The 57,671-nt window shown below is 74.4% G+C and carries 40 protein-coding genes (1 of these 40 running past the window's edge); 22 read left to right on the top strand and 18 right to left on the bottom strand.

Features of this window, described 5'->3' with window-relative positions:
- Both ACFVU9_RS28390 and ACFVU9_RS28385 read left to right on the top strand, forming a co-directional pair.
- Positions 1–1,736: the 3' end of a DNRLRE domain-containing protein gene (locus ACFVU9_RS28390; protein ID WP_387598145.1), read on the top strand. It extends 4,555 nt beyond the left edge of the window; only the last 1,736 of its 6,291 coding nucleotides appear in the window; its start codon lies off the left edge, out of view; it ends in the stop codon at positions 1,734–1,736.
- A 28-nt stretch (positions 1,737–1,764) separates the two neighbouring features.
- Positions 1,765–2,076, top strand: a complete 312-nt coding sequence (locus ACFVU9_RS28385) for a hypothetical protein (RefSeq protein ID WP_387598143.1) — start codon at positions 1,765–1,767, stop codon at positions 2,074–2,076.
- Positions 2,077–2,245: 169 nt separating this feature from the next.
- Here the strand turns inward: ACFVU9_RS28385 and ACFVU9_RS28380 are convergent, their stop codons facing one another.
- The 14 genes from ACFVU9_RS28380 to ACFVU9_RS28315 form a co-directional block, all read right to left on the bottom strand.
- A complete protein-coding gene (locus ACFVU9_RS28380) occupies positions 2,246–2,857 on the bottom strand; it encodes a hypothetical protein (protein WP_387598140.1) in 612 nt (203 codons plus the stop codon).
- Positions 2,858–2,987: 130 nt separating this feature from the next.
- Positions 2,988–4,652: an ABC transporter ATP-binding protein gene (locus ACFVU9_RS28375; RefSeq protein ID WP_387598138.1), complete on the bottom strand. Its 1,665-nt coding sequence runs from the start codon at positions 4,650–4,652 to the stop codon at positions 2,988–2,990.
- The gene (locus ACFVU9_RS28370; protein WP_387598135.1) at positions 4,649–5,638 is read right to left on the bottom strand and encodes an ABC transporter permease; all 990 of its coding nucleotides are present in this window, start codon (positions 5,636–5,638) and stop codon (positions 4,649–4,651) included. The genes ACFVU9_RS28375 and ACFVU9_RS28370 overlap by 4 nt, the downstream gene beginning before the upstream one ends.
- Positions 5,635–6,597, bottom strand: coding sequence for an ABC transporter permease (locus ACFVU9_RS28365; protein ID WP_380490976.1), 963 nt, complete (start codon positions 6,595–6,597; stop codon positions 5,635–5,637). Before ACFVU9_RS28365 ends, ACFVU9_RS28370 begins: the two co-directional genes overlap by 4 nt.
- Before the next feature lie 49 nt (positions 6,598–6,646).
- Positions 6,647–8,365 (bottom strand): ABC transporter substrate-binding protein, encoded by a 1,719-nt coding sequence (locus tag ACFVU9_RS28360; RefSeq protein ID WP_387598132.1) that lies wholly within the window; start codon positions 8,363–8,365, stop codon positions 6,647–6,649.
- A 161-nt stretch (positions 8,366–8,526) separates the two neighbouring features.
- Positions 8,527–8,619 (bottom strand): Ms4533A family Cys-rich leader peptide, encoded by a 93-nt coding sequence (locus ACFVU9_RS28355; RefSeq protein ID WP_380435284.1) that lies wholly within the window; start codon positions 8,617–8,619, stop codon positions 8,527–8,529.
- Positions 8,620–8,714: 95 nt separating this feature from the next.
- Positions 8,715–9,974 (bottom strand): MFS transporter, encoded by a 1,260-nt coding sequence (locus tag ACFVU9_RS28350; protein ID WP_387598130.1) that lies wholly within the window; start codon positions 9,972–9,974, stop codon positions 8,715–8,717.
- Complete coding sequence (locus tag ACFVU9_RS28345; protein ID WP_387598127.1) at positions 9,971–11,260, bottom strand: cytochrome P450; 1,290 nt, start codon at positions 11,258–11,260, stop codon at positions 9,971–9,973. Before ACFVU9_RS28345 ends, ACFVU9_RS28350 begins: the two co-directional genes overlap by 4 nt.
- Entirely contained in the window at positions 11,257–11,997 is a 741-nt protein-coding gene (locus ACFVU9_RS28340) for a CatB-related O-acetyltransferase (protein WP_387598124.1), read from the bottom strand. Before ACFVU9_RS28340 ends, ACFVU9_RS28345 begins: the two co-directional genes overlap by 4 nt.
- The gene (locus ACFVU9_RS28335; protein ID WP_387598121.1) at positions 11,990–19,288 is read right to left on the bottom strand and encodes an amino acid adenylation domain-containing protein; all 7,299 of its coding nucleotides are present in this window, start codon (positions 19,286–19,288) and stop codon (positions 11,990–11,992) included. Before ACFVU9_RS28335 ends, ACFVU9_RS28340 begins: the two co-directional genes overlap by 8 nt.
- Positions 19,289–19,326: 38 nt before the next feature.
- Entirely contained in the window at positions 19,327–19,521 is a 195-nt protein-coding gene (locus tag ACFVU9_RS28330) for an MbtH family protein (protein ID WP_380448963.1), read from the bottom strand.
- Positions 19,522–19,577: 56 nt separating this feature from the next.
- The gene (locus ACFVU9_RS28325; protein ID WP_387598118.1) at positions 19,578–25,892 is read right to left on the bottom strand and encodes an amino acid adenylation domain-containing protein; all 6,315 of its coding nucleotides are present in this window, start codon (positions 25,890–25,892) and stop codon (positions 19,578–19,580) included.
- Between the two features lie 5 nt (positions 25,893–25,897).
- Positions 25,898–28,534, bottom strand: a complete 2,637-nt coding sequence (locus tag ACFVU9_RS28320; RefSeq protein WP_387598116.1) for a condensation domain-containing protein — start codon at positions 28,532–28,534, stop codon at positions 25,898–25,900.
- Positions 28,524–30,305: a carbamoyltransferase gene (locus ACFVU9_RS28315; RefSeq protein WP_387598113.1), complete on the bottom strand. Its 1,782-nt coding sequence runs from the start codon at positions 30,303–30,305 to the stop codon at positions 28,524–28,526. Before ACFVU9_RS28315 ends, ACFVU9_RS28320 begins: the two co-directional genes overlap by 11 nt.
- A 257-nt stretch (positions 30,306–30,562) precedes the next feature.
- On the opposite strand from ACFVU9_RS28315, the gene asnB reads away from it, so the two are divergent.
- Genes asnB through ACFVU9_RS28265 form a run of 10 tightly spaced genes read left to right on the top strand, consistent with a single transcriptional unit; the run spans position 30,563 to position 46,925 of the window.
- Positions 30,563–32,455 (top strand): asparagine synthase (glutamine-hydrolyzing), encoded by a 1,893-nt coding sequence (asnB, locus tag ACFVU9_RS28310; RefSeq protein WP_387598110.1) that lies wholly within the window; start codon positions 30,563–30,565, stop codon positions 32,453–32,455.
- A complete protein-coding gene (locus ACFVU9_RS28305) occupies positions 32,452–33,237 on the top strand; it encodes an aspartate/glutamate racemase family protein (RefSeq protein WP_387598108.1) in 786 nt (261 codons plus the stop codon). The genes asnB and ACFVU9_RS28305 overlap by 4 nt, the downstream gene beginning before the upstream one ends.
- Positions 33,234–34,967 (top strand): AMP-binding protein, encoded by a 1,734-nt coding sequence (locus ACFVU9_RS28300; RefSeq protein WP_387598105.1) that lies wholly within the window; start codon positions 33,234–33,236, stop codon positions 34,965–34,967. The genes ACFVU9_RS28305 and ACFVU9_RS28300 overlap by 4 nt, the downstream gene beginning before the upstream one ends.
- Entirely contained in the window at positions 34,964–37,543 is a 2,580-nt protein-coding gene (locus ACFVU9_RS28295; protein WP_387598102.1) for an amino acid adenylation domain-containing protein, read from the top strand. The genes ACFVU9_RS28300 and ACFVU9_RS28295 overlap by 4 nt, the downstream gene beginning before the upstream one ends.
- Positions 37,540–39,720, top strand: a complete 2,181-nt coding sequence (locus ACFVU9_RS28290) for an amino acid adenylation domain-containing protein (RefSeq protein WP_387598100.1) — start codon at positions 37,540–37,542, stop codon at positions 39,718–39,720. Before ACFVU9_RS28295 ends, ACFVU9_RS28290 begins: the two co-directional genes overlap by 4 nt.
- On the top strand, positions 39,717–40,682 hold the full coding sequence (locus ACFVU9_RS28285) for a TauD/TfdA family dioxygenase (protein WP_387598097.1): 966 nt from the start codon (positions 39,717–39,719) through the stop codon (positions 40,680–40,682). The genes ACFVU9_RS28290 and ACFVU9_RS28285 overlap by 4 nt, the downstream gene beginning before the upstream one ends.
- The gene (locus ACFVU9_RS28280; protein ID WP_387598094.1) at positions 40,679–42,265 is read left to right on the top strand and encodes a condensation domain-containing protein; all 1,587 of its coding nucleotides are present in this window, start codon (positions 40,679–40,681) and stop codon (positions 42,263–42,265) included. The genes ACFVU9_RS28285 and ACFVU9_RS28280 overlap by 4 nt, the downstream gene beginning before the upstream one ends.
- Entirely contained in the window at positions 42,256–43,767 is a 1,512-nt protein-coding gene (locus ACFVU9_RS28275; protein ID WP_387598091.1) for an argininosuccinate lyase, read from the top strand. The genes ACFVU9_RS28280 and ACFVU9_RS28275 overlap by 10 nt, the downstream gene beginning before the upstream one ends.
- Positions 43,764–44,678, top strand: coding sequence for a kinase (locus ACFVU9_RS28270; RefSeq protein ID WP_387598088.1), 915 nt, complete (start codon positions 43,764–43,766; stop codon positions 44,676–44,678). Before ACFVU9_RS28275 ends, ACFVU9_RS28270 begins: the two co-directional genes overlap by 4 nt.
- A gap of 12 nt (positions 44,679–44,690) precedes the next feature.
- Positions 44,691–46,925: a pyridoxal-phosphate dependent enzyme gene (locus ACFVU9_RS28265; protein ID WP_387598085.1), complete on the top strand. Its 2,235-nt coding sequence runs from the start codon at positions 44,691–44,693 to the stop codon at positions 46,923–46,925.
- Positions 46,926–46,932: 7 nt separating this feature from the next.
- On the opposite strand, the gene ACFVU9_RS28260 is transcribed toward ACFVU9_RS28265, so the two are convergent.
- The 4 genes from ACFVU9_RS28260 to ACFVU9_RS28245 form a co-directional block, all read right to left on the bottom strand.
- The gene (locus tag ACFVU9_RS28260; protein ID WP_387598082.1) at positions 46,933–47,715 is read right to left on the bottom strand and encodes a thioesterase II family protein; all 783 of its coding nucleotides are present in this window, start codon (positions 47,713–47,715) and stop codon (positions 46,933–46,935) included.
- Positions 47,715–48,359, bottom strand: coding sequence for a LuxR C-terminal-related transcriptional regulator (locus ACFVU9_RS28255; RefSeq protein ID WP_380491017.1), 645 nt, complete (start codon positions 48,357–48,359; stop codon positions 47,715–47,717). The genes ACFVU9_RS28260 and ACFVU9_RS28255 overlap by 1 nt, the downstream gene beginning before the upstream one ends.
- 83 nt (positions 48,360–48,442) lie before the next feature.
- Positions 48,443–48,655 (bottom strand): response regulator transcription factor, encoded by a 213-nt coding sequence (locus tag ACFVU9_RS28250; protein ID WP_380435265.1) that lies wholly within the window; start codon positions 48,653–48,655, stop codon positions 48,443–48,445.
- Between the two features lie 5 nt (positions 48,656–48,660).
- Positions 48,661–48,846, bottom strand: coding sequence for a hypothetical protein (locus ACFVU9_RS28245; protein WP_380491019.1), 186 nt, complete (start codon positions 48,844–48,846; stop codon positions 48,661–48,663).
- Positions 48,847–49,007: 161 nt separating this feature from the next.
- On the opposite strand from ACFVU9_RS28245, the gene ACFVU9_RS28240 reads away from it, so the two are divergent.
- The 10 genes from ACFVU9_RS28240 to ACFVU9_RS28195 all read left to right on the top strand — a co-directional run bounded on the left by ACFVU9_RS28240 (position 49,008) and on the right by ACFVU9_RS28195 (position 57,581).
- A complete protein-coding gene (locus tag ACFVU9_RS28240) occupies positions 49,008–50,051 on the top strand; it encodes a LuxR C-terminal-related transcriptional regulator (RefSeq protein ID WP_387598078.1) in 1,044 nt (347 codons plus the stop codon).
- Positions 50,052–50,130: 79 nt separating this feature from the next.
- Positions 50,131–50,568, top strand: a complete 438-nt coding sequence (locus ACFVU9_RS28235; RefSeq protein ID WP_380435262.1) for a hypothetical protein — start codon at positions 50,131–50,133, stop codon at positions 50,566–50,568.
- 88 nt (positions 50,569–50,656) lie between these two features.
- Positions 50,657–51,037, top strand: coding sequence for a cupin domain-containing protein (locus tag ACFVU9_RS28230; RefSeq protein ID WP_387598076.1), 381 nt, complete (start codon positions 50,657–50,659; stop codon positions 51,035–51,037).
- Positions 51,038–51,148: 111 nt separating this feature from the next.
- A complete protein-coding gene (locus tag ACFVU9_RS28225) occupies positions 51,149–51,514 on the top strand; it encodes a DUF488 domain-containing protein (RefSeq protein ID WP_380435260.1) in 366 nt (121 codons plus the stop codon).
- A gap of 145 nt (positions 51,515–51,659) precedes the next feature.
- Positions 51,660–52,496: a ferritin-like domain-containing protein gene (locus ACFVU9_RS28220; RefSeq protein WP_387598073.1), complete on the top strand. Its 837-nt coding sequence runs from the start codon at positions 51,660–51,662 to the stop codon at positions 52,494–52,496.
- Entirely contained in the window at positions 52,493–53,308 is an 816-nt protein-coding gene (locus ACFVU9_RS28215; RefSeq protein WP_387598070.1) for a ferritin-like domain-containing protein, read from the top strand. Before ACFVU9_RS28220 ends, ACFVU9_RS28215 begins: the two co-directional genes overlap by 4 nt.
- 87 nt (positions 53,309–53,395) lie before the next feature.
- Complete coding sequence (locus ACFVU9_RS28210; RefSeq protein WP_387598067.1) at positions 53,396–53,881, top strand: cupredoxin family copper-binding protein; 486 nt, start codon at positions 53,396–53,398, stop codon at positions 53,879–53,881.
- A 6-nt stretch (positions 53,882–53,887) separates the two neighbouring features.
- A complete protein-coding gene (locus tag ACFVU9_RS28205) occupies positions 53,888–54,331 on the top strand; it encodes a hypothetical protein (protein WP_387598065.1) in 444 nt (147 codons plus the stop codon).
- 370 nt (positions 54,332–54,701) lie between these two features.
- A complete protein-coding gene (locus ACFVU9_RS28200; protein ID WP_387598062.1) occupies positions 54,702–56,393 on the top strand; it encodes a hydrogenase maturation protein in 1,692 nt (563 codons plus the stop codon).
- A gap of 132 nt (positions 56,394–56,525) precedes the next feature.
- Positions 56,526–57,581 carry a hydrogenase expression protein HypE gene (locus tag ACFVU9_RS28195; protein ID WP_387598059.1) on the top strand — a complete coding sequence of 352 codons (1,056 nt, stop codon included), beginning with the start codon at positions 56,526–56,528 and terminating at the stop codon, positions 57,579–57,581.
- The last annotated feature ends 90 nt before the right edge of the window (positions 57,582–57,671 follow it).

Raw genomic sequence — 57,671 nt, 5'->3', positions numbered from 1 at the left:
TCGGCTACGACACGGCCACCGGCCTGCTCGCCACCGCGTCCACCCCGGACGGCAAGACGGTCACCCGCTCCTACGACCAGCTCGGCCGCCAGACCTCGTACACGGACGCCGACGGCAACACCGCCGGCACCCAGTACGACGCGCTGGACCGGCCCACCCAGGTCACCGACTCGGCGCCGTCCACCACCACCTACACCTACGACACCACCAAGGACGCGCGCGGTCTTCCGACCTCGAAGTCCGATTCCAACGCCGGTACCTTCGGCGTCACCTACGACGGCAACGGCGCCCCGGCCACCGAGACCCTGCCCGGCTCGGTCACCCTGACCGAGAACGTCGACGAGACCGGCCAGCACACCTCCCGCGTCTACACCGGCGCCACGGGCAACGTCCTGGTCTCCGACCAGGCCGGCTACTCCGCCGCCGGACAGCGGGTCACCCGCGCCCTGTCCACCTCCGGCGGGCTCGGCATCAACGACACCTACGGCTACGACGCCCGGGGCCGCCTGACCGCGGCCAACGAGACCGTCATCCAGAACCAGGCGCAGACCTGCACGGCGCGCTCCTACGGGTTCGACCAGGACACCAACCGGACCAGCCAGAACACCGCGGTCAGCGCCACCACCCTCGACGGCACGACCCCGTCCTGCCCCACGAGCGGCGGCACCACCCTCAACCACACCTACGACAGCGCCGACCGCCTGGCCGACACCGGCTACACGTACGACGCCTTCGGCCGCACCACGGCCGAGGCCAACGGCACCACCACCGCCTACTACGCCAACGACCTCGCCTACCAGCAGGTCTCCGGCACCAACCGCACCACCTGGCAGCTCGACCCCACCGGCCGGTTCCGCACCTCCACCACGGAGGCCAACTCCGGCGGCACGTGGTCCCAGACCGCGTCGCGGGTCAACCACTACGACGGCACCGGCGACTCGCCGTCCTGGACCGTCGAGAACACCGGCACCGGCGCGTTCACCCGCAACGTCGCCGACCTCGCCGGAGACCTGGGGGCCACCTACAGTTCCGCCAACGGCGACATCGTCCTGCAGCTGACCAACCTGCACAGCGACGTCACCATGACCCTGCCGATCGGCAACTCCACGACGCCGGTCACCGTGCTGGCCACCGACGAGTACGGCAACGCACTCACCGGCACCGGCACCGCCCGGTACGACTACCTGGGCGGCAAGGAGCGCTCCAGCGAGACGCCCACCGGCGACGTCCTCATGGGCGCCCGCCTGTACAACCCCACCCTCGGGCGCTTCCTCTCGGTCGACCCGATCCGCGGGGCCAACGCCAACGCCTACGACTACACCTACGGCGACCCGCTGAACCGGGTCGACCTCGACGGCCGGTCGAGCGCGCGCAGCTGCGGCTGGGGCTGCCAGGCGATGTTCTACTCGCTCGACTACGCCGGAGGCTGGGCGCTCGAAGCCGCGTGCGGCGTCGCCGGCTTCGTGTGCAGCGCCATCTGGTCCGGGCTGCTCGCGGTCGCGAAGTACGCCTACCAGTGCATGAACCGCTGCTGGAGCTGGAGCACGGCGGGGTACAAGTTCGGGACGACCTTCGCCTGGGGCATCGGTTTCGGCGGGGCCATGAGCTACGCCTTGAGCAGGTACCGCTTCGAGATCAGGTACTTGCTGACGTATGCACGCGGTCCGATCGTGAGATTCCTCGGGTGGGGCTCGTGGAATGCGATCGACAATGCGGTCTACTGGATCCTGTACTAGTCCATAACCTATAGTCCGACCGAGTCGAATGGAGCGCACCGACCGAGGTGCGCTCCATTCGACGAATCCCCTTTTAGAACAATGGCGCAAGGACAGCTCGATGAACACAGTGAAGGCCTTCTGGGGACAGGTCACCTTCGCGCGCCCGGGGAACTCGTGGACCGCCCTGGTGGCCAACCTGGTCTTCTGGCTGCTGCTCTACGCGGCCGATCTGGTCGCGGTGTTCGGCGGGTACACGAGCAACTGGCATGCCGTGACCGGCCTGCTGGTGTTCCTCCTCCCCATCTTGCACGGTTTCGCCGTAGTCGGCCGCAAGCGCAGGATTCGCGCGCGGAATTGAACGGGGCGGGCGAATTCAATGCTCGCCACCGGGGCCGCGGCTACCTGACGGCCCGCTGCCCGCGTCGTCCGGCACGCCCCTGTAGGGGAGGACGAGTGCGGGTCTGGGTGCCCGGCAGACGACGTTGTTCCAACGGCACGGCTGTCGAGGGGCAGATGGCCCCACTGGTTCAGGAGACGAAGCCGATGACGCCGAAGCCGGGGTGGGCCTGGGCGTGGCGGAGCCAGGAGATGACGTCGGAGACGGCGTCGACGACCTCGGGATCGAGCGGCGGGGCGTGGTCGTCGCGCTTGGTCTGCTCGAACTGCTCCAGTGCTTCGAGGCAGCGCTCGTGCGTCCATTCTCCGCAGCCGGGCAGGTAGGAGTACGGGATGCCGTCGGGCATGCCGGAGGAGTGGCCGAACTCGGCGACGGAGACCGCGGTGATCCGCAGCGCTTGGAGCCCTTCGTCGACGACCTCCAGCCAGGATCCCCGGAACGGGCAGAAGTTGGAGTTGTCGAGGAAACTCCCGGTCAGGGAGACCAGGCGCTTGTAGGCGTAGCCGTACTGGAAGGCGTGGTCCGGGTTGTCGGAGTAGGGGCCGTCGTGCACCACGGCGTGCAGCGCCTCGTAGGCGGTGGGGGCGCCTTCTTCGATCTGGGAGGAGAACCAGCCGTCGTCCGCGGCCAGGTTCTTGCCGAACTCGTCGCGGACGACCTGGAGCAGCTGTTCGTCTCCGGAGCCGACAAAACCGCGCGCGGCCGTGGGGTCGATCAGGAAGGCGCTGAGGGAGGAACTCATGTGATCACGTTATGGTGCGGGACCGACAGTCCGGCCCGCGCGTCGACCGAGCGGTCGGGCTGATGCTCCGGTCGGCGGGAGCGCCCGGCTTCGGGGGCGGGGTGGCCACCCCCGGAGCCGGGGGTGGCGGTCAGGCCCGGGTGGCCGCCAGTCTGGCGTGGCGGCGGGCGGTGGCCTCGGTCGGGTCGAGGACCGGGACGGCGGCCAGCAGGGATTTGGTGTACTCGTGCTGCGGGGATTCGTACACCGCCGTCGCGTCGCCCTGTTCCACGATCCGGCCGGCCCGCATCACCGCGACCCGGTCGCTCACCTGCCGGACCACGGCGAGGTCATGGGCGATGAAGACCAGGGCGAGGCCGAGGTCCCGCTGCAACTCGCCGAGCAGACGGACCACTTGGGCCTGTGTGGTGACGTCCAGTGCGGAGACCGGTTCGTCGCAGACGAGCAGGCGCGGCCGGGGTGCCAGGGCCCGGGCGATGCCGACGCGCTGGCGCTGGCCGCCGCTGAACTCGTGCGGGTAGCGGTGGTACCAGTCGGCGTCGAGGCCCACGCGTTCGAGGAGGTCGCCGACCCGGGCGCGGATGCGGCGTTCGTCGCGCTCGCCGGCGATGCGCAGCGGGTCGGCGACGGACTCGCCGATGGTGCGGCGCGGGTTGAGGGAGGACACCGGGTCCTGGAAGACCATCTGCAGTTCCTGCCGGAGCGGGCGAAGGTCCTTGTCGCCGAGCGTCCCGATGTCCCGGCCGCGGTAGTGGAGCCGGCCGCCCGTCGGGTCCAGGAGGCGGACGAGCATCCTGCCGAGGGTGGTCTTCCCGGAGCCGGACTCGCCGACGATGCCCAGCGTCTCGCCGGCCCGCACGGTGAGCGAGACGCCGTCCACGGCGACCACGGGGGCGGCGCGCCGCCCGAGGGGGCCGCGGGTGGCGAACTCCTTCCGGAGGTCGGTGGCTTCGAGCAGGACCTCGCCCCCGGATGCGGCCGCCGGGCCGGGCGCCTCGGCGGCGTCGACGCGGGGCACCGCCGACAGCAGCGCGCGGGTGTACGGCTCGCGCGGAGCGCCGAGCACCTCGGTGACCGGCCCGTGTTCCACCGCCCGGCCGTCCTTCATCACGAGCACCCGGTCGACGCTCCCGGCGACGACGCCCAGGTCGTGGGTCACCAGGACCAGCCCGGCCCCGGTCTCGGCGCGCAACTCGTGCAGCAGGTCGAGGACCTGGGCCTGGACGGTGACGTCCAGCGCGGTCGTCGGCTCGTCGGCGACCAGCAGGCGCGGCTCGCAGGCGAGGGCCATCGCGATCAGCACCCGCTGGCGCATGCCGCCGCTGAACTCGTGCGGGCGCGAGCGCGAGCGGCGCACCGCGTCGGCGATGCCGACCCGGTCGAGCACCTCGACGGCCCGGGCCCGGGCGTCCCGGCGCGAGACGTCCCGGTGCACCCGCACGACCTCGGCGATCTGGTCCCCGACGGCGTGGTACGGGTCGAGCGCGGAGAGCGGGTCCTGGAACACCATGGCCGCCAACCCGCCGCGCAGGAGGCGGAGTTCGTCGCGCCCGGCGGTGACGGCGTCGACGCCCGCGACCCGGACCGAGCCGCCGGTGCGGGCGCCCGTCCCGCGGTGCAGGCCGAGCAGGGCGTGGGCGACGGTGCTCTTGCCGGAGCCGGACTCGCCGACGATGCCGAGCGCCTGCCCGGCCGCCAGGGTGAAGCCCACGCCGTCGACGGCGCGGACGCGGCCGTCGCCGACCGGGAAGTCGACGACCAGGTCCCGGACGTTCACCAGCGGTTCGGCGCTCATGCCAGGACCACCCTTCGGTCGGCCACCGCGTAGAGCACGTCCGCGACGACGTTGGCGAGGACGACGGCGAACCCGGTGACGAGGGTGAGGCCGACGACGGTGGGCAGGTCGATCAGGCTCACCGAGCCGACGAGCAGCTTGCCGAGGCCCGGGAGGCCGAACAGCGACTCGGTCAGCACGGCGGACCCGAACATCGTCCCGAGGTCCAGGGCGGTGAGCGCGATCACCGGGGTGAGCGCGCCGCGCAGCGCGTGCCTGGTCACCAGGTGCCGTTCGCTGACGCCGTACGCCCGGAAGGTCCGGATGTGGTCCTCCGCGAGGGTCTCCAGCATGGACGCGCGCGTCAGCCGGGCGTACTTGGCGGACTCGATGAGCGCGAGCGAGATCCAGGGCAGGAGCAGGCCCCAGAACCACTGCTGCGGGTCCTCGGTGAGCGGCACGTAGCTCGGGAACGGCAGCCACTGGAGCTGGGCGCAGAGGACGATGAGCAGCACCAGTCCGATGACGAACACCGGTACGGCGGTGCCGGCCAGGGTCAGCGCGGTGAGCAGGCGCTCGGTCGGCCCGCCCCGGCGCAGCGCGGAGAGCAGCCCGGTGCCGACGCCGAGGACCAGCCAGAGCACCATCGCGCCGAGGGCCAGCGAGGCCGTCACCGGGAGCCGGGCGGCGATCATGTCGGTGACCTGCTCGCCGCTGCGGTAGGAGACGCCCAGGCAGGGCGCCGGGCAGTGCAGCGGGCCCGTGCCGGCGCTGAAGTCGCGCCCGGCGACGACACCCTGGAGGAAGTGGGCGTACTGCAGGTACACGGGAGCGTCGAGGCCCAGCCGTTCGCGCACCTGGTGGACCTGGGCGGGGCTGCACTTCTCGCCGCAGGCCAGCTGGGCGGGGTCGCCGGGGGCGATGTAGAACACCGCGTAGACGATCAGGGAGAGGACGATCAGGACGCCGATCATGCCGACGGCCCTGCGGAGCAGGAAGCGGGTCATGCGGCGGCCTCCTCGGTCTTCGGGGCAGCCGGGGAGCCGGCCCGCAGCCGGGAGGCCGCGCGGGGGTCGAGCGCGGTGCGGACGCCGTCGCCGACCACGGTGAAGGCGAGCACGGTGGTGAACAGCAGCGCGGACGGGAGCAGTACGTACATCGGGTCCGCGCGGAACCAGGTGGTCGCGCCGGAGAGCATCTGGCCCCACGACGAGGTGGGCGGCTTGACGCCCACGCCGAGGAAGGACAGCCCGGCCTCGGAGACCACGTTGGACGGCAGCAGGACGGCCGCGTAGGTGATGACCGGCGCGGCCAGGGCCGGCAGCAGCTCCCGGCGGGCGATCCGCCACCGGGAGGCGCCGGCCAGCCGCGCCGCGGCGACGTGGTCGAGCTGCCGGAGGCTCAGCGTCTGCGCCCGGACGAGCCGGGCGGTGCCGGCCCAGCCCAGCAGCCCGATGACGAGGGTGAGCAGGACCGGGCGGGGGAAGCCCGAGGGGACGACGGCCATCAGGGAGATGGCGAAGACCAGCGAGGGCAGGGCGAGCATCACCTCGGAGGTGTTGCCGATCAGCTGGTCGAGCAGACGGTTGCCGAGGCCGGCGGCGAGGCCGAGCAGGACGCCGGTCGCGACCTGGACGAGCGTGGCGCCGACGGCGACGAGCAGCGAGATGCGGGCGCCGTACACGAGCCGGGCGAACACGTCCCGTCCGGTGCCCGGTTCGACGCCGAGCCAGTGTTCGGCGGTGATGCCGCCGAACGAGCCGGTGGGCACGCCGCCGGCCGCGGAGTCGAGCAGGCCGTCGTGGTAACTCGTGGGGTCCTGGCCCTCGATCGCGGCGAGCAGCGGTGCCGCCGCCGCGGTCAGGGCGAGCAGGAGGATGACGAGGCCGCCGGCGAGGACGGCGCGCCGCGCGAGCAGCCGCCGCCACACCGGCCGTCCCCCGGCAGCGGGATTCCGTGGAGCCATGGTGGTCCGATTTCCGTCCGATCCGATCCGTTCCGTCCGGTCCCGTGCGCTACTTGACCGCGACCTGGGAGATGTCGAGCACGCCGGTCCAGTCGCTGATGACGATGTTGCGGACGTCCTTGCCGGACAGCCGCTTGTAGACGGGGTGGAACAGCGGGACGGTGAGGGCCTGTTCGCCGAGCCGCTTGTCGAGGGCGCCCCACAGCTTGGCGGCCTCGGCGTGGTCGGTGATCTTGTTGATCCGGTCGATCTCCTCGTTCACCGAAGGGTCGTCCAGCTGCGCGGAGTTGAAGTTGTAGCCGTCGGTGACGATCTGCCGGCCGTCGAAGACGGGTGCGAGGAACGGGCCGCCGGAGGGCCAGTCGGCGCCCCAGCCGGAGAGGAACAGGCCGGGCTCGGTGGCGACGGTGTGGATCGTCTTGGAGTACCGGCTGGACTCCAGGGCGTCCAGCCGGACGGTGATCCCGGCCGCCTTCAGGCCGTCCTGGACGGCGGCGGCCAGGTCCGGGCCGTAGCCCCGGCCGGTCGCGGTGGAGTGGGTGAGCGTGATGGTCAGGCCGTCGGGGTAACCGGCCTCCTTCAGCAGCTCCCTGGCCTTCTGCGGGTTGCCGGTGGGGCCGGCCGGGAACGGGTCGTAGGGCGTGTACCCGAAGGTCTCCTGGGTGGGCAGGTAGGTGGTCGCGGCCTCGGCGAGCGAGGAGCCGCCGGCGGCGTTGACGACCGAGGTGCGGTTGAGCGCGTAGGCGACGGCCTGGCGGACCTTCGGGTCGTCGAACGGCTTCACCTTGGGGTTGAAGGCGAGGTAGTCGACGTAGCCGAAGTGGCCGGTGCCGACCCGGGCGGCGAGGGCCTTGTCGTCCTTCACCTGCGCGAGTTCGGAGGGGCCGAGGTTGGTGTCGGTGGTGACGGCGGCCGCGTCGGCGCCGGTGCCCGCGGAGAGCCGCTGGTTGATCACCGCCGGGTCGAGCCCGGACTGCACGTCGATGGTGTCCGGGTACGCCTTGCGCTGGTCGTCCGTCGCCGCGGACCAGTGGGGGTTCCGCGCGAGGACGAGGTGCGTCCCGTCGTTCTCGTTCTTGACGACCTGGTAGGGGCCGGACGAGACGGGGTGGTCCTGGTACTTCGTCCCGGTGTCCTTGGCCTTCGGCACGGGCGCGAACTGGGTCTGGGTGGCCAGGTACGGGAAGTCGCCCTCGGGCTTGTTCAGGCGGAAGACGATGGTCCTGTCGTCGGGGGTCTGGACGGCGTCCAGGCCGCGGCCGTCCTTGTAGGGGCCCTGGTAGTCCGCCGCGCCGACCAGCCAGTCCCTCAAGTACGGCGCCCCGCCCGATAGTTCAGGGGCGAACGACCTCTCGATGCCGTACTTGATGTCGGCGGTGGTGATCGGCGAGCCGTCCTCGTACGTGAGGCCGTCCTTGAGGTGGTACGTCCACACCGCCGCGCCCTCCGACGGGGTGCCGGTGTCGGTGGCGAGGTCCGGGACCACCTTCGTGCCGGCCGCGCCGTCGGCCCGGTTGCGGGTGGTGAGGGTGCGGAAGACCAGCGAGGGCACGTTGCCGCCGCCGGAGGTGTAGAGCCGCGCGGGGTCGAACTGGTCCTCCGGGTTCTGGTTGAGGACGGTGAGGGTGCCGCCCTGCCGCGGCGCGGCGTCCTTGCCGGTGCTCCCACCGCCGTCGGCCTTCGGGCCGCACGCCGCCAGTCCGGCGACCAGGGCGACGGTGACGGCCGCCGCGGCGAGGCGGCGAGGGGTGAAGGTGGTTCGAGACATCGGAAAGGGAGCCTTTCGCTACCGATGGTGCACGGAGGAAGGCGGGCGGCAGTGCGGCCTGGGGAGGAGTGAGGCCTGGGGAAGGGTGAGCGGCACCGCGCCCGCGGGAAGGGGCGACGCCCCGGCGCGGCGGTCACCGCAACGCGTCGGGGCAGGCGGGTTCAGCGACAGAGGTTGTCGGCGACGCAGTGCGCGGCCACGCCGATCAGCGCCAGCTCGATGGCGGCGCACTCGATCGGGTGACGGGCAGACATGTCGAGAAGACTGTATGACGATAGGCGGATTGTCAAAGGTCCCGAGGTGCCGTCCTGGCGGGGCGGAGCCGACCGGCCCCGGCCCGCCGACGGCCTCAGTGCTGCGCCGACGGCGCGGAGTCGGTGGCCTCCCGGTTCTCCGGCCCGCCCGGCGCCGAGGTGACGAACGTCCGCTCGGTGAGTGCGGCGGTCGGCCGCAGTACCAGGACCGCCGCGCAGCAGGCGGTGACCGCCGCCATCACGACCAGCAGCGACTGGTAGTCGAACCGGTCGATGAGGACCGTGCCGGCGGCGAGCGAGAGCGACTGCGGTACCAGCACCAGCATCGTGCACATGGCGTTGACGCGGCCCTGGAGCCGTGGCGGCGTGTGGAGTTGGGCCGCCGACGACAGCACCACCATGAGCCAGGTGATGGCGATGCCGTCCGCGACCTCGCCCGCGACGACGAACGCCATGTGCGGCACGCAGTAGGCGAGCGCCGCCAGGGCGAAGGCGCCGATCCCGAGGCCCGCCGTGCGCGCCATGCCGGCCCGTCGGATCAGCGCGGACACCGTGAGGCCGCCGGCCACGGCGCCGACGCCCTGGACGGCGTTGAGCGTGCCCAGCGCCGAGGGCGGCCGGCCCAGCCCCTCGTCCACGACCGCGAACATGACGGTCTGGCTCAGGCCGATGACGCAGAACGCGCAGGCGGCGGCGTAGCCGATCTGCGCCAGGACCGGAGTGGCGTTGATGTGCCGCAGGCCCGCGAGGGCGCTGCGCGGGAACGCTTCGCCGGAGGCCTCGGGACCGACGGACTCCTCGACCCGCAGGCCGGCGAGCGCCAGGATCGCGGCCAGGAAGGTCAGGGAGTTGAGCACGGCGAGCGTGCCGCCGCCGGCGACCGCGTAGACGGCCACGCCGGCGAGCGGGGCGAGGATGCGCAGCCCCTGCGTGGTCGTCTGGAGGATCGCGTTGGCGCCGGTCAGCTGGTCGTCGGGGAGGAGGTCCCGGCGGATCCCGGCCGACGCGGCGCCGAGGACGCCGAAGGCCACGCCGTAGCAGACCGCCACCAGGTAGATGATCCAGAGCTGTTCGCCGCCGCGCACCGCGAGCAGGGACAGCACGGCCAGCCCCATGAGGGCGTTGGTGACCATGAGCAGCGGGCGCCGCCGCACCCGGTCGGCGAGGTGGCCGAAGAGCGGCGACAGCACCATGGGCGCGCCGAGGGCGGCCTCGACCCCGCCGGCGGCGGCGTTGCTGCCGGTGAGGTCCTTGGCCCAGATGCCCAGGGTCAGGTAGAGGGCGCTGCTGCCGAAGCCCGAGAGCGCCTGGCCGATGAGCAGGCGGCGGAAGCGGGGGTCCGCGAGTGGCTTCACCGCCTCTCCAGGCTGTCGCCGGGGTGCAGCAGGACGGGCGCGGACTCGAAGCCCCGGATGAGGTTGGAGTGGAGCCGCCGGGCCGGTCCCGCGGGTTCGGCGCCCGCGGCCTGGGTGAGCAACTCGCCGAACAGGACGCGGAGTTCGGTGCGAGCCAGCGCTCCGCCGAGGCAGAAGTGCGGACCGCTGCCGAAGGCGACGTGCGGGTTGGGTGTGCGCCGGACGTCGAAGGCCTCGGGGGCCTCGAAGACCGTCTCGTCCCGGTTCGCGGACGGCATCCAGACCGTCACCGGATCGCCGGCCCGGATCGTCACCCCGGCGACCTCGACGTCCCGGGCGGCCGTGCGCAGCACGTGCATCGCCGGGCTGGTGAAGCGCAGGACCTCGTCGACGACGGTGTCCATCCCGTCGGGGGAGGCGGCCGCGAGCCGCCACTGGTCGGGGTGGGCGGCGAAGGCGAGGAGGCCGCCGACGGTGGCGTGCCGGGTGGTCTCGTTCCCGCCCGAGATGAGGCCGTCGCAGTTGAGGAAGATCTCCTCGTCGGTGAGCGGGACGCCGTCGACCAGGCCGTTCGCCATGGCGCTGACGACGTCCTCGCCCGGCTCCTCGCGGCGGAAGTCGACGAGGTCGGCGTAGTAGGCGAGCATGCCGGCGTGGGCTTCGAGCCGGGCGATCGGGTCGACGCCGGACGCGCCGAACGCGGCCCGGGTGGAGTCGAGCATGAACCGCCAGTCGCTCTTCGGCACACCCAGCAGGTCGCAGATCACCGCGACCGGCAGGACCGCGGCGAAGTCCGTGAACTCGCAGGGCTCGTCGGTCAGGACGGCCGCCAGCTCCTCGCGCACGATCGTCCGCATGTTCTGCTCCAGGCGGGCGACCATGCGCGGGGTGAACGCGGAGCTGATGACCCGCCGGATCTTCGCGTGCCGGGGCGCGTCGGTGACGATCAGCATCTTCCCGGCGGCCTCGGCGGTGGCGGTCGGGTTGTGGCCGATCCGCATGCCCTGGGCGGAGGTGAAGGCCGCGGTGTCCTTGAGCACGCGCTGGACGTCGGCGTGCCGGGTGACGGCCCAGAAGCCGCCGCCGTCCGGGCCCTCGTTCCAGTGGACCGGGTGGTCGCGGCGGAGCCCGGCCCACACCGCCTCGGGGTCGCCGGTGCCGTACAGGGCCGGGTCGGCGAGGTCGACCGCCGTGGGGTCGACCGCCGCGGGGTCGACGGTCGTGGGGTCGATCGCCGCGGGGTCGACGGTCGGCGGGGCGCCGGGGCCGCCTGCTGCTGTCGTCATGATGCGCTCCCCTGGGGGGTGGCCGGCGCCGGGCCGAGCAGGTGCTCGGCCCGGGCGATGGACAGGATCCGTTCGGGCCGGCCGAGGACCAGCTCCGGGAGGTGCCGGGAGACGGCCGCCACCGGCCAGTCCCACCAGCGGGCCGCGAGCAGCCGCTCGACGTCCTCGGGGCCGTAGCGGGCGCGGATCACCCGGGCCGGGTTGCCTCCCACGATCCGGTAGGGCGCCACGTCGGAGGCGACCAGGGCGCCGGCGCCGATGATGGCGCCGTCGCCGACGGTCACCCCGGGCATGACGGTGGCGCCGCGGCCGATCCAGACGTCGTTGCCGATCCGGGTGTCGCCCTTGCGGCCCGGCCCCCGGGCGATCAGGTCGTCGATCAGGGCGTCGCGCCAGTCGCCCTCGAAGCTGAGGAACGGGTAGCCCGTGGGCCCGTCGAAGACGTGGTTGGCGCCGGCCATCACGAAGGTGACGCCCGCGGCGATGGAGCAGTAGCGGCCGATGAACAGCCGCTCCGCGCCGAACGCGTAGCGGACCCGGGCCTCCTCGAACCCGGCGGTGTCCTCGGAGGCGTCGTAGTAGGAGAAGTTCCCGGCGACGACCTTCCCGCCGGGCTGGAGCACCGGGCGGATGAAGACGCAGCGGTCGTCGCCGAGCGGGCGCGGATCGCGGGGGTCCGGGATGTCCAGGTCGGGGTCGAGGTCGCAGGGGTCGGTGGAGTCGTGGCGCTCAGTCACCGTCGGCCTCCGTGCGCCGCGCGGGCAGGGACGTCAGGGCGGCCGTGACCAGCGGGCCCGACTGCTCCAGGACGGCGGGCGTCATCATCGCGTCGTGGTCGGCGTTCACCACGTGGTGCTCGGCGTCGGTGAGGTACGGCCGCCAGGCCTCCTCGGCGGAGCCGCGCTCGGCGACGGTCTTGGCGGCGGCGATGCTCAGGACGCGCCCGTGGTAGCCGTCCGGGTGCGGCGGCCCGAGGAGGGCGGCGACCCCCTTGGCCGCGCGGACCAGGGCACGGCTCTGCCGGGCGTCGAGGGTGCCGTCGGCGGACGGGCCGGCGATGACCTCGCCGGTCACCCAGGCGGCGAAATCCCCCTCCAACTCCTCCGGGGTCACCGGCCGTTCGTACGGCCAGGCGTCGAAGAGGACGACCAGGTCGACGGTCCGGCCGGCGGCCTCAAGCAGGCGGGCCACCTCGTAGGACAGGACCCCGCCCAGCGACCAGCCCATGAGGACGTACGGGCCGTCCGGGTGCGTCGCGGTGATCAGGTCCGCGTAGCGCCGGGCCAGCGCGTCGATCGACTCCACCGCCTTGAAGCGGCCGTGGCTCTCCGTCACCTGGATCCCGTGGACAGGCTGGTCCCGCTCCAGGTGCGGCAGTACGGAGCCGTAGCACCAGCCGAGGCCCCCGATGGGGTGGATGCAGAAGACCGGACGGGCACCGGGCCGGCCGCGCCGGAGCTCGATGACGTTGGCGTACGGGTCGGCCGGGGCCCGGTCGAGCCGGGTCGCGAGCTCCGCGGCGGTGGGCGTCTCGAACAGCGTCGCGATGCCGATCTCGGCCCCGAGCAGGGCGCGGATCCGGCCGATCAGTCGGGTCGCCAGCAGCGAGTGGCCGCCGAGCTCGAAGAACGAGTCCTCGGGACCGACCCGGTCCACGCCGAGCTCCTGCGCGAAGAGCCGGACCAGGACCGCCACGCGCGGGTCGTCCGTGGTGGTCGCGCCGCTCACGGCCGGGCCGTTCGCGCTCGGGCCGTTCGCACTCGGGCCGTTCGCGCTCTGGCCGTTTGTGTGCTGGCCGTTCGCGCTCGGGCCGTTCGCCGAGGGCGCGGGGAGGGCCTTGCGGTCGACCTTCCCGCTCGGCGTCAGCGGCAGGTGGTCGAGGACCACCACGTCGCCGGGGACGAGGTACTCCGGCAGGTGCTCGGCCGCGTACCTCCGCAGCGCCGTGGCGGGGTCCTCCTGGAATTGACGGTCCGTCAGAACCGCGTAGGCGACGAGCCGGACGTCCCCCGGGCGGTCCTCGCGGGCGATCACCGCGGCGTGGGCGACCTCCGGGTGGCCGGCGAGCACCGCCTCCACCTCGCCGGGCTCGACGCGGAAGCCCCTGATCTTGATCTGCTCGTCGGTGCGGCCGAGGAAGACCAGCTCGCCGTCCGCCGTCCAGCGCACCAGGTCGCCGGTGCGGTACATCCGCTCCCCGGCGCCGCCGAAGGGGCTGGGCAGGAAGCGCTCGGCCGTCAGGGCGGGCCGGTCCAGGTAGCCGGTGGCCAGCCCGGCGCCCGCGAGGTACAGCTCCCCGGGCACGCCGGGCGGGACGGGGCGCTGCCGCGCGTCCAGCACGAACACCCGGGTGTTCGCGACCGGACGGCCGATCGGGACGGCCTGCGGCACCCCGTCGACGGTGCGCATCGTCGCGCACACCGTGGACTCGGTGGGGCCGTAGGCGTTGACCACCTTCGCGAAGTGGCGGGCCGCGTCGAGGACGGCGGGCGTGCAGGCCTCGCCGGCGGTGACCAGGGTGACCCCGGCGACGTCCTCGTCGAACTCGGTGGCGAGCACCACGGCGGGCGGCAGGGTGGCGTGGGTGATGCCGTGGACGCGCAGGAAGTCCGCCAGGGCCGGGCCGGGGATCCGGTGGGACTCCGGCACGACGACCAGGCACCCGCCGGTGAGCAGCGCCATCCAGGTGTCCCACACGGAGGCGTCGAAGCTCATCGAGGCGAACTGCAGGACCCGGCTGTCGCCGCCGACGCCGAGCGTCGCGGCCTGGGAGCACACCATGCTGGGGAGGCCGCGGTGGGAGACCACCACACCCTTGGGCCGACCTGTCGACCCCGAGGTGTAGATGACGTACGCCGGGTGGGCGGGGAGCAGCGGCGCGGTGCGCTCCGCGTCGGTGGGCGCGGTGGCCGGCCGCTCCGCGACCGAGCGCCGCACGTGCGCGTCGTCCAGGGCGAGGAGCGGGAGGCCGGGGCCGCCGGGCAGCCCGGCCGCCACCTCGGTGGTGCTGAGGACGCAGGCCGGGGCCGCGTCCCGCAGCATGAAGGCGATGCGGTCGGCGGGGTAGGACGGGTCGACGGGGAGGTAGGCCGCGCCGGCCTTCAGGACGGCGAGCAGGGCCACGACGATCTGCTCCGAGCGGGGCAGGGCGAGGGCCACGAGCCGCCCGGGCCCGATGCCGCGGGCGATCAGCTCGTGCGCCAGCCGGTTGGCGCGGGCGTCGAGTTCGGCGTAGGTCAGCTCGGTGTCGAGGTGGCGCACCGCCGGTGCGGCGGGGGTGCGCGCGGCCTGGGCGGCGAACAGTGCGGGCACCGGGAGCTCCGGCACCTCGGCGGCGGTGTCGTTCCACTCCCGCAGGACCTGCCGCCGCTCCTGCGCGGAGAGCAGGTCCACCTCGCCGACCCGGCCGTCCGGGTCGGCGGCCAGCGCCTCCAGCACCCGCTCCAGCCGGTCGGCGATGCCCTCGACGCTGGCGTGGTCGAACAGGTCGGCGTCGTACCCGATCGCGGCGACCAGCCCGCCGGCCTGCCCGGCCGCGGCGCCCGGGCGTTCGCCGAACACGAAGGACAGGTCGAAGGCCGAGATCCCCATGCTCAGGTCGTGGGACGCCACCTCCAGGCCGGGGAGGGCGAGTTCCGCGGTGATGCTGTTCAGCATGGAGACGCTCACCTGGAACAGCGGGTTGGCGCCGGGCACGCGGGCCGGGTTGAGCGCCTCGACGAGCGTCTCGAACGGGACGTCCTGGTGGGCGAAGGCGCCGAGGTCGGCCTCCCGGACCCGGCCGAGGAGTTCGGCGAAGGTCGGGTCGCCCGAGAGGTCGGTGCGCAGCACGAGGGTGCCGGCGAAGAAGCCCACGAGGCCGTCCAGCGCGGCGTCGGCGCGCCCGGAGGTGGCCGTGCCGAGCGGGATGTCCGGCCCCGCGCCGGAGCGGGACAGCACGACGGCGACGGCGGCCTGGAGCGCCATGAACACGGTGCAGTCGTGGGCCCGCGCGGCGGCGGCCAGCGCGGCGTGCAGCGCCGGGCCGACCTCGACCGCGACCTCGCCGCCGCGCAGGCCGACCGTGCCCGACCGCGGCCGGTCGAAGGGCAGCGCCAGCTGGTCCGGGAGGCCGGCCAGCGTCCGGCGCCAGTACTCGGTCTGCTGCGAGAGCCGGCTCTCCGGGTCGTCCTCGGTGCCGAGCAGTTCGCGCTGCCACAGCGTGAAGTCGGCGTACTGGACGGGCAGCGGCGGCCAGGCCGGCGCGGTGCCGGTGTGGCGCGCGCCGTACGCCTCGGCGAGGTCGTCGAGCAGCGGCTCCAGCGACCAGCCGTCGCAGGCCACGTGGTGGACGACCAGCAGGAGGACGTGCTCGTCCGGGCCGAGGCGGAAGAGGCGGGCGCGCAGGGCGGGTTCCGTGGTCAGCCGGAAGACGCGTTCGCTCTCCGCGGCGAGTTCGGCGTCCAGCGCGTCCGGGGTGGTGTCGGTGACGGTGAGGTCCGTCCGGGCCTCGGCCCGGGAGAGGATCCGCTGCCACGGCCGGCCGTCCTCGGTGGGCAGGACGGTGCGCAGCGCCTCGTGCCGCTCCACGACGTCGGCGAGGGCGGCGGTCAGCGCGTCGACGTCCAGGGCGCCGGACAGGCGGGCCGCGTACGGGATGTTGTAGGCCGCTCCGCCGTCGAGCTCGTTGAGGAACCAGAGGCGGCGCTGGGCGAAGGACAGCGGCAGGCGCTCCGGGCGCGCCGCGGGGCGCACGGCGGGCCGGGCCCGCTCTCCGAGGGCGACGGCCGCGGCCAGGCCGGCCGGGGTCGGGGTCTCGAACACGGCCCGGATGGACAGTTCGACGCCGAGGGCGGCGCGGATCCGGTCCACCAGCCGGATGACCAGCAGCGAGTGTCCGCCGAGGTCGAAGAAGGCGTCCTCGACGCCGACCCGTTCCAGGCCGAGGACGTCGGCGAACAGCCGGCACAGGGCCGCCTCGGTCGCGTTCGCGGGCTCGCGGCCGGTGGATCCGGAGGCGAACCCGGGTGCGGGGAGGGCGGCGCGGTCGATCTTGCCGTTCCGGGTGAGGGGGAGGGCGTCCAGGGTGACGATCGCTGCGGGGACCATGTAGGCGGGCAGGTGGAGGGCGGCGAAGTCGCGGAGTTCGCGCGGGTCGGCTGCGTCAGCGCAGGCGGCGTAAGCGACGAGCCGGGGGTCGCCGGGGGTGTCGTCGCGGACGACGACGGTGACGCCCCGGACGGCCGGGTGGCGGCCGAGGGCGGCCTCGATCTCGCCGAGTTCGATGCGGAAGCCGCGGATCTTGACCTGGTCGTCCGCGCGGCCGAGGTATTCGAGTTCCCCGTCGGCGGTCCAGCGGGCGAGGTCGCCGCTGCGGTAGAGGCGTGCGCCGGGTGCGTCGCCGAAGGGGTCGGGGACGAAGCGCTCGGCGGTGAGGCCGGGGCGGCCGAGGTAGCCCCGGGCGACCCCGGCGCCGCCGACGTACAGCTCGCCCGGCACACCGACCGGGACGGGCTCGCCGCGGCCGTCCAGGACGAGCGTCCGCCAGCCGGGCAGTGCGCGGCCGATCGGGCTGCGGGCGGTCTCGGTCCCTTCCGGGGTGAGGACCCGCCAGGTGACGTGGACGGTGGTCTCGGTGATCCCGTACATGTTCACCAGGACCGGGCGGTCGGGGGCGTGGCGGCGCCACCAGGCGCGCACGGGGGCCATGTCGAGCGCCTCGCCGCCGAACACGACCAGGCGCAGGCTCAGTTCGCCGGCCGGGCGGCGCTCCTCCTGGGCGACGAGCTGGCGGAACGCGGACGGTGTCTGGGAGAGCACGGTGACGCGTTCGCGGACCAGCAGGTCGAGGAAGGCCGCGGGGTCGCGCGTGACCTCGCGGGGGACGACGACGAGCCGTCCGCCGTAGGCGAGGGCGCCCCAGATCTCCCAGACCGAGAAGTCGAAGGCGAAGGAGTGGAACAGCGACCAGACGTCGCGCTCCGACGGCTTCGCCAGGCCCTCGGTCGAGGCCAGGAGCCCGGCGAGGTTGCCGTGGGTGACTTCGACGCCCTTCGGCCTGCCGGTGGAGCCGGACGTGTAGATGACGTAGGCGAGTTCGCCGGCCTCCGGGCGGACGGATCCGGTATGGACGGCGTCCGTCGCCCGGGAGGTGTCGAGGGTGCGCCAGGGCCCGGCGGGGACGCGGTCGGCGGCGTCGGTGAGGACGAGCGGGACGCGGGCGTCGCCGAGGACGTACGCGATGCGGCTCGCCGGGTTGTCCGGGTCGACGGGGACGTACGCGGCGCCGAGGCGCCACACGGCGAGGACGGCGGCGGCCATGTCGACGGTGCGGGTGAGGCACAGGCCGATGCGGTCGCCACGGTTCACGCCGGCCCCGGCGAGCAGGGCGGCGAAGCTCGCGGCACGCTCGTCGAGTTGACGATATGTCAACTCCAGGGTGCCGTCGCTCACCGCGACGCTGTCACCAGCCGCGGCCACCCGCCCGGCGAACCGCTCCGCCGCCGACGGCCCCACCCCGGGCAACGAGGCGTCCGTGCCGGCCCGTTCGAGCACCCACCGCCGCTCGGCCCCGTCCAGCACCGGCAGTTCGCCGATCGGGCGCCCCGGCCCGGCCAGCACCCCGGCCAGCAGCAGCTTCCAGCGGCGGGCCACGGCCTGCGACGTGGTCCGGTCGAACAGGTCCTCGGCGTACTCCAGCACCCCGCTCAGGCCGGCCGGTCCGCCGTCCCCGTCGCGGTGCTCGGTCACGCCCAGGCTCAGGTCGAACTTGGCGGAGCCCGCCTCGAAGGGCTCGTCGGCGACCTCCAGGCCAGGGAGGACCAGGCCGCCGTCCCCGCCGGCCTCCAGTGCGAAGCTCACCTGGAACAGCGGGTTCCCGCCCGCAGTGCGGGCGGGGTTGACGGCCTCGACCACCCGGTCGAAGGGGACGTCCTGGTGGGCGATCGCGGTCAGGGCCGTCCGGCGCACCCGCTTCAGGAGCTCCGCGAACGTCGGGTCGCCGGAGCAGTCGAGCCGGAACACCAGGGTGTTGACGAAGAACCCGACGACCTCCTGCAGGTCCTCGTCGGTCCGGCCGTCCACCGGCGAGCCGATCGGGAGGTCGGTGCCCGCCCCCAGCCGGCTGAGCAGCGCCGCGAAACCCGCCTGGAGCACCGTGAACAGCGTGACCCGGTGCTCGCGGGCCAGCCGGGCCAGCCCGCGGTGGGTGTCGGCGTCGAGCTCGAAGTGCACCGTCCCGGCGCGGGAGGGGCTTGTCGTTGAGGAGTCGGCCCGGGAGGACCCGGCCCGGGCGGACCCGGCCGACTGCGGCCACGGGCGGTCGCGGGGGAGCCGCAGCTCCGGCGGCGCTCCATGCAACTCCTCCCGCCAGTAGTCGAGTTGCCGCGAGAAGAGGCTGTCGGGATCGTCCTCCGCGCCCAACGACCGCCGCTGGCGCACCGCGTGGTCCGTGTACTCCGTCGGCAGGGCAGGCCACTCGGGCGCGGCGCCGGCGCGGCGCGCGGCGTAGGCCGTCCCGAGGTCGCGGTCCACCAGGCCGACGGACCACCCGTCCGCGGCGATGTGGTGGATCACCAGCGCCAGCACGTGCTCCTCGGGGCCGGTCGCGAACAGCCAGGCCCGCACCGGGAGTTCGGAGGTCAGGTCGAAGTCGTGCCGGCAGGCCCGGCCGATCCGCTCGGCCACCTCGCCGGAGCCGCACTCGGCGAACTCCACCGCGAACCGCGCGGCGACGTCACCGGCGGCCACGACCTGCTGCCACGGTTCTCCGGCGACCTCCGGGAAGACCGTCCGCAGCGCCGCGTGCCGGCGCACGACGTCGCCGAGCGCCGCCGTCAGCGCCGTCCGGTCCAGCCGCCCGGTGATCCGGACCACCCGGGGCATGTTGTATCCGGCTCGGAACTCCCCGAGCCTGGAGAGGAACCACAGCCGCTGCTGCGCCAGGGACAGCGGCAGCCTGCCGGTGCCCGCCGCGGCGGGGGTGTCCGTCCCGGCGGGAGCCGGGACGGGGGTCGACCCGTCCTCCGGGGCGTCCAGACCACGAGACATCTCGATGTACCTCCTCACTCCGTCCCGACCGACCGTTCCTAGGCGCTGCGCAGGCTCTTGGGCCGCATGTCGGTCCAGTTCCGCTCGATCCACTCCAGGCACTCGGGCTTCTTGCCGCGCGCCCCGGCGTCCCGCCAGCCGACCGGGTTCTCCCGGTCCTGCGGCCAGATCGAGTACTGCTCCTCGTCGTTCACCACGACCTTGTAGTCCAGGTCCAGTTCGTCGTTCGACATGCCAGCCTCCACGGCCTTCAGAGGGAATAGGGATGGGTGTGCTCGCGGTGGGACGGTCAGGCGGACAGGTGGCGGGCGAGTTCCGCGACCGTCGGGTGGAGCTGGACGTCGACCGGCCTGAGCGCGAGGCCGAGCCCGCGCTGCACCCGGAAGGCGATCTGCACGGCGCGGATGGAGTCGCCGCCGAGGTCGAAGAAGTCGTCCTCCAGGCCGACCCGGTCGACCTTGAGGATCTCCGCCCACACCCGGGCCAGGCCCTCCTCGACGGGGGTGCGCGGTGCCACGTAGCCGGCGGCGTCGCCGGAGAACTCCGGTGCCGGCAGGGCGGCGCGGTCGATCTTCCCGTTGGGGGTCAGCGGCAGCGTCTCCAGGACGACGAACGCCGAGGGGACCATGTACGCGGGCAGGTGCACGGTGGCGAAGTCGCGCAGCTCGCGCGGGTCGGTCCCGTCCGGGCAGGCCGTGTAGGCGACGAGCCGGCGGTCGCCGGGGGTGTCCTCGCGGACGACGACGGTGACGCCGCGTACGGCGGGGTGGCGGCCGACGGCGGCGGCGACTTCGCCGAGTTCGATGCGGAAGCCGCGGATCTTGACCTGGTCGTCGTTGCGGCCGAGGTATTCGAGCTCTCCGGTGGCGGTCCAGCGGGCGAGGTCGCCGCTGCGGTAGAGGCGGGCGCCGGGCGCGTCGGTGAAGGGGTCGGGGACGAAGCGTTCGGCGGTCAGGGCGGGTCGTCCGAGGTAGCCGCGGGCCACGGCGTCGCCGCCGACGTACAGTTCGCCCTGCACGCCCACCGGTGCGGGATTGCCGTCGGCGTCGAGGACGAGTGTTCGGTAGCCGGGGAGGGCGCGGCCGATGGGGCTGCTGCTGGTCTCGATCCGTTCCTCGTCCAGGACTTGCCAGGTGACGTGGACGGTGGTTTCGGTGATCCCGTACATGTTGACCAGGACCGGGCGGTCGGGCGCGTGGCGGCGCCACCAGGCGCGCACGGAGGCCAGGTCGAGCGCCTCGCCCGCGAACACGACCAGGCGCAGAACCAGTTCGTCCCAAGGGCGCTGCTCCTCCGCGGTCACGAGCTGGCGGAACGCGGACGGTGTCTGGGAGAGCACCGTGACGCGTTCGCGGACCAGGAGGTCGAGGAAGGCCGCGGGATCGCGCGTGACCTCGCGCGGGACGACGACGAGCCGTCCGCCGAAGGCGAGGGCACCCCACATCTCCCAGACCGAGACGTCGAAGGCGAAGGAGTGGAACAGCGACCAGACGTCGGAGTCCGACAGGCCGACCGTCTCCTCGCCGGCGGCGAGCAGCGTGGCGAGGTTGCCGTGGGTGACCTCGACGCCCTTCGGTGTGCCGGTGGAGCCCGAGGTGTAGATGACGTAGGCGAGTTCGCCGGCCTCCGGGCGGACGGATCCGGTGTGGACGGCGTCCGTCACCTGGGTGGTGACGAGGGTGCGCCAGGTGCCGGCGGGGATCCGGCCGACGGTGTCGGGGTCGGTCAGGACGAGCGGGACCCGCGCGTTCCCGAGGACGAATTCGAGCCGGGCCGCCGGATAGTCGGCGTCGACGGGGACGTACGCGGCGCCGAGGCGCCACACGGCGAGGACGGCGGCGGCCATGTCGACCGTGCGGGTGAGGCACAGGCCGATGCGGTCGCCGCGGTTCACGCCGGACTCGGTGAGCAGTGCGGCGAATCTGCCAGCACGCTCGTTGAGTTGACGATACGTCAGTTCTTTTCCCGTTCTGTCCGTGACAGCGAGGTGGTCGCCGCGGGCCGCCACCTGCGCCGCGAACCGCTCCAGCGCTCCCGTCGGTGCCGTCGGCGCGCTCAGCGTCGCGGCGGGTGTTGTAGCCGGCACAGCCGTCGCGGCCGGCCCGGTGAGCTCGCCCTCGGGGTCGTCGACCAGCAACTCCAGCGCCCTGACGTGCTGTTCGGCAATCTCCTCGATCTGCTCCGGGGCCAGCCGGTTGGCGTCGTAGTCGATGCACAGCTGGAGGCCGTCGGTCAGCGGGTTGCGGAAGAACGTGACGGTGAGCGGGACGTCGGCCGGCTCCACGCGGCGGATGGCGGTCAGTTCGCCCAGTCCGCTGAGCAGCCCCGCGTGTTCGCCGTCGCCCATGGTGTCGCGCATGACGTGGAAGTTGTTGAACGTGAAGTTGGTCGTGAACAGGTCGCGGCCGCCGGTGAACTGCCGGATCCGGGCCAGCGGCATCCGGCGGTGCGGCAGGATCCGGGCCTCCGCGTCGAAGACCCGCCGGACGAGGTCGGCGCGGCTGCCGCCGGCGGTGCCGACCCGGAACGGGACGGTGTTGAGGAACAGTCCGCGGGCCTCGGTGCCGCCGTTCTCCTCCAGCCGGCCGTTGAGCGTGAGCCCGCAGCAGACGTCGTCGAGGCCCGTCTGCGCGGCGATCACCTGGAGGTGCGCGGTGAGCAGGACGGTCTTCTCCGGCACGCCGAGGCGCTTGGCGAGCGCCGTGACCCGCGGGGCCAGGGCCGCCGGGACGTGCGCGTCGCGCCAGCCGTAGCCGTCGACCACGCCGCTCGCGCCGTCGCTGCGCAGCGTCGGCCCGGCGGGCGCGGGCGCCTCCCCGGCGCGTGCCGGGAGCTGCGGCGGGGTGCTCCCGGCGAGCGTCTCCGTCCAGAACCGCCGGGCCTCGGGCGAGGCCGAGGCGCGCTGCTCCAGGGCGACGAAGTCGCGGTAGGCCGAGGCCGGGGCGGGGAGTTCGGCCAGGCCGGCGCCGTCCAGGAGCCGGGTGTACTGGAGGAGGATCTCGGTGATCGTCGACCACAGGCTCCAGCCGTCGAGGATCGCGTGGTGCTCCACCATCGTCCACTGGAAGCTGTCGTCGGTGAGCACCTGCGCGGCCAGGCGCAGCATGGGCGGGCGCTCCACGTCGAACGGGCGGCGGCGCTCGCGCTCCATCAGCTCGTCGACGGCCCGCTCCTGCTCCGCCGGGGTGAGGGCCCGCAGGTCCTCGACGACGACCGGCAGTTCGGCCTCGCGGTGCACGAGCTGCATCGGTTCGGCGAAGGTCGCCAGGTCGAAGCCGGTCCGCAGCACGGGGTGCCGGGCGACCACGGACCGCACGGCCCGGTGGAAGGCGTCCTCGTCGAAGCGGTACGGCAGGCGGTAGCTCGCCGCGTTGACGTACGGGAGGACGCGGGGATCGGAGGCCGTGTGGTAGATCATTCCGACCTGGAGCGCCGCCATGGGGTAGGCGTCGTCGAGGCCGGCCGCGGGGCCGTCGCCGATCCGGGCCCGGTCGGCGGGGGAGAGCAGTTCGAAGGGCTTGGTGCCCGCGCGGTCGCCGGCCGTGTCGGCGGCGGCGGCGAGGCCGGCGAGGGTGCGGTGCTCGTAGATCTGCGCGACGGCGAGGCCGAGCCCGCGCCCCCGGGCGAGGGCGGCCACCTGCACGGCGCGGATGGAGTCGCCGCCGAGGTCGAAGAAGCCGTCGTCCGCGCCGACCTTGTCCACCTGGAGGATCTCGGCCCAGATCTCGGCGAGGATGTCCTCGGCCGGGGTGCGCGGTGCCACGTAGCCGGCGGTGTCGCCGGAGAACTCCGGTGCGGGGAGGGCGGCGTGGTCGATCTTGCCGTTGCGGGTGAGGGGGAGGGCGTCCAGGGTGACGACCGCGGCCGGGACCATGTGGGAGGGGAGGTGGGCGGCGGCGAGGTCGCGCAGGTCGTGCGGGTCGGCTGTGCCGGTTCCTTCGGATTTGTCGGGGCAGGCGGCGTAGGCGACGAGCCTGTCCTCGCGGACGACGACGGTGACGCCGCGTACGGCGGGGTGGCGGCCGACGGCGGCGGCCACTTCGCCGAGTTCGATGCGGAAGCCGCGGATCTTGACCTGGTCGTCGTTACGGCCGAGGTATTCGAGCTCTCCGTCGGTGGTCCAGCGGGCGAGGTCACCGCTGCGGTAGAGGCGGGCGCCGGGCGCGTCGGTGAAGGGGTCGGGGACGAAGCGCTCGGCGGTGAGGCCCGGTCGTCCGAGGTAGCCGCGGGCCACGGCGTCGCCGCCGACGTACAGTTCGCCCTGCACGCCCACCGGCACCGGCTCGCCGTACTCGTCCAGGACGAGCGCGCGGTAGCCGGGCAGCGCGCGGCCGATGGGGCTGCTGCTGGTCTCGATCCGTTCCTCGTCCAGGACCCGCCAGGTGACGTGGACGGTGGTCTCGGTGATCCCGTACATGTTGACCAGGACCGGTCGGTGGGGCGCGTGGCGGCGCCACCAGGCGCGCACGGGGGCCATGTCGAGCGCCTCGCCGCCGAACACGACCAGGCGCAGGCTCAGTTCGCCGGCCGGGCGGCGCTCCTCCTGGGCGACGAGCTGGCGGAACGCGGAGGGGGTCTGGTTCAGGACGGTGACGCGTTCGCGGACGAGCAGGTCGCGGAAGGCCGCGGGGTCGCGCGTGACCTCGCGGGGGACGACGACGAGCCGTCCGCCGTAGGCGAGGGCGCCCCAGATCTCCCAGACCGAGAAGTCGAAGGCGAAGGAGTGGAACAGCGACCAGACGTCGGTGTCGCGCAGGCCGACGGTCTCCTCGCCGGCGTCCAGCAGTGCGGCGAGGTTGCCGTGCGTGACTTCGACGCCCTTCGGTGTGCCGGTGGAGCCGGAGGTGTAGATGACGTAGGCGAGTTCGCCGGCCTCGGGGCGGACGGAGCCGGTGTGGACGGCGTCCGTCGCCTGGGAGGTGTCGAGGGTGTGCCAGGGTCCGGCGGGGACGTGGTCGGCGGCGTCGGTGAGGACGAGCGGGACGCGGGCGTCGCCGAGGACGTACGCGATGCGGCTCGCCGGGTTGTCCGGGTCGACGGGGACGTACGCGGCGCCGAGGCGCCACACGGCGAGGACGGCGGCGGCCATGTCGACGGTGCGGGTGAGGCACAGGCCGATGCGGTCGCCGCGGTTCACGCCGGCCCCGGCGAGCAGGGCGGCGAAGCTCGCGGCACGCTCGTCGAGTTGACGATATGTCAACTCCAGGGTGCCGTCGCTCACCGCGACGCTGTCACCGGCCGCCGCCACCCGCCCGGCGAACCGCTCCGCCGCCGACGGCCCCACCCGCGGCGCCGGAGCCGCGCCGACGAGCCGCGCCCGCTCCTCGGCCGACAACAGTTCGGCCCGCGCCACGAGCGCCTCCGGCTCGGCCAGGAGCGCCCCGAGCAGCCGGCACCAGTGCCCGGCCAGGCGCGCGGCCTGCGCCGCGTCGATCAGCTCGGTCCGGTGCTCGACCTCGACCTCGATCCGCTCGCCGTCGTCGTTGACGTTCCAGGTCAGGTCGAACTTGGCGGTCGCGGTGTTCACCGGGACGTGGGCGGTCTCCAGCCCCGCCATCCGCGGTGCGGCGTGCCCGCGGCTGTAACCGAACAGGACCCGGAACAGCGGCGAGCCGTCGCGATCGGTGCCCAGGCGCCGGGCGAGGTCCTCCAGGACGACGTCCTGGTGCTCCAGGGCGTCGATGAACGCGTCCCTGGTGGTGCCGAGGAGCCCGGCGAAGTCGGTGCCCGCGCCGGCCGTGATCCGCAGCGGGACCACCTTGACGAGGCAGTCCACCAGCCGCTCCGTCGCCGGGTCGTCGCGGCCGGCCAGCGACGTGCCGATGACGAGGTCCTGCTGCCCGGAGCAGCGGGTGAGCAGCGCGGCGAAGCCGGCGAGGAGCGTCACGGCGGGGCTCACCCGGCGGGTCCGGCCGAACTCGCGGATCGTGGCGCAGAGTTCGTCGGGCAGGGTGAACCGGGACGTCATGCCGCGGTTGGTGCGGGCGGACGGCCGGCGGCCGGAGCCGAGCGGCTCGGTCGCCGCGGGGGCGTCGCGCAGCGTCCGCTCCCAGAAGGCGAGGTTCTCCTCGGCGGTGGCGGCGTCCAGCGGCGGGAGCTCGGGCTCAGCCGGTGCGTCCGCCGGGACATCCACGGAGACGGGGTCCCCGTCGGCCCGGTAGTGGGCGGCGAGCTCCTCCAGCAGGACGTCCACCGACCAGCCGTCGCTCACGAGGTGGTGGGACACCAGCAGCAGGAAGCACTCGTCCTCGGCGTAGCGGATGACGGACACCCGTAGCAGGGGGTCGGTGGCGACGGCGAAGGGCCGCGCGATCTCCTCGTCCATGGCCTGCCGGGCCGCCGCCTCGTCGGGCAGCCGCAGCACCCGGACCGGGACGTCGGCGTGGTCGAGGACGGTCCGGCGGGGGAGCCCGGCGACGGACACGAACCGCGTCCGCAGCGCGCGGTGGCGCCGGACGAGCGCCTCGACCGCGTGCCGCAGGCCGTCCGGGGACAGCTCGCCCCGCAGGCGCAGCGCGGCCGGCACGTTGTAGACCGGCTGCCCCGGGTTGACCTGCTCGGCGAGCCAGATGCCGTGCTGCGTGGGGGACAGAAAGCGGGTCATGGTGGTCACATCCCTTCCTGGTCGGCGGTCTGCCGCTGCCGGTGGGTGTCCGCCCGCGCGAGCCGGATGACCCGGACGGTCCGCTGCAGGCCGGGGAGGTCGGGCTCGTGCGCCTCGACGTAGGCCGCGAGCGAGGCGACCGTCCCGTCGACGAGCAGGACGCGCAGCGGCACCGTGACGGACAGCTCGCGGCGCAGCCGGGCCACGATCCTCGTGGCGGTCAGCGAGTAGCCGCCGAGCGCGAAGAAGTCCTCGTCGGCGCCGACGGCGGCGACGCCGAGCTCGTCGGCCCAGATGCCGGCCAGGACGGTTTCGAGGGCGTCGCGCTGGCGGGAGGCCGGAGTGGCGCCGTGGTCCTGTTCCTGGTCGGCTGCGACCGCCACCGCCTGGGCGGCCGGGCTCGGAACGGCCGGGTCCCCGGCCGGCAGCCACTGGTCGGCCCGCAGCTCCGGGTCCCGCACCACGGCCGCGAGGAGCGACAGGTAGTGCTCGACGAACCGGGCGATGCGCGCCGCGTCGTAGCGGTCGGCCCGGTACTCGACGTTGCCGATGGTCCCCGACGCGGTGGCCTCCAGCGTCACCATCAGGCCAAACTTCGCCGAGCCGACCCGGACGGGCACCTCCTCGGCCTCGGCGCCCGGGAGCGTCAGCCGCACCGGGTCGACGTTGAGCAGCTCGAAGATGACGGAGGTCGGCGGCGTGCCCGGGGCGCCGTGGGCCCGCCGCTCCCGCAGGGCCGCCTCCAGCGGGTAGTCCTGGTGCGCGTAGGCGTCGATGACGGTGGTCCGGGCGCGGTCCAGGAGCTCGCGGAACGGGACGCCGGGGGCGAGCCGGGTGCGCAGCTGCACGAGGTTGACGAACGAGCCGACCACCGTCTCCAGCTGGGGGTGGCCGCGGCCGGCGACGGAGGTGCCGACGGTCAGGTCGTCCTGGCCGGAGTAGCGGTGGAGGAGCCCGAGGAACGCGGCGTAGAGCACCATGAACGGGGTCGCGCCGCTGCGCCGTCCGAGGGCCTCGACCTCGCCGAGGAGCCCGGCGGGCATCTCGAAGCGGTGGCAGCCGGCGCGCAGGCCGGGGCCGGCGTCGGCGCGGTGCAGGGCCGTCAGGTCCACCTCGGGGGCGGTGACGACGTCCTCGCGCCAGTGCTCCCGCAGCGCGGGCAGCCGCTCGGCCAGCACGTCCCGGTGCCAGGACGCGTAGTCCAGGTAGCCGGTGCGCGGTCCGTCCTGCGGCGCGCCCGCCCGGCTGGCGTACAGGGTGCCGAGCTCGTCGACGAGGTGGGCGAGCGACCACTGGTCGCAGACGATGTGGTGGACGACGAGGACGAGGGCCCAGTCGTCGTCCGCGAGGCGGACGAGCAGCGCACGCAGCGCGTTCTCGGCCAGGTCGAAGGGCGCGTCGACGGTGCGCCGGACCAGTGCGGCGAGGGCCGCGTCGTCGTGTCCGGGCAGGTCGACCGTCTCGAAGGGGACCGCCGAGACGGGGGCGACGCCCTGGACCGGGCCGGCGTCCGACTCCGTGATCCGCAGCCGCAGCGCCTCGTGACGCCGCACCAGCCCGTCCAGGGCCCGCCGCAGCGCCGCCGGGTCGACCGTGCCGCGCAGCCGCCAGTACAGCGGGAAGTTGTACTGCGCCGCGCCCGGGTCGAGCTGTTCGGCGAGCCAGATGCCGGTCTGCGCGGAGCTGAGCGGGTGGGCGCCGCCGGCCGGTGCCACCGGGATCGGCGCCACCGTGGTCGGCGCGGCCCGGCCGATCAGGGCGGCGAGGCCGGACAGCGTCGGGTGGTGGAAGAGGTCCTCGACGGTGACCTCGGCGCCGAAGACGGTGCCCGCCCGCATGGCGACCCGGGCGGCGAGCAGCGAGTGCCCGCCGAGGGCGAAGAAGTCGGAGCCGGCCTCGATCTCGGTGGGGGAGACGTCCAGCACCTCGGCCCAGATGCCCGCCAGGAGGGCTTCGGCGGAGCTCAGCGCGGGAGCGTCCGGGGCCGTGGCGTCGGCCGTTTCCGGGCCGGGGCTCTCCTCGACGTCGAGCACGGGCAGGTCCGGCGAGTCCAGGAGTGCGGCCAGCACCTGGCGGACGTCCGCGCAGAAGGCCGTCACGCCGGCGGGGTCGTAGAGGTCGCGGTCGAACTCGCAGCCGGCCTCCTTGCGGTCGGGGTCGATGCTGAGGACCAGGTCCCGGTCGGCGAGCCGGGGTCCGAGGCCGCTCCACTGCTCGGCCGGGCGCCCGAACAGCACGGCGACGCCGGAGCGTTCGGCGGACTCCGGACCCGACTCCGCTTCGAGTTCGGCGTCCAGCCCGGCTTCGAGCTCGGCCTCCAGCCGGCCGAGGGCCGCCGCCGCGGCGGTCCGCCCGCCCAGCTCGACCCCGACGTCGACGAGCCGGGCCGGTCCGAGGTCCGTCCCGACCGCGAGCACCGTGCGCCCGCGCCGGTGGCGGGCGGCCAGCGCGGCGGCGACCGCGGCGACGGCCGCCGTCCGCGGCTCGATCCCGTAGCGGGCCGAGACCTCCGTGAGGCACTCGGCGAAGGCGGCGCCGTCGAGGCCCACCGTCGCGCGCCGGAACTGCGGCACCGGCGGGCGCGGCCGGTCGGGCGGCAGGGTCGCGTGGGCGGCCGGGGACGGGAAGGGATTAGCCGACATCGGCGATCGACTCCTCGGCGCCCTTGACGACGACGGTCCGGCCGAGGACGAGGGCGTCCAGCTTCGAGCGCAGGAACGTCCGCAGGGCCTCCTGCGGGGTCGCGATGATCGGCTGGCCGCGCAGGTTGAACGAGGTGTTCAGCACCACCGGGGTGCCGGTGCGGCGGCCGAAGGCGCCGATCAGCTCGAAGAACCGCGGGTTGCTCTCCGGGTGGAGCACCTGGACGCGCGCGCTGCCGTCGACGTGGGTGACCGCGCCGAGGTCGTCGCGGTGCCCGGCGCGGGTCTGCGTCACGAACAGCATGTGGGCGTACCGGGATTCGGTGCCGGGCTCGATCTCGAAGTACTCGGAGGCGTCCTGGACGCGGACGACCGGCGCGAACGGCCGGAAGCTCTCGCGCTCCTTGACCACCTCGTTCAGGCGGTCGCGCATGGCCTCGGTCCGCGGGTCGGCGAGGATGCTGCGGTTGCCGAGCGCGCGGGGGCCGAACTCCATCCGGCCCTGGACCCACGCGGTGATCCGGCCGTCGGCCAGCAGCTCCGAGACCCGCTCGGCGAGTTCGGCGTCGGTGGCGTACTCCTCGACGGTGCAGCCCGCCGGCTCGCCGACCGCCGCCGCCAGCTCCTCGTCGGAGAACCCGGGCCCCCAGTACGGCATGGACATCCGCCCGGCCCCGGCGGACGCGGCGGCGTCCGCCGCGAGCGCCGCGCCGATCGCGGTGCCGTCGTCGCTGGAGGCCGGCTGGACGAAGACGTCGTCGAACAGCCGGCTGCGCGACACGAGGCCGTTGAGCGTGCAGTTGAGCGCGACGCCGCCGGCCAGGCAGAGCCGGTTCAGGCCGGTGCGCTCGCGGGCCGCGCGCAGGACGTGCAGCATCGACTGCTCGGTGATCGCCTGGAGGGCCGCGGCGATGTCGGCGTGCTCCTGGGTCGAGGGCTGCCCCGGGAGCCGCGCGGGGCCGAGCACGGCCGCCAGTTCGCGCAGGACGCCCTCGTGGGTCTCGTGCTCGAAGGCCGTGCGGTCCCGGGCCAGTACGGGGACGGTGTACGTGCCGTCCTCCCGCAGCCGCACCATGTCGGCGAAGCGGTCGTAGTAGCGCTGCGGGTCCCCGTAGGGCGCGAGTCCCATCACCTTGTACTCGTCCATGAAGGGGACGAAGCCGAGGTGGTGGGTCACCAGGCTGTAGAGGATCCCGACCGAGTGCATGGCCGGGACGGTGCGCAGGACCTCGATCTCCTCGCCCCGGCCGACCGCGACGGTGAGGCTCTCGGACTCGCCCATCCCGTCGCTCACCACGATCAGCGACTCCTCGAACCCGCTGGGGTAGAAGGTGCTCGCGGCGTGGGCGAGGTGGTGCGGGACGGGCCGGAAGCGGTCGCCCCAGGGCCGGCCGGGAAGGAACTTCTCGGCCAGGGCGATCTGCGACGCCGTCGAGTACACCTCGCGGAACCGGGTGGCCGCGTAGGTGCTCCCGGCGCCGCCGGCCGGCTCCCCGTAGGCGAAGCCGTGCGCCAGGACGTCGACGTCGTCGGGTTTCAGCCCGCCCTGCTCCAGGCAGAACGCGATCGCGTTGGCCGGGAACGACCCGGTGGTCTTCTCGCCGGTGAACCGCTCCTCCGCGGCGGCGGCCACGACCTCGCCGTCGATCACCAGGGCAGCCGCCGAGTCGTAGCCCTGGGCGAACCTGTGCAGCCGGGGATCGAGCCCGGGGAAAGCCGCCCGCTTGAATTCCAGTCCGCCGTTCAGCCCGCTGTAGCCGAGGACGCGCATAGTCTCCAACCTCACCGTCGTTGCCACGCGAAATCGTTCGGCCCTCACGCTAGGCCGGGAAAGCGCCGCGCGTCGCCGCCCGCAGGTCGAGAACCGACCTGTACTCCGGTAGGGCCGGGATTCTGTCCCAAAGGACGAGCGGTAAATCGTTGACCCGTGCGAGGCGCCGCTCCTAATGTGACCGGCGGAGTTATCGGAAGAACAGCGGATTCCGTCAGGATTCGTGTGAGCGACCGGGTGATGGGAGCCTGTGCTCGATGTGCGGAATAGCCGGGGTCTACGGATTCGACGACCCGGCCGGCCTGGACCCCGACGTCCTGACGGCCATGACCGACGCGCTGGTGCACCGGGGGCCAGACGCGCACACCACCTGCCAGACCGGCGCGTTCACCGCCGGGTTCCGCCGCCTGTCGCTGGTCGACCTGGCCGGCGGGGGACAGCCCCACGCCACCCCGGACTCCTCGGTGGTCTCGGTGTGCAACGGCGAGATATTCAACCACCGGGAACTGCGCGAGGAACTCCGGAGAAAGGGCCACGCATTCAGGTCCGGTTCGGACACGGAAGTCCTGGTCCACCTCTACGAGGAATACGGCACCGAACTCACCGACCACCTCGACGGCCAGTTCGCCTTCGCCCTCTACGACCGGCGCGAGGACCGCCTCGTGCTCGCCCGCGACCATTGCGGAGTGCTGCCGCTGTTCTACACCGAGGTGGCCGGCCGAATCGTTTTCGCCTCCGAGGCCAAGAGCATTCTGCGCCACCCGCTGGTGGAACGCCGGGTCGATCTGCGCGGACTCGACCAGGTCCTCTCGCTGCCCGGACTGGTCAGCCCCCGGACGATGTTCGAGGGCATCAGGTCGCTGCGCCCCGGCGAGCGGCTCGTCGCGGACCGCTCGGGCCACCGCACCGAACGCTACTGGGACCTCGACTACCCGCTCTGGGACGACGAGGCCCGCCGCCGCGACGCCGCCGCCCTGCGCGACCCGCGCGTCCTCGACACCTGCGCCGACCGCACCCGGGACCTCCTTGAAGTCGCCGTCCGCTCCCGCTCGGTCGCGGACGTCCCCGTCGGGACCTACCTCAGCGGCGGCCTGGACTCCAGCCTGATCGGCGCGCTCCTGGCCGCCGGCCGCCCCGGCCACGCGTGGCCCAGCTACGCGGTCACCTTCCCCGGCAGCAGCATCGACGAGGCGCGCTACCAGCGGCTGGTGGCCGGCAAGATCGGCACCCGCCACCACGAGGTGCCGGTCGACGCCGCCGACACCGCCGGCCTGCTCGGCGCCATGGTCCGGCACGCCGAGACCCCGGTGAAGGAGTCCTACAACGTCTGCTCGATGCTGCTGGCCCGAGAGGTGCGCGCCACCGGCACGGTCGCGGTGCTCAGCGGCGAGGGCGCCGACGAGCTGTTCGGCGGCTACCCGGGCTACCTGTTCGACACCGGCGGCCCCGGCCGCGGCCCGGCCGACCTCCTGGAGGAGCAGCTCGAACGCGCGGCCGCCCACCGGATGTGGGGCCTGGACCTGCGCTACGAGACCGACCAGGTGCCCGCCCACGACCTGCGCCGCCAGCTCTACAGCGGCCCGCTGGCCGAGGAGTTCGACGCCTTCTCGGTCACCTCCCAGCGCCTCGTCGACCCGGAGCGCCTGATCGGGCGCCACCCGCTGCACCAGCGCTCCTACCTGGACTTCCACCTGCGGCTCGCCGACCACCTGCTCGGCGACCACGGCGACCGGATGGCCATGGCGAGCTCCGTCGAGATGCGCTTCCCGTTCCTGGCCAGGGACGTCGTCCGGCACGCGACCACGATCCCGCCGTCCCTGATGACGGCCGGCGGCCGGGAGAAGGCCGTGCTGCGCCGCGCGGCCGAGGGCCTCGTCCCGCAGGAGGTGCTCGACCGCCGCAAGTTCGGCTTCCGCAGCCAGACCAGCACCGAACTGCTCCTGGCCGGCGACGAGTGGTTCGACGACCTGCTCTCGCCCGCGACCGTGCGCCGGCAGGGCTACTTCGACCCGGCCGTCGTCGCCGAGCTGATCCGCCGCCAGACCTCGGGGGCCCGCACCGTGCACCCGCACCTCGACACGGACTACCTGCTCGTCATCGCGACCTTCGCGATCTTCCTGGAGGAGTTCGGCCTGCCGTGCCTGGGATGACCCGAGAACGCGTCACCACGCCCCCGGCGGCCGCCGCGCGACCCCTGCCGGCCGGCGCCCCCGCGCGCACCGGGGAGCCCGGGGCCCGCAAGCCGCTGATCGGCGTGATCGGCGGAATGGGCCCGCTGGCCTCCACCGAGCTGCTCAACACCGTGTACGGGCTCGAACCGCCCGAGCACGAGCAGCTCGCCGCCCGGATCCTGCTGTGGTCCGACCCGGCCGTGGCCGACCGGACCACCGCCATCCAGTCCGGGACGGTCGGCCTCGTCCGCGACGCGCTGGAGGACTCGGTCGAGCGCCTGCTCACCGCCGGCGCCGACGTCGTCGTGGTGGCCTGCATCACCGCGCACCCCGCGATCCGGCTGCTGCCGGAGGCGCTGCGCTCGCGCTGCGTCTCCCTGGTGGACCTGGTCTTCGAGCAGCTCGCCGAACGCCCCGGCCGGCACCTGGTGCTGTGCACCCGGGGCAGCGTGCTGGCCGGCGTCTTCACCGGCCACGAGCGGTGGCCGCAGTACGCGCAGCGCCTGGTCCTGCCCGACGAGGCCGACCAGGAACAGCTGCACCACCACATCTACCGGCTCAAGCGCAACGCCGACCGGCTCCCGACGGTCGACTTCGTCCGCGGCCTGCTGCCGAAGTACCGGGCGTCCGCGTTCGTCGCCGGCTGCACCGAACTGCACCTGGTGACCAGGGCGATCGAGGCCCGCGGACTGACCCGCCACCTGCCCAGCATCGACCCGATGACCGTCATCGCACGGCGGATCAGGAACGGAGAGATATGACCACGCCGACGGTTCTGACGCGATGGGCGGACGGCCTGGCCCGCGACGGCGCCCGCTGCGCCGTCAAGTCCGGTGAGCGGAAGGTGAGTTACGAAGAGCTGGCGGGCCGGGTGGCCGGCTACCAGGCCGCCTTCGAGGGGGTGCGGCCCGCCGACCCGGTCCTGATCTCCTGCGCCGACCCGGTGGAGGTGATCGCGGCCGTCCTCGGCTGCGCGGCCGCCGGCCGCACCTTCGCGCCGGTCGACCCCAGGCTGCCCGCGGCCGTCCTGGACGGCGTGCTCGCCGCCCTGCGGCCGGGCGCGGTCGTGGCCGACGCCCCGGGCCGCGCGGCGCTCGCGGAGCGCGAACCGCCCGGCGGCGCACGGCTCGTCCGCCCGGAGGAGCTGGAGCCGCGGGCGTGGTCCGCGGAGGCCTGGCAGCGGTCCGCCCCGGAGGACCGCGGGTACGTCTACTTCACCTCGGGCACGACCGGGCGCCCCAAGGGCATCCGCGGCAGCCTCCGGGCGGTCCACCACTTCGTCGACTGGGAGATCGCCGAGTTCGGGATCGGCGCGGGCACCAGGGTCTCCCAGCTGACCTCGCCGGGCTTCGACGCGTTCCTGCGCGACGCCTTCGCCCCGCTGTGCGCGGGCGGCACCGTCTGCGCGCCCCCGGCCGGCGGGACGCCGGTCGGCGAGGGCCTGGCGCGCTGGCTCACCGAGCACGAGGTCGAGGTCCTGCACTGCGTGCCGACCCTCTTCCGCACCCTGCGCTCCGCCGCCCTCACCCCCGGCTCGTTCCCGGCGCTGCGCGCCGTGCTGCTCGCGGGCGAGCCGCTCCAGCCCTCGGACGTCGCCTGGTGGCGCGGCCTGTTCGGCGGCGGCAAGGAGCTGGTCAACCTGTACGGGCCGTCCGAGACGACCATGACGAAGCTCTTCCACCGGACGACGGAGGAGGACGCCCACGCCCGGCCGGTGCCGGTCGGCCGGCCGCTGCCGGGCGTGTCGGCCCGGGTCCTGACCGGGCCCGGCGACCCGCCGGACGCGCTCGGCGAGGTGGAGATCGAGGTCCCGTTCCCGCTCCTCGGCTACCTCGGCGACGACGAGTGGCGCGGCACGGCCACCACCCACCGCACCGGCGACCTCGGCAGGTTGCGGCCCGACGGGAGCCTGGAGCTGTACGGCCGCCGCGACCAGCAGGTCAAGGTCCACGGCGTGCGCGTCGACCTCGGCGAGGTCGAGAACGCCCTGCGCGGCCGCCCCGGGGTGCAGGACGTCTGCGCGGCGGCGGTCACGGAGGACGTGACGACCGCCCTGGTCGCCTACGTGGTGGCCCCGGACGTCTCCGACGCCGACCTGCGCGCGCACGCCGCGCGGCGCCTCGCGCCCGGCCTGGTGCCCTCGGTGTTCGTCCGCATGGCGGCGATCCCCCGGACGCTCAACGGCAAGGTGGAGCGCCGCTCCCTGCCGAAGGTCGCGCTGCAGCGGGCGGCGGAGGCCGCGGAACCGCCGAAGGGGCCGACGGAGACCGGGATCGCGGCGATCTGGAGCGAGATCCTCGGCCTGGCGGACATCGGCCGCGACGACGACTTCACCCTCCTCGGCGGCGACTCCCTCGCGATCGCGCGCCTAATGGACCGGGTCCGGCACGAGTACCGGGTCGACCTCCCGCTGCGCGCGTTCCTCCAGGACCCCACCGTCGCCGGGCTCGCCGCCGCGGTGACGGACCGCACGGCGGGGAGCCCGTCGTGACCGCCTCCGTCGCGAAGGCCTCCGTCGCGAACGCGCTGCTCCGCGCCCGTCTGACGGGCGAGCTGGACGTCACCGCGCTGTCCGCGGCCGTCGACGACGTGGTGGCCGCGCACCCGCAGCTCAAGGGCGAGCGGCCCGGCCGGGTCCGGCTGAGGGTCATCGACCTCGCGCGGTCCGGCGGGGAGCAGCAGGGGCGCGTCCTGGCGGACCTGGCGGCGGACGAGGCCGCCCGGCCGGTCGGGGCCGCCGGCCGCCCCCGGCTGCGGGCCTGCCTGGCGGGGCTGGGCGCCGGGGCGTACGAGCTCCTGATCGCGGTGGACGCGGCGCGGGCCGACGAGTGGTCGGTCGCGGCGCTGACCGGGGACCTCGGCGCCGCCTACCGTGCGCGGACCGGGGCCGCACCGGCGCCCGGGCCCGGCCCCCGGCCGGGCGTCCGGTTCCCGGGGGAGCGGGCGGCCCGCGAGCTGCCCGACGACGCCGGCGCCGAGCGGGTGCTCGCCGCCTTCGCGGCCGTGCTCGGCAGGTACGCCGGGACGGCCGAGGCGGTGGTGGCGGTGGCGGACGGTCCGGAGCACCGGGCGATCCGGCTGGACCTCTCCGGCGCCCTGACGTCCGCCCAGTTGGTCGCCCGGGTGCGCACCGCGCCGGAGGCCGACGACGTACCGGACTTCCCGATCCGCGCCGTGTTCGCGGGGCGGGACCTCCCGGCGGCGGTCCTGGACCTGCCGGGCGTCGCGGCCGAGGTGACCGTCGACGCCCCGCCCGACCCGTGGGGCCGGCTGACCCTGGCCGTGACCGGGCCGCACGGGTTCACCGTCGCCCTCACCGGCACCCTGCCCGGCGAGACGACGGCGGAGGGCTTCGCCGACCACCTCGTCCGGGCGCTGCGCTTCGGGCAGGACGGCCCGGACCGGCCCCTGGCCGAACTCGACCTCTCCGGCCGCCCCGCGCCCCACCCGGCGCCCGTCCCCGGCACCGCGCGGCCGTACCGCGACTACCTGGCCTTCCTGGACGAGGAGTTCGCGGCACGCGTGCAGGAGGCCCCCGAGGCGGTCGCGGTGCGCTCCCCGGAGGGCACGCTCGACTACCGCGGGCTCGACCGGTGGAGCTGCCGGATCGCCCACGCCCTGGCCGGTCACGGCGCGGGCCCCGGGCGGGTGGTGGCGATCCTGCCGGGCGGCGGCGCCGGCGGGATCGCGGCCGTGCTCGGCGCCATGCGCACCGGCGCCACGTTCACGTGCTTGAACCCCGCCGACCCGGACGCCCGCCTGCGCGACATCCTGGCCGGAACGGGCGCCGTCTGCGTGCTGGCCGACCGGACCGCCGTCGCGGCGCACCCCGAACTGCTCGACCCGGACGGCCGGTTCGCGGGCCTGCCGGTGCTCCCACTGGAGCCCGTCCCGCCCCAGGACCCGCCGGGAGACCACGACGGCTTCGAGGCCCCGCCCGCCGCCGACCACCCGCTGTGCATCGTGCACACCTCGGGGAGCACCGGGACGCCCAAGGGGATCGCGCTGTCGCGGGCCGCGTTCGCGCAGTTCGCCGAGTGGCAGCGGGAGCGGTTCGGGATCGGGCCGGGGAGCCGGATCGCCCAGTGGGCGCCGCTCACCTACGACGCCGCGTACACCGAGGTGTTCGCCGCGCTCACTGCGGGCGCCGCGCTGTGCCTGCCGCCCGGCGGGGCCCGGCGCGACCCGGTCGCGGTGGTGCGCTGGCTGCGGCGGGAGCGGATCGGCCAGATCCAGACCGTGCCGTCGTTCCTCCGGCTGCTCACCGAGGCGCTGGACGCGCAGGGCGGCGAACTGCCGGACCTGCGGCACGTCCTGGTCGCCGGCGAGGTGTTCCCGGTGGACCTGGCCGAGGCCTGGGCGCACCGGCCGGTGCGCCCGGCGCTGCACAACCTGTACGGGCCCACCGAGTGCATCCTCGCCACCCACCACGAACTGCCCCCGGGCGCGGCGTTCCCGGCCACCGTGCCGATCGGCGGGGCGATCCCGGGCCGGGAGGCGCTCGTCCTCGACGCCCTCGGGCGGCCGTGCCCGGCCGGGGTACCCGGCGAGATCCACCTGCGCAGCCCGTTCCTGGCCGGCTCGTACCACCGCCGTCCCGCCGAGACGGCCTCGGCGTACCTGCCCGACCCGTGGCGGCCCGGCCGGACGCTCTACCGCACCGGCGACCGCGGGTACTGGCGGGCCGACGGCACGTTGGCGTTCACCGGCCGGACCGGCAACCAGGTGAAGATCCGCGGGAACCGGGTCGAGCTGGACGAGGTCGAGGCGGTCCTGGAGCGGCAGGCCGGGGTGCGGGAGGCCGCCGCGGCCGTGCGCACCACCGCGACCGGCGACCCCTGCCTGGTGGGCTACGTGGTGGCCGACGCCGGGGTCTCCCCGGAGGAGCTGCGCCGGCTCGTGGCCCGGCGGCTGCCGGCGCCCGCCGTGCCCGACCTCATCGCGGTGCTGGCCGATCTGCCGCGCACCGCCACCAACAAACGTGATCGTGCGCGGCTGCCCTGGCCCCTGCCGGCACGTCGGAACGCGCTGAACGAGCTGAACGAGCTGAAGGGTGACGAATCATGAGGAACGCCGAAGCGGCGGTCGCGGCCCTGGCGGCCGAGGCCGGGGTCGATCCGGACACCGTGCGGCTGGCCGCGTCGTTCAAGGTCGCGGCGGTGCTGACCGGCTCCGACGCGCTCGGCGACGGCGGCCGGAGCTGGCGGGAGCTGATCGCCCGGGTGGCCGCCCCGGAGGGGCGGGCCGATGCGGAGAAGGTCCTCCAAGAGGCGGCGGAGCAGGGACACGTGGGCCCCGACCGCACCGAGGGCTACGTCCGTACGGTCCTGGAGCGGATGACCGGCTCCCCGGACGAGGCGCACGACGCACACGGCCTGGTCGCCGGCGAGGAGCTGGCCGCCGTGCTCTCGGCCTCCGCCGGCCCGGTCCGGGCGCTGCCGGACCGCCGGTTCCACGAGCTGTTCGAGGAGCGCGTGCGCCGGCACCCCGACGCGGTCGCCGCGGCGCAGGACGGCCGGAGCTGGACGTACGCGGAGCTGAACGGCCGCGCCAACCGGATCGCGTGGTCGCTGCGGGAGCAGGGGCTGGCCGACGAGGACGTGGTGGCCGTGGTGGCCGAGCGCTCGCTGGAGTGGCTGGCCGCCGTCCTCGCGGTCTTCAAGGCGGGCGGCTGCTACCTGCCCCTGGACCCGGCGTTCCCGGCCGAGCGGATCGCCGTCGTGCTGGAGCGCAGCGGCTGCCGCCGGGTGCTCGCGGACCCCGGGCCGGCGCAGCTCGACGAGGCCGTGCGCGGCCGCGAGGCGGTGACCGTCTCGGTGCTGACCGAGGTGCTGGCCGCGCCCGGCCGCGAGGACGACCTCGGACTCGCGGTCGCAGCCGACCAGTTGGCGTACATCTACTTCACTTCGGGCTCGACCGGCGAGCCCAAGGGCGCGATGTGCGAGCACGCGGGCTTCCTCAACCACCTCTACGCCAAGATCGAGGACCTGGGCGTCCGGGAGGGGGACGTCATCGCCCAGACCGCGCCGCAGTGCTTCGACATCTCGCTGTGGCAGCTGGTCTGCGCGCTGCTGGTCGGCGGCCGGACGGAGATCGTCGGGCAGGAGACCGTCACCGACGTCCGCCGGTTCGTGGAGACCGTCACCGGGGCCGGCGTCCAGGTGGCCCAGCTGGTGCCCTCCTACCTGGACCTGGTGCTGGAGACGCTCCGGGGCGACAGCCCGGGCCTGCCGTCGCTGCGCTGCCTCGCGGTGACCGGCGAGGCGCTCAAGACCGAGCTGGTGCACCGCTGGTTCGCCGCCTTCCCCGGCATTCCGCTGGTCAACTGCTACGGCACCACCGAGGTTTCGGACGACACCAACCACGGCGTGCTGCACGGCCCGTCGGCCGGCCGCTCCGTCCCGCTCGGCCCGCCGACCCGCAACGTCCGGGTGTACGTGGTGGACGAGCGGCTGCGCATGGTCCCCGACGGGGCACCGGGGGAGATCGTCTTCGCGGGGGTGTGCGTCGGCCGCGGCTACGTCAACGACGCCGCCCGCACCGACGCCGCGTACCGCGCGGACCCGTATCGGCCGGGCGAACGGCTCTACCGCTCGGGCGACTTCGGCCGCCGGCTGCCCACCGGCGAGTTCGAGTACCTCGGCCGCCGGGACTCGCAGGTGAAGGTGAGCGGCTTCCGGATCGAGATCGGCGAGATCGAGAACCGGCTGCTCCAGGTCCCCGGCGTCCGGGACGGCGCCGTGGTGATCGCGGGGACGGCGGAGGACCCGCAGCTGGTGGGCTTCTACAGCGGCGGCGGCGCGCCGGAGCCCGGGGCCGTGGAGCGGGCCCTGGCCGCCGTCCTGCCCCACTACATGGTGCCGGGCCGACTGCACCGCCTCGACCGGCTGCCGCTGTCCGCGAACGGCAAGATCGACCGGAAGGCGCTCACCGCCACCGCCCGGACGAACGCCCGGACGAGCGGCCCGGCGGCGGCCGACGGCGACGCGGCACGCCCGGAGACCGACACCGAGCGCCGGGTCGCCGGGCTCTGGGCCGAGCTGCTCAACGTCCCGCTCGACCGGGTCGGCCGCGGCTCCCGGTTCGTCGAGCTCGGCGGCACCTCGCTGGCCGCGATCCGGCTGGCGATCGCCCTGGACCGCGCGGTGACGGTGGGCGAGCTGAAGGACACCCCGACCGTCGCCGAGGTGGCCGCGCTCCTCGACCGCAAGGCGGCCGGCCGCACCGCGGAGGCGCGCCGATGACCCCCGCCGCCGACGCCGTGCCGGTCCTGCGCGTGCTCGCCGCCGCCCCCGGCCCGGAGTGGGCCGCCGAACACCGCGCCGAGGTCCTCGCCGAGGTCGAGGCCTCCGGGGCCGTCCTCCTGCGCGGCCTGGGTGTCGCCTCGGCCGCCGGGCTCGCGGCCGTCACCGCCGCGCTCGGGATCGAGCCGATGGCCGAACGGGAGGGCTTCGCGCCCCGCGACCGCCTCGGCGAGGGCGTCCACTCCGCCTCGCACTGGCCCGCCGACACCCCGATGTGCATGCACCACGAGCAGAGCTACGCCGCCGAGGTCCCGGGACTGCTGGTGTTCGGGTGCCTGACCGCCCCGCGGCGCGGCGGCCGCACGATGCTCGCCGACTCCCAACAGGTGCTGCGCGCCCTGCCCCCGGAGCTGGTCGAGCCGTTCCGCCGGGACGGCTGGCGGCTGCTGCGGGCCTACCAGGACGTCGGCGTGCCGTGGACCGACGCCTTCGGCACCGACGACCGGGCCGCGGTCGACGCCTACTGCGCGGCCGAGGGCATCGCACACGCGTGGTCCGGCGACGGCGCGCTGCGCACCGTGCAGCGCCGGGCCGCCGTCGTCGCCCACCCCCGCACCGGCGTGCCCGGCTGGTTCAACCAGATCGCCTTCCTCAACGAGCTGACCATGGACCCGGCGGTCCGCGAGTACCTCCTCCACCAGTACGGGCCGACCGGCCTGCCCTTCACCACGGCCCACGGCGACGGCGCCCCGGTCGGGGCCGGCACCGTCGCAGCCGTCAACGCGGTCTACGACGCGGCCGCCTTCGGCGAGACCTGGCGGGACGGCGACGTCCTGGTCGTCGACAACATCCGGACGGCCCACAGCCGCGAGCCGTACGAGGGCCCCCGCGAGGTCGCCGTGGTCCTCGGCGACCCGGTGCGGCTGCCCGGGCACGTCCTGCCCGGCGGTGCGGCCGGATGACCGCCGCGTCCTTCGCGCAGGAACGCGCCTGGCTGGCCAGCCGGTTCGCGGCCGGCACCGCCCTGTACCACGTCGCGGACCAGTGGCCGCTGCACGGGGACCTCTCCGAGCGGCAGATCCGGGCGGCGCTGGCCGCCGTGGTGGCGCGGCACGAGCCGCTGCGCACCGGGTTCCGGGTCGTGGACGGCGTGCTGACCGCGGTCGTCCACGACCGCGTCGACCCCGACGTCGAGGTCGTCGACCTGTCCGGCCGCCCCGAGGAGCGGCGGCGCGAGGACCGCGAGGCCCTCGCCGACCGGCTGAAGCACACGGCCTTCGACCTCTCCCGCGCGCCGCTGTGGCGCGCGGGGCTGGTCCGGCTCGGCGCGGGCCGCTGGCGGCTGCTGTTCGTCGCCCACCACGCCGTCTGCGACGCACCGTCACTCTTCAACCTCCACGCCGAGATCGCCGAATTCTGCGCGGCCTTCGAGCAGGACCGTACGCCGCACGTTCCCCAACTCCCCGTCTCCTACGGCGATTACGCGCGGCAGCAGCGCGACCGGCTCGGCGGCGACGGGATCGCCCCGCTGGCCGGCTACTGGCGGGAGCAGCTGGCCGGCCTGCCGCCCGCGCACGGCCTTCCGCTGGACCTGCCGCGCCCGGCCCGGCGGTCCTTCGCCGGCGCGGAGCTCCGGGCCGCGCTCCCGGCCTCCACCGCGCGGGCGCTCGCGGCGGCCGGCCGGTCCGGGGCCACGCCGTTCGAGCTCCTGCTCGCCGGGTACGCCGCGCTCGTCCACCGGCGCTCCGGCCGGGACGACCTCGTCCTCGGGGTGCCGCTCTCCGGCCGGGACCGGCCCGAACTGCTGCCCCTCGTCGGCACGTTCGTGAACACGGTGGCGCTCCGGGTGGACGCCTCGGGCGACCCCTCGTACGCCGCGCTCGTGGACAGCGTCCGGGCGGTGTGGCGGGCGGCGCGCGACCACCAGGAGATGCCGTTCCAGGCCGTGGTCCAGCAGCTCGCGCCGCAGCGCGGGCCCGGCCTGCCCCCGCTCTACCAGCTGGCGTTCAACGTCACGGCGGCCGAGGGCTTCGGGCCCCCGGCCACGGCGGCCGAGGACGACCTGCTGCTGGAGGTCTCGGGCACGGCGGTCCGCCTGGAGTACAACACCGCGCTGTTCGGACGGGAGACCGCCGCGGGGCTGCTCGCCGACTACGCGGCGGTGCTCACGGCGGCCCTGGCCGACCCGGCGACCCCGCTGTCCCGGCTCCCGGCCGGCCCGGGCCCGGGGCCGGGAGCGGCACCGGCCCCACTGCCCGGCCGCGTACCGCCGCGCACCGCCGCCGAGGCCCTGGTGGCCCGCGCCTGGGCGGAGGTCCTCGGCGTCGACCGCGTGGGCGTCGACGACGACTTCTTCGCGGCCGGCGGCCACTCGCTGCAGGCACTGCGCCTGCTCGCCCGGCTGTCGTCCGACCACGGCGTCGAGACCACCGTCGACGCCTTCTTCGCGAACCCGACCGTCGCGGGGCTGGCCGCCGTGCTGGACCGGCGCACCACGCCCCACCGGCACGAGCAGAACGACTCCGAGGGAGAGACATGGCAGTGACCGGCCGGATCGACGGCGTGCCCAGCGAGGTCTGGGACGAGGAGGTGCTGGCCCCGCAGTTCGCCTACGAGGCCGAGGCCCTGCTGCCGCACTACGTCTCCATCGAGAAGGTGCTGCTGCTGGAGTACCGCAGGATGGGCCTGGTCGACCCGGAGGGGGCTGCGGCGATCGCCGGACGGCTCGACGAGCTGACCCCCGAGCTGATCCGGGCGGACCCGCGGGACAACATGTCGGACATCTTCTTCGCCATGGAACGCCACGTGGCCCGGGGCGCCACCGCTCCCTTCGCGGCCTGGCACGTGGACCGCAGCCGCAACGACTTCCAGGCCTGCGGCCAGCTGCTGTCCTGCCGGGAGAACGTCCGGGCCGTCGCCGGGGACCTCATCGCCCTGGGACGCACGGCGGCGGCGCGCGCCGCCGAACTGCCGGACAGCCCCATGCCCGGCTACACCCACGCGCAGGCCGCGCAGACCATCACGCCCGCCTTCTACCTCTCGGCGCTCTCCGAGGAGATCCTCGGCGCGGCCCGGCGCCTGCTGACCGCCTACGACGAGATCGACCGCTCGCCGCTCGGCGCGGGCAGCATGGCCGGCCAGGAACTGCCCTGGGACCGCGAGCGGATGGCCGGCCTGCTGGGCTTCCGGCAGCCGCAGCCGCACGCCCTGGTCTCGGTGGCCTCCCGGTCCTGGGCCCTCGCGGTCGCCTCCGCGCTGGCGGACCCCGCCGTGCTGCTCAGCCGCTTCACCACCGACCTGATGACGTGGAGCGGCGCCGGCTTCGGTTTCGTGGACTTCCCCGACGCGCTCGCCGGGATCTCGGCCGCGATGCCGCAGAAGCGCAACTTCCCGGTCCTGGAACGGATCCGCGGCCGCTGCTCGCACGTGGTCGGCTGCGCGACCCAGCTCGCGTTCGCCCAGTGCGGCACCCCGTACGCCAACAGCGTCGAGGTCTCCAAGGAGGCCGGGCGCCATCTCCAGGCCCAGGTCGCCGCGCTGCGCTCGGCCCTGCGGCTGGCCCGCACCGCCCTCGCCGGCGCGGTGTTCCGCACGGACCGGATGCGCGAGGCCTGCGAGGCGGACTTCCTCGGCGGCTTCACCCTCGCGAACCTGCTGACCCTGGAGGCCGGCGTCCCCTGGCGGACGGCACAGGTGATCGCCGGAGCCTACGTCAGGGCCGCCGTCGCGAAGGGCCTGACCGCGGCCGACCCCGACGGCCCGCTGCTCGCGGCGATCGCCGGGGAGCACGGCCACCGGGTGCCCGAACCCGCCGCACTGCTGTCCGGCGCCTTCGACACCGACCGGGCCGTCCGGGTCAAGCACTCCGCCGGGTCGACGCACCCCGACGCCGTCCGCGCCATGCTCGCCGCGCAGGAACGCGGCTACCGCGAGGTCGCCGGCCAGTGGCGGCTGCGCGAGGAGGCGGCGAGCGTCGCCGCGGCGCGCGTGGACGCCCTGCTGGCCGTCGAGGACACCGCCGAGCGCACCCCGGCGAGCACCTCGTGACGGGCTCCGGCCTCATCACCCGCCGCCCGGGCGCGGACCTGCGCAGCGGCCGGGCCGACGCCTCGGGCACCTTCGGCGAGCTCCTGCAGGGACGGCTGCCCGACGGCACGGACTTCCTCGTCACCCTGCCGATCACGCTCCGCTCCCGGGCCTGGTTCCGCTTCGACCCGGCCGGCCCGCTACGCGTATTCCCCGCCCACAAGACGAAGTCCCTGCGGCTGGCCGAGGCCATGCTGACGGCCCACCAGCCCGGAGGCGGTGGGACCCTGATCCTGGACAGCGACCTGCTCATCGGCAAGGGCCTCGCCAGCTCCTCCGCCGACCTGGTCGCCACCGCGCGCGCCGTCGGCGGCGCGCTGGGCCTGGACACCGGCCCGGCCGAGGTGGAGCGCTGGCTGCGCCCGATCGAGCCGACCGACGGGGTGATGCACCCGGGCGTCGTCGTGTTCGAGCACCGCGAGGTGCGCCTGCGCGAGGCCCTCGGCGGGCTGCCGCCGGCCACCGTGGTGGCGGTCGACGAGGGCGGTCGGCTGGACACCGTCGCCTTCAACAAGCGGCCCAAGCGCTACTCGCCGGCCGACACCGCCGAGTTCACCGGACTGCTGGACGCCCTGACCGCCGCCGTGCGCGCCGGGGACCTCGCCGCCGTGGGCCGGGTGACCACCCGCAGCGCCGTCCTCAACCAGCGCTTCGCGCCCAAGCGGCACCTCGACGCGATGCTGGCCGTCGCCCGGCGGACCGGCGCGCTCGGCGTGGTGTGCGCCCACAGCGGCACCATGCTCGGTCTGCTGTTCGACGACGCGGACCCGGACCGCGCCGCCAAGGTGGCCGAGGCGCACGCGGCCTGCGAAGCCCTGGGCGACGACGTCCTGCTGTTCCGCACCCTCACCCGCCCTTCCCACGAACCCTAAGGACGTACCGACATGCGGCAGGAATCGGTCATCGACGGCATCGGCCACACCCCGGCGGTGCGGCTGCGGGTGGACGCCCCGGACGGCGTCGAGGTCTTCGCCAAACTGGAGATGCAGAACCTCTTCGCGATGAAGGACCGGGTGGCCCGGCAGGTGATCCTCGAAGCCCGGCGCACCGGCGCGCTGGCCGAGGGCGGGCCGATCGTGGAGAGCTCCTCGGGCACGATGGCGCTCGGGGTGGCCCTGGTCGGCACCTACCTCGGCCATCCCGTGCACATCGTCACCGATCCGCGCATCGACCCCGTCACGCTGGCCAAGCTGCGCACCCTGGGCTGCGAGGTCCACGTCGTGGAGACGATGACCGGCCAGGGCTGGCAGAGCGCCCGGCTGGAGCGCCTGGCCGAGCTGATGGCCGGCCTGCCCGGCGCGTTCTGGCCGCGCCAGTACAGCAACCCGCAGAACCCCGCCGCCTACCGCGGCCTGGCCGGCGAACTGCTCGCCGACCTGGGGACGGTGGACGTCCTGGTGGGGGCGGTGGGCAGCGGCGGCTCGCTCTGCGGGACGTCGAAGGCGCTGCTGGAACGCCTGCCCGGCGTCGCGGTGGTGGGCGTGGACTGCGTGGGCAGCGTGCTCTTCGGCCAGCCGGACCGCCCGACCCGCCGGCAGGGCGGGCTCGGCAACAGCCTCTTCCCGGACAACATCGACTACCGCGTCCTCGACGAGGTGCACTGGCTCTCCGACGACGAGGCCTTCGACGCCACCCGCCGGCTCGCCCGGGAGCAGAAGATCTTCGGCGGGAACACCTCGGGCTCGGTCTACCGGGTCCTCACCCACCTCGCGGCCCGCGCCGAGCCGGGCACCCGGCTGGTCGGGATCATGCCGGACCGCGGCGACCGCTACGTGGACAGCGTCTACGCCGACAGCGCCCCCGGGGGTGCCGTGGCCGAGGCCCCCGAGGAGGTGGAGTACGGCGCCACGGTGTCCAGTTGGTCGTTCGCCCGGATCCCCCGCCGGGACCGGCGGCTGCTGCTCTTCGTCGAGTCCAACACCACCGGCACCGGGATGATCGCGCTGCGGACCGCCGTCCGGCTCGCCCTGGAGCCGGTGCTGTTCACCAAGGACGCGGCGCGCTACCCGGACCTGCCCGCCACCGGCTGCCGGGTCGAGGTCTGCGACACCGACGACGAGGCCGCGCTGGACGAGGCCGTCGCCCGGGTGAGCGCCGGACGCCGGGTGGCGGGCGTCACGACGACCAGCGAGTTCTACCTGGAGCACACCGCCCGGGCCGCCGCCGCCCTGGGCACGCCCGGCAACCCGCCGGAGGCGATGGCCCGCTGCCGCGACAAGGCGCTGACCCGCACCGCGCTGGACGAGGCCGGGGTGCACCAGCCCGGGTTCGCGGTCGTCACCGACCCGGACGGCGCCGCGGCCGCCGTCGCCGCCGTGGGGCTGCCCTGCGTCGTCAAACCGGTCGGGGAGTCCGGCTCGCAGTCCGTGCTGTGGTGCGAGGACGCCGCCACGGCCGTCGCGCACGCCACCGGGCTGCTCGCCGTCACCCACAACGTCCGCGGCCAGCGGACGGCGGGCGCGGTGTTGGTCGAACAGTACCTGGACGGGCCCGAGTTCAGCGCGGAGATGTTCGGCGTGGACGGCGAGGCGCGCTGTGTCGGCGTCACCCAGCGCACCGTCAGCCCGCTGCCGCACTTCGTCGAGACCGGTCACCTCTTCCCCGCCGACGTTGACGACGCGCTGGCCGGACGGATCGCCGACACCGCCCGGCAAGCCCTGAAGGCGCTCGGCTTCGAGCGCGGCCCGGCCCACGTCGAGCTCCGGCTGACCGCCGACGGCCCGGCCGTCATCGAGGTCAACGGACGGCTGGCCGGCGGCATGATCCCGGAGCTGATCCGCCCGGCCACCGGGATCGACCTGCTGGAGCAGCAGATCCGCGCCGCCGCCGGCCTGCCGCTGAACCTGTCGGCCGGTCACGCGCGCCGGGCCGGCCTGCGGTTCCTGACCGCGCCGAGGCCGGGCCGACTGACCGGCGTGGACGGGGTCGCGCTGGCCGGGCGGGTGCCGGGCGTGGAGCGGGTCGTGGTGAGCGGGACGCCGGGGCGCGAGGTCCGGCCGCCGCAGAGCGCCTACGACCGGCTGGGCCACGTCATCGCGGTGGGTTCCTCGCCGGAGGAGGTCGGACGCGCGCTGACCGAGGTGACCGGACTGATCGAGGTCGGCGTGGAAGAGGAGTGACGATCCGTCACATCGCTTCCGGCGCGGGCCGTCCGTGGAGCTCGGCCGCCATCCGGCCGAGCATCCGGTCCATCTCCTCCCGGAGGAAGAAGTGCCCGCCGGGATGGACGTGGAGGGCGAACGACGCCGACGTGTGATCGGCCCAGCCCGCGGTCGGCTCCACCGGGACGACCCGGTCGTCCCGGCCGGCGAACGCCGTGATGGGGCAGGCGACCCGGCTCCCGGCCGGCGCCCGCCACCGTTCGAACAGGGTCAGGTCGGCCCGGATCACCGGCAGCATGAGCTCCATCAGCTCGGCGTTGGCGAGGATCCCGGGAGGCGTGCCGCCCATCGCGGACAGTTCCGCCAGGAGCTCCGCGTCCGGCAGTCCGTGCAGCGGCTTCGGCTCGGCGGCCGAGGCCGGCAGGGCCCCGGAGACGAAGAGCCGGGCCGGCGGGGTGGCCCCCGGCCGCCGCTCCAGCTCCTCGGCCACGGCGTACGCGATCTTCGCGCCCATGCTGTGCCCGAGGATCGCGTAGGGCCCGCTCTCCCGCCGGAGGACCTCCTCGCACAGCGCGTCCACCACGGCGGCCATGTCGGTCAGCGGGGGATCGAGCAACCGGGTGCCGTGGCCCGGCAGTTCGACCGGGACGACCTCGACGGAGAGCGGCCGGGCGGCCGCCGTCCACGGGCGGAAGAACCGTGCCGCCCCGCCGGCGAAGGGGAGGCAGTAGAGGCGGGGCGAACCCGTTGTCGTCGTCCTGGTCCAGGGCAGCCAGCGGGCGCCGTGGTCACGGTTCTGTCGCAGCATCAGATGACACCGTTCTGGTGGGCGAACACGGCGGCCTGGAGGCGGTCCCGGAGGCCGAGTTTCCTGAGCAGCTGGGAGACGTGGAACTTGACCGTCGACTGCACGATGCAGAGCCGCTTGGAGATCTCGGCGTTGGACATCCCGTTCGCCAGCAGCGCCAGGATCTCGCGTTCGCGGAAGGTGAGGAGGTTGAGCCCGAGCGCCGGGAACAGCGCGGGCCGTCTGTCGCGCACCCAGCTCAGGAGCAGGGCCGCGATGTCGGGGGAGAGGAAGGAGTGGCCGGCGGCCATGGCCCTGATCGCCTGGGGGAAGTCCTCCGCCAGGGTGTTCCGGGTGACGATCCCGGTCGCGCCGGCCAGGACGGACTCCAGGACGGCGTCGTCCTCGGCCGGTGTCATGAGCAGCGTGCGGGGGGCCGGCCGGCTCGGCCCCTGGAGGTCGCGGACGAGCTCGATGCCCGTCATGTCCGCGAGTTCGTAGTCGGCCACGACGACGGCGGGGTTCAGCTCCCGGGCCAGCGCGCTGGCGGTGCTCCCGTCCGCGGTCTCGCCGACCACCCGGAAGTCCGGCTCGGCCACGAGGGCCGAGGAGAGTCCGCTGCGCATCAGCGGCTGGCCCGCACAAATCAGGATCGGTATCTCCATCGGTCCGTGACATCCCCTTTCTCCGGAGTGGTCCTCCCGGCACGCCGGCGTCCCGCCGGTCGGTGCTTCGGATGCGGACCGGATCAGCCCGTACCGGGCCCGGCGGGCCCGGCGGTGTCGAGCCCGAGGGCGATGGCCAGCAGCTGCGTGCGGCTGCTGGCTCCGCTCTTGGCCCGCATGTTGCGGATGTGGGTCTCGACGGTGTGGTGGCTCAGGTGCAGCAGGCGGCCGATCGCCCGCGACGTGTGGCCGTGCGCGAGGTGGTCGAGGATCTCCCTCTCCCGCGTCGTGAACAAGGGGTTCAGCCTCCCCAGGAGGTGTCGTTGCAGCGGGTGCGCGGCGGGCAGGTGAACGGGGCGGACGGCGTGGGGCCGCTGCGCTGGGCGGTCGTGGTGTGGCCGTCGTGGGCGCGTGCCGAGGCCGTCGGCGGGAGCCAGGCGGCGACGGCGGCGAGGAGCGCCACGGTGGTGAGGACGATGCGCTTCATGGGGTGTCTCCCGTGGTTCGTTGGTATTCGCCCCATCCGCTGAAGGGGCGGTGGCCTCACTCTGGCGGGCATCGAAGATCGCCGACATGCTTGGAGCCGTTCATCAACGTGCCTGGCAACAAAGGGGTGTGGGTGTAAACATGGACAAAAGTGATCACGATGTGACAGGGCGTCGGGCCGAACCAGGTCAGGGGCAGGAATCCGACCTGTCCGTCTACGCATGGTTCGCGGAGAACCGGTTCGCCGGGGCCCACGATCCGGTGGTCGTCGCTCAGGCGACGGGACTGGCCCCGTCCGGAGTGGCGGCCGCGGTCGAGAGACTCCTCGACACGGGACTGCTGGCGCCGGCCGGCGCCCGGCAGGACGCGCTGCGGGTGGTGTCCCCCGACGCGGCCTTCTTCCGGCGCGCCGCGCCCGTCGAGGCGGAGATCCGGCAGCGCCAGGACGACATCGCCCGAATGCGCAGCCGGTACGACGAGTTCTCCACGCTCTTCCCGGAGAGCCGGGAGACCGGTGCGGGCATCGAGGTGATCCCCACGCTCGCGGAGGTGCGTTTCCTGCTCAACCGGCTGGGCGAGCAGTGCACCACCGAAGTGGTCTCCTGCCAGCCCGGCGGCGGCGCCCGGCTCCCCGAGGCGATGTCCGAGGCCCTCGTGCGCGACCGGGCGATGCTGGAGCGCGGCGTGCGCATCCGCACCCTCTACCACCACACCGCCCGCTTCAACGGCCCCAGCCAGGCCTACGTCGCCGCCGCCTCCGCCCTGGGCGCCGAGTACCGCACCACGCACGAACTGGCCGGGCGGGTCATCATCATGGACCGCGAGACCGCCTTCCTCCCCTCCACCGGCCCGGGCCTCGGGGCCACGGTCATCCGCGAACCGTCGACCGTCGCCTACCTGTACGAGATGTTCGAACTCACCTGGGGCCAGGCCACCCCGTTCCAGGAGTCGACCGGACGCGAGATGGAGGCCGTCGCCCGGGAGATGCACGGCACGATCCTGCGCCTGCTCGCCGACGGGATGAAGGACGAGGCGATCGCGCGCCGGCTGGGCATGTCGCTGCGCACCGCGCGCCGGCACATCGCCGAGATCCTGGAGCGGCTCGGCGCCGACAGCCGCTTCCAGGCGGGCGTCGCCGCCAGCCGGGCGGGCCTGCTGGACACCCGGGAGCCGGATACCCGAGGGCCGGATACCCGAAAACCGTGATGCCGTCCGACACGCCGATGCACCATGCTTGACATCCCGACATCAGCGGGGTGAGCGGTACCGCCGAAGGAGACGACACGTGGACTGGGAACGCCTGAGCGAGCGCCCGGGGCAGGATCCCTACCTCCAGGAGCTGGCGCTCTTCCTGGACGCCCACTTCGCCCGCACCTTCGGGCTGGTCTGGCCCGAGAACGAGCCCGTCGTTCCACGGGGGACGGGCGGACCGCCGGACACCGTGCTGGCCAGGTACGTCGCCGACGGCCTCACGGCCCTGCTGGGCTGGCGGGTCGAGCACGCCGCCGGCCCCCGGCCGCCCTCCGGCCACCTCCTGGTGATCCAGTCCGCCGGATCGAGCCGCTGGACGCTCCGCTCGCCGGGGGACCCCGCCGCCGAGGTCTCCACCCTGAGCGGCGAGGCCCTGTACGTCCCGCCCGGCTACCGGTCCAGCGCCGTCCACAGCGACGACGCGCGGCACGTCGTCCTCGTCGTCACCGAAGCCGAGGGGGCACAGGCCTAGGGCGACGACGTCCACCTGCCACCTGCGGGCTTCCGTAGAATCCACGGGCGCCCATCCGGTCGCGCCCGCCCGTCCGCAGGAGGAAGCCTTGACGTCCGACCCGCGGCCCGGTGTGCTCACCTGCCTGGACGGCCTGCTCGACCGGGCCCCCGCCGACCGCGGCGGCGCCCTGTGGCGGCTCGCGGAGGAGGGCCGCCAGCTGGACGCGAACGTCATCCGCCTGCTCCCGCACGCCGAGGTCGCCGCCCACGTGGAGCCGGACCTCGACGTCCTCGTCCAGGTCCTGGAGGGCAGCGGCCACCTGGAGACGGCCGCCGGCCGGCAGGTCCTGGCGCCCGGCTGCACGGCCTGGCTGCCGCACGGCGCCCGCCGCGCCGTCTCGGCGGGCCCGGACGGCCTCGTCTACCTCACCGTCCACCGCCGCCGCCCCGGCCTGTCCGTCCGCCCGGCGCCGAAGGACGTCCGGTGAGGGGCTGACGGGCGCGCGGTACGCCCGCGCGGGTGTGCCCCGCTTGTGGACGGGCGTGGTCGCGGGTTCTCGTGGAGACCGGTGTCCGGACAGAACCGGGAGGGTCCCGTCATGGCCGCACGAGTCGCCTACCGGCGGATCTACGAGGAGTCCTCGCCCCAGGACGGGCGGCGGGTGCTCGTCGACCGGGTCTGGCCGCGCGGGATGACGAAGGAGGACGCGCACCTCGACGAGTGGCTGCGGGACGTCGCCCCGTCGACCGGCCTGCGCCGCTGGTACGGGCACGAGCCGAGCCGGTTCGCCGAGTTCCGCCGCCGCTACCGCGCCGAGCTGCGCGACACGGAGCACCGGGAGGCGGCCGGGCACCTGCGCGACCTCGCCGCCGGGGGCGGTCTCACGCTCCTGACCGCGACCAGGGACGTCGACCACAGCCAGGCCGCCGTCCTCGCCGAGTGGCTCGGCGGCACGCGGCGATGACCGTCAACCGCGCTCCTTCGCCCCCACCCGCACGAAGGAAAAGACGGGCCAAACGGGGCGTTGAACCGAGCCGCGGCCGCGCTCGTACCGAAGGGCAGGGGAAAGCGGTCCGGCATCCGGCCGGGTCGCCGGACCGAGACGGGACATGATGGCCGACGAGCGCATCGACACCCGACTGCTGGACGAACTCACCGAGCAGTCACAGGACTTGAACAGCGACGCGATGCGGATCACCCGCGGCGCGCTGAGCGGCTTCGCGGAGGCCGCCGGGCCGTCGCGGCCGTGGTGGCGGGGCGGCGCGCTCGCCGCCCTGGTGGGCGGGGCGGGCCTGCTCGGCACGGCCCGGGCGGCGGCGGACTCCCCGTCGCCCTCGGCGTCGCCGTCGCCGTCGGGATCCGCCTCCGGCGCCGTGACGGCGGACGACATCCGCGCGCTCCAGACCGCCGCGGCGCTGGAGAACCTGGCGGTGAGCGTCTACCAGACGGCCGCCGGCCTGCCGTTCATCAAGGACGGCAACAAGACGGTGGCCGCGTTCATCGCCAAGACCACCGAGCAGCACCAGGCGCACGCCCAGGCCTTCAACGCCGCCGCGACCGCCGGCGGCGGCAAGGCGCAGACCGGCCCGGACCCGAAGTACAAGGCGGTGGTCGACCAGACGCTGCCCACCATCAAGACGCCGGCCGACGTGGTGAAGCTCGCCATCACGCTGGAGGACGTCGCCGCCCAGACGTACACCAAGAACGTCGGCCAGGTCTCCGGCGCCGACCTGCGCAAGCTCTTCGCCTCCGTCGCCCCGGTGGAGGCGCAGCACCGTGCCGTGCTGCTCGCCGTGCAGGCGCTGCTGGCGGGCAACGCCGCCGATCTGATCACGATCCCGGTGGACCCGGCGAAGCTGCCCGCCGCGGCCGGCAGCGTGGGCTTCCCCGACGCCTTCTACAAGACCGACAGCGCCTCCCCGATCACCGAAGGGGCCGTCCAGTGACCGCCGACCGCACCTGGGAGCCCGCCCTCGGCGAGGCCGAACTCGCCCGCCTGACCCGGGAGATGGACGAGGCCCACCGGGCCACGCTGCCGCTGATGCGGGCCTCCGCGCGCGACCTCGGGGAAGAGCTCCGCGCCTCGGTCCCGGCCGATCCTGGCCGGCGCCGGTTCCTGCTCGGCGCTGGCGGCGTGGCCGCGGCCCTCACGCTGGCGGCGTGTTCCGGCAGCAAGAGCGTCAAGGAGCCGGCGCCGACCAGTCCGGCCGGCTCGGCCAGTGCGGTGTCCGGCTCGCCGTCGGCGTCCGGCGGCTACACCGGGGACCTGCGGGTCGTCGCGCTGGCCGTCGCGCTGGAGAACCAGGCGGTCGGCGCCTACAAGGCCGCGCTGGACGCCGCGGGCGCGGGCAAGCTCGGCACGGTGCCGCCGGCGGTCGCGACGTTCGTGACCACCGCGATGAACCAGCACGCCGACCACGCCAAGGCCTGGAACGCCGTCCTCACGGGCGCCGGACTGCCCGCGATCAACGACGTGCCGCTGTCCAACCAGGCGGACACGATGGCGGCCCTCGGCAAGGCGGCCTCGGTCGGGGACGTGGCCAAACTCGCGCTCGAACTGGAGGACCAGGCCGCCCAGACCTACCTCTTCGCGACGTACAACGTGACCGGTGCGGCCGGCATCGCGACGGCCGCGAGCATCGCCCCCGTCGAGGCCATGCACGCGGCGATCCTGAACTACGTGCTCGGCCAGTACCCCGTGCCCGACGACTTCCTGCCCACCGACAAGGCCGCCAGCCCGGACCTGCTGACCGTCTGACGACACCACGAGCCGGCGCGCGCCCACCCGACACCCCGGGCGCGCGCCCCACCCCTCCACCCGACCCACCCGAAACGGAGCCCGTACGTGACCAGAACCCGGCCCCTCCTGGCTGCTGCCGCCGCCCTGCTGCTCTCCGTGGGTCTCGCGGCCTGCTCCAGCTCCAGCAAGCCCGCGAACACCACCACCAGCGCGGCGAGTTCCCCGGCCGCCAGTGCAAGTGCCAGCGCCAGTGCCACCGCGACCGCGACCGCGAGCGCCACCGCGACCGCCAGTGCCACCGCGTCTGCCTCCGCCGCCACGCCCGCACCCACCAGCACCGGCGCGCTCCAGGTCACGATCAAGAACTTCGCGTTCGCGCCGGCCTCCCTCACCGTGAAGCCCGGTCAGACCGTCACGGTCGTCAACCAGGACTCCACCACCCACACGCTGACCGCCTCCGACAAGTCCTTCGACACCGGGAACATCGCCCCGGGGGCGTCCGCGACCTTCACCGCGCCGCAGCAGACGGGCGACCATCCGTACATCTGCAGCATCCACCCGTTCATGCACGGCACCCTCACCGTTGGCTGATGCACCATGGACACCCCCGCACCCGGCCGCCGCCGCGGCCGGAGCCTCACCCACCTCGTCCTGCGCCTCGCGGCGGCGGCCGGACTCGCGATCGACGCGGCCGTCCACGCCCGGCTGGCCGACCAGTACGACGCCATCGGCGACTCGCTCAGCCAGGGCACCCTGTTCCGCCTGGAATCCGCCGCCGCGAGCCTCGCCGCGCTGCTCCTGCTCCTGTGGCGGCACCGCACCGGCGACGCCTTCGCGTGGGCCGTCGCCGCCTCCGGGCTCGGCGCGCTGCTGCTCTACCGCTACGTGGACGTCGGCGCCATCGGCCCGCTGCCGAACATGTACGAGCCCGTGTGGTTCACCGACAAGACGCTCGCCGTCTGGGCCGAGGGGGTCGCCACGGCGGCCCTCACCGTGCTGCTGCTGGACCGCCGACGACGCCGCCCCCGACCCCGGTCGTGAGGGCCGCGCCCCACGCCGGCGCGCGCTTCGGAGGCGCCCCGCCGCGCCCCAGTGCGCCCTGCCCGCCTCCGCACGCCGTTGTGGGCCGGGCCGACCGCGATGAGGCTTCTTGTCCGTACACGTTGTCTGTACATGTTCATGAAACCCGTCCGCGGAGGTGCACACCCGTCACTAACCCCGCAATCAGCCGACCAGTGGCCCGCCCCACCTCCCCGGGGGTGGGCCACCTCCACGTCGGCCGGGCGGCAGCGGCGGCGACGGCGGCGGTTCGGGTGAACGGGCGGCGCGGCGGCGGGCGCGCGGCCGGGGGCGGACGGGGCCGGGGCGATGATCGCCGGGTTCCCGGACGCTCACCCCACCGGAGGCGGATATGCGGATCCTGCTCCTCGCCAGCGCGTTCAACAGCCTCAGCCAGCGGCTCCACGCCGAACTGCGCGACCGCCGCCACACCGTGGACGTCCACCTCGCCGGGGACGACGACGACCTGCGCGCCGCCGTTCGGCGCCTGCGGCCCGACCTGGTCCTCGCGCCCATGCTGCGCACCGCCGTCCCGCCGGACGTCTGGTCGGAGACCACCTGCCTGATCGTCCATCCGGGCCCGCCGGGCGACCGCGGCCCGTCCTCGCTCGACCGGGCGGTCCAGGAGGGCGTCACCGAGTGGGGCGTCACGGTGCTCCAGGCCGAGGCCGAGATGGACGCCGGGCCGGTCTGGGCCTGGGCGCCGTGCCGCCTGCCCGCGCGCGGCAAGAGCGACCTGTACCGCAACGAGGTCTCCGACGCGGCCGTGGCCGCCGCGCTGCTCGCCGTCGAACGCGTCGCCTCCGGCACGTACGCGCCGCAGCCGCAGCACGGGTCCGGCTGGCGGGCGCCGGTGCGCACCCGGTCCGTCCTGCGCCAGGAGGAGCGCCGGATCGACTGGGCGGACGACTCCACCGAGGAGGTGCTGCGCCGGCTCCGCGCCGCGGACTCGCAGCCCGGCGTGCTCGACGAGCTGTGCGGCGGCGAGTGGTACCTGCACGGCGGGCACCCCGAGCCGGAGCTGCGCGGCCGTCCCGGCGACCTCCTCGCGACCCGGGCCGGGGCGGTGTGCCGGGCTACTCCGGACGGCGCAGTGTGGATCCCCGAACTCCGCCGGCGGCGCACACCCGGCGGGCCCGCGACCTTCAAGCTCCCGGCCGTGACGGCGCTCGGCGCCCTGCTGCCCGCGCTGCCCGAGGTGCCGGCGCCGCTGATGCCGGGCGGGGACGACGAGCCCGCCTGGTCGGACATCGGCTACCGCGAGGAAGGCCCGGTGGGCTTCCTGCGCTTCTCCTTCCCCGGCGGCGCGATGTCCGCCGAGCACTGCCGCCGCCTGCGGGAGGCGTACCGCTTCGCGCTCGGGCGGCCGACCTCGGTGCTGGTGCTGGGCGGCGGCCGGGACTTCTTCTCCAACGGCATCCACCTCAACGTCATCGAGGCCGCCCCGGACCCGGCCGCCGAGTCCTGGGCGAACATCACCGCGATGGACGACCTCGTGGCCGAGGTGCTCACCACCACCGACCGCCTGGTGGTCGCCGCCGTCGCGGGCAACGCGGCGGCCGGCGGCCTGATGCTCGCCCTGGCGGCGGACGAGGTGTGGTGCCGCGGCGGATCCGTCCTCAACCCGCACTACCGGCTGATGGGCCTGTACGGGTCGGAGTACTGGACGTACACCCTGCCCCGGCGGGTGGGCGCCCCCGAGGCCGAGCGGCTGACCCGCCAGGCGCTCCCGCTGTCCGCGGCGATGGCCGAGCGGGCCGGCCTGGTCGACCGCGTACTCGCCTGCGGCCCGCAGGAGTTCGGGCCGACCGCGGCCCACCTGGCCGGGCTGCTCGCCGCCTCGCCGGGCACGCAGCGCCGGATCGCCGAGAAGAAGGCCGTCCGCGAGGCCGACGAGCGGAAGAAGCCGCTGGCCGCCTACCGGGCCGAGGAGCTCGCGGTGATGCACCGGCAGTTCTTCACACCCGAATCGCCGTACCACGCGCTGCGCTCCGCGTTCGTCCGCAAGCGCCCCGCGCCCGCGGGCCTCCTCGCCCGGACGTGACCCGAACGGCCCAGCCGGCTTGCGTCCACCGGGCGACCCGCACGGCTCTCCGGACCGGCGTTCGATCCGAACGGTTGCTATGACTGTCTTTGAGCCATTTCGTCCGGCTCCCATCCCCGAGGAGGCATCCTCATGGGTGCTGCAACAGCTGCATCAACCGACACCGACGTGGTGCACATTCTCTGGATCAACGCGGGCCTCAGCTGCGACGGCGACTCCGTCTCGCTGACCGCCGCGATGCAGCCGAGCATCGAGGAGATCGTCACCGGCGCGCTGCCCGGCCTGCCCAGGGTCGCGGTGCACTGGCCGCTGATCGACTTCGAGTGCGGCCCGGTCCAGGGCGCGGACAACTTCGTCGAGTGGTTCTTCAAGGCCGAGCGCGGCGAGATCGAGCCGTTCGTGCTGGTCGTCGAGGGGTCCATCCCCAACGAGAAGATCAAGAAGGAGGGCTACTGGTGCGGCTTCGGCGACGACCCCGCGACCGGCCAGCCCATCACCACCAGTGAGTGGCTGGACCGGCTCGCCCCCAAGGCGACCGCGGTGGTGGCCATCGGCACGTGCGCCACGTACGGCGGCATCCACGCGATGGCCGGCAACCCGACCGGCGCCATGGGCGTGCCGGACTACCTCGGCTGGGACTGGAAGTCCAAGGCCGGGCTGCCGATCGTCTGCGTGCCGGGCTGCCCGATCCAGCCCGACAACTTCGCCGAGACCCTCACCTACCTGCTCTACCAGCTGGCCGGCTCCGCGCCGATGATCCCGCTCGACGACAAGCTGCGGCCCGCCTGGCTGTTCGGCGCCACCGTGCACGAGGGCTGCGACCGCGGCGGCTACTACGAACAGGGCCAGTTCGCCACCGACTACGGCACGCCCGAGTGCCTGGTGCGGCTCGGCTGCTGGGGACCGGTCGTCAAGTGCAACGTCGCCAAGCGCGGCTGGATCAACGGCGTCGGCGGCTGTCCGAACGTCGGCGGGATCTGCATCGCCTGCACGATGCCGGGCTTCCCGGACAAGTTCATGCCCTTCATGGACCCGCCGCCCGGCTCGCGCGTCTCCACCGGCGCCAGCGGCGTGTACGGGACGGTGATCCGCCGGCTGCGCGCGATCACGCAGAGCACCGTCGACAAGGAACCGAAGTGGCGCCACACCGGCCGCCAGCTGACCACCGGTTACCGCCCGCCCTGGTGACGCCGGAGGGCCGCGCCCCCCGCCCGGGGTGCGCGGCCCCGCGCCGCCCCGGGCTCTTATAAACAAAAGACGCGGCCGACCAACAAATAT

Origin of the sequence: Kitasatospora sp. NPDC057936, assembly GCF_042887525.1 — a bacterium.
Taxonomy (GTDB): Bacteria; Actinomycetota; Actinomycetes; order Streptomycetales; family Streptomycetaceae; genus Kitasatospora.
Note: the sequence above shows the minus strand (reverse complement) of the source record. Positions and strands in the feature narration are given on the sequence as shown.

Bases quoted from the DNA above. Each gene is read 5' to 3' on its own strand.
- ACFVU9_RS28385 (WP_387598143.1), top strand. From the start codon at position 1,765: ATGGAGCGCACCGACCGAGGTGCGCTCCATTCGACGAATCCCCTTTTA.
- ACFVU9_RS28380 (WP_387598140.1), bottom strand. From the start codon at position 2,857: ATGAGTTCCTCCCTCAGCGCCTTCCTGATCGACCCCACGGCCGCGCGC.
- ACFVU9_RS28375 (WP_387598138.1), bottom strand. From the start codon at position 4,652: ATGAGCGCCGAACCGCTGGTGAACGTCCGGGACCTGGTCGTCGACTTC.
- ACFVU9_RS28370 (WP_387598135.1), bottom strand. From the start codon at position 5,638: ATGACCCGCTTCCTGCTCCGCAGGGCCGTCGGCATGATCGGCGTCCTG.
- ACFVU9_RS28365 (WP_380490976.1), bottom strand. From the start codon at position 6,597: ATGGCTCCACGGAATCCCGCTGCCGGGGGACGGCCGGTGTGGCGGCGG.
- ACFVU9_RS28360 (WP_387598132.1), bottom strand. From the start codon at position 8,365: ATGTCTCGAACCACCTTCACCCCTCGCCGCCTCGCCGCGGCGGCCGTC.
- ACFVU9_RS28355 (WP_380435284.1), bottom strand. From the start codon at position 8,619: ATGTCTGCCCGTCACCCGATCGAGTGCGCCGCCATCGAGCTGGCGCTG.
- ACFVU9_RS28345 (WP_387598127.1), bottom strand. From the start codon at position 11,260: ATGACGACAGCAGCAGGCGGCCCCGGCGCCCCGCCGACCGTCGACCCC.
- ACFVU9_RS28335 (WP_387598121.1), bottom strand. From the start codon at position 19,288: ATGTCTCGTGGTCTGGACGCCCCGGAGGACGGGTCGACCCCCGTCCCG.
- ACFVU9_RS28330 (WP_380448963.1), bottom strand. From the start codon at position 19,521: ATGTCGAACGACGAACTGGACCTGGACTACAAGGTCGTGGTGAACGAC.
- ACFVU9_RS28325 (WP_387598118.1), bottom strand. From the start codon at position 25,892: ATGACCCGCTTTCTGTCCCCCACGCAGCACGGCATCTGGCTCGCCGAG.
- ACFVU9_RS28320 (WP_387598116.1), bottom strand. From the start codon at position 28,534: ATGTCGGCTAATCCCTTCCCGTCCCCGGCCGCCCACGCGACCCTGCCG.
- ACFVU9_RS28315 (WP_387598113.1), bottom strand. From the start codon at position 30,305: ATGCGCGTCCTCGGCTACAGCGGGCTGAACGGCGGACTGGAATTCAAG.
- asnB (WP_387598110.1), top strand. From the start codon at position 30,563: ATGTGCGGAATAGCCGGGGTCTACGGATTCGACGACCCGGCCGGCCTG.
- ACFVU9_RS28305 (WP_387598108.1), top strand. From the start codon at position 32,452: ATGACCCGAGAACGCGTCACCACGCCCCCGGCGGCCGCCGCGCGACCC.
- ACFVU9_RS28300 (WP_387598105.1), top strand. From the start codon at position 33,234: ATGACCACGCCGACGGTTCTGACGCGATGGGCGGACGGCCTGGCCCGC.
- ACFVU9_RS28290 (WP_387598100.1), top strand. From the start codon at position 37,540: ATGAGGAACGCCGAAGCGGCGGTCGCGGCCCTGGCGGCCGAGGCCGGG.
- ACFVU9_RS28285 (WP_387598097.1), top strand. From the start codon at position 39,717: ATGACCCCCGCCGCCGACGCCGTGCCGGTCCTGCGCGTGCTCGCCGCC.
- ACFVU9_RS28280 (WP_387598094.1), top strand. From the start codon at position 40,679: ATGACCGCCGCGTCCTTCGCGCAGGAACGCGCCTGGCTGGCCAGCCGG.
- ACFVU9_RS28275 (WP_387598091.1), top strand. From the start codon at position 42,256: ATGGCAGTGACCGGCCGGATCGACGGCGTGCCCAGCGAGGTCTGGGAC.
- ACFVU9_RS28265 (WP_387598085.1), top strand. From the start codon at position 44,691: ATGCGGCAGGAATCGGTCATCGACGGCATCGGCCACACCCCGGCGGTG.
- ACFVU9_RS28260 (WP_387598082.1), bottom strand. From the start codon at position 47,715: ATGCTGCGACAGAACCGTGACCACGGCGCCCGCTGGCTGCCCTGGACC.
- ACFVU9_RS28255 (WP_380491017.1), bottom strand. From the start codon at position 48,359: ATGGAGATACCGATCCTGATTTGTGCGGGCCAGCCGCTGATGCGCAGC.
- ACFVU9_RS28245 (WP_380491019.1), bottom strand. From the start codon at position 48,846: ATGAAGCGCATCGTCCTCACCACCGTGGCGCTCCTCGCCGCCGTCGCC.
- ACFVU9_RS28225 (WP_380435260.1), top strand. From the start codon at position 51,149: ATGGCCGCACGAGTCGCCTACCGGCGGATCTACGAGGAGTCCTCGCCC.
- ACFVU9_RS28220 (WP_387598073.1), top strand. From the start codon at position 51,660: ATGATGGCCGACGAGCGCATCGACACCCGACTGCTGGACGAACTCACC.
- ACFVU9_RS28205 (WP_387598065.1), top strand. From the start codon at position 53,888: ATGGACACCCCCGCACCCGGCCGCCGCCGCGGCCGGAGCCTCACCCAC.
- ACFVU9_RS28200 (WP_387598062.1), top strand. From the start codon at position 54,702: ATGCGGATCCTGCTCCTCGCCAGCGCGTTCAACAGCCTCAGCCAGCGG.
- ACFVU9_RS28195 (WP_387598059.1), top strand. From the start codon at position 56,526: ATGGGTGCTGCAACAGCTGCATCAACCGACACCGACGTGGTGCACATT.